Annotated in this window: 46 protein-coding genes (2 of these 46 cut by a window edge); 15 read left to right on the top strand and 31 right to left on the bottom strand. The window is 71.0% G+C overall.

The window, feature by feature from the left end; all coding sequences use genetic code 11:
* Nucleotides 1-2,335 carry the 5' portion of a formate dehydrogenase gene (fdh, locus tag PSH03_RS09860; protein ID WP_255750326.1) on the bottom strand. 938 nt of this gene lie to the left of the window's left edge, so only the first 2,335 of its 3,273 coding nucleotides appear in the window; it begins with the start codon at nt 2,333-2,335; its stop codon lies off the left edge, out of view.
* Between the two features lie 180 nt (nt 2,336-2,515).
* On the opposite strand from fdh, the gene PSH03_RS09855 reads away from it, so the two are divergent.
* Genes PSH03_RS09855 through PSH03_RS09840 form a run of 4 tightly spaced genes read left to right on the top strand, consistent with a single transcriptional unit; the run spans nt 2,516 to nt 9,806 of the window.
* On the top strand, nt 2,516-2,863 hold the full coding sequence (locus PSH03_RS09855) for a CU044_2847 family protein (RefSeq protein ID WP_238688923.1): 348 nt from the start codon (nt 2,516-2,518) through the stop codon (nt 2,861-2,863).
* A complete protein-coding gene (locus PSH03_RS09850; RefSeq protein ID WP_308194366.1) occupies nt 2,860-4,617 on the top strand; it encodes a VMAP-C domain-containing protein in 1,758 nt (585 codons plus the stop codon). Before PSH03_RS09855 ends, PSH03_RS09850 begins: the two co-directional genes overlap by 4 nt.
* 16 nt (nt 4,618-4,633) lie before the next feature.
* Complete coding sequence (locus PSH03_RS09845; protein WP_238688921.1) at nt 4,634-5,644, top strand: AAA family ATPase; 1,011 nt, start codon at nt 4,634-4,636, stop codon at nt 5,642-5,644.
* Nucleotides 5,634-9,806: a tetratricopeptide repeat protein gene (locus tag PSH03_RS09840; protein WP_238688920.1), complete on the top strand. Its 4,173-nt coding sequence runs from the start codon at nt 5,634-5,636 to the stop codon at nt 9,804-9,806. Before PSH03_RS09845 ends, PSH03_RS09840 begins: the two co-directional genes overlap by 11 nt.
* A gap of 165 nt (nt 9,807-9,971) precedes the next feature.
* Here the strand turns inward: PSH03_RS09840 and PSH03_RS09835 are convergent, their stop codons facing one another.
* The 5 genes from PSH03_RS09835 to PSH03_RS09815 all read right to left on the bottom strand — a co-directional run bounded on the left by PSH03_RS09835 (nt 9,972) and on the right by PSH03_RS09815 (nt 17,549).
* Nucleotides 9,972-11,567, bottom strand: coding sequence for a P-loop NTPase family protein (locus PSH03_RS09835; RefSeq protein WP_238688919.1), 1,596 nt, complete (start codon nt 11,565-11,567; stop codon nt 9,972-9,974).
* A 3-nt stretch (nt 11,568-11,570) separates the two neighbouring features.
* Nucleotides 11,571-13,976 carry a GTPase-associated protein 1-related protein gene (locus tag PSH03_RS09830; RefSeq protein ID WP_238688918.1) on the bottom strand — a complete coding sequence of 802 codons (2,406 nt, stop codon included), beginning with the start codon at nt 13,974-13,976 and terminating at the stop codon, nt 11,571-11,573.
* The gene (locus PSH03_RS09825) at nt 13,977-15,182 is read right to left on the bottom strand and encodes a zinc ribbon domain-containing protein (RefSeq protein ID WP_210783778.1); all 1,206 of its coding nucleotides are present in this window, start codon (nt 15,180-15,182) and stop codon (nt 13,977-13,979) included.
* Nucleotides 15,182-16,729 (bottom strand): hypothetical protein, encoded by a 1,548-nt coding sequence (locus tag PSH03_RS09820; RefSeq protein ID WP_238688917.1) that lies wholly within the window; start codon nt 16,727-16,729, stop codon nt 15,182-15,184. The genes PSH03_RS09825 and PSH03_RS09820 overlap by 1 nt, the downstream gene beginning before the upstream one ends.
* Nucleotides 16,730-16,982: 253 nt before the next feature.
* Complete coding sequence (locus tag PSH03_RS09815) at nt 16,983-17,549, bottom strand: hypothetical protein (RefSeq protein WP_238688916.1); 567 nt, start codon at nt 17,547-17,549, stop codon at nt 16,983-16,985.
* A 647-nt stretch (nt 17,550-18,196) separates the two neighbouring features.
* Here PSH03_RS09815 and PSH03_RS09810 point away from each other — a divergent pair.
* Together PSH03_RS09810 and PSH03_RS09805 are read left to right on the top strand one after the other, a co-directional pair.
* Nucleotides 18,197-18,538, top strand: a complete 342-nt coding sequence (locus PSH03_RS09810; RefSeq protein ID WP_124770765.1) for a hypothetical protein — start codon at nt 18,197-18,199, stop codon at nt 18,536-18,538.
* On the top strand, nt 18,535-19,194 hold the full coding sequence (locus PSH03_RS09805; RefSeq protein ID WP_238688915.1) for a nucleotidyl transferase AbiEii/AbiGii toxin family protein: 660 nt from the start codon (nt 18,535-18,537) through the stop codon (nt 19,192-19,194). The genes PSH03_RS09810 and PSH03_RS09805 overlap by 4 nt, the downstream gene beginning before the upstream one ends.
* A 56-nt stretch (nt 19,195-19,250) precedes the next feature.
* Here PSH03_RS09805 and PSH03_RS09800 read toward each other — a convergent pair whose 3' ends face one another.
* Nucleotides 19,251-20,153, bottom strand: a complete 903-nt coding sequence (locus PSH03_RS09800; RefSeq protein ID WP_238688914.1) for an SDR family oxidoreductase — start codon at nt 20,151-20,153, stop codon at nt 19,251-19,253.
* Between the two features lie 185 nt (nt 20,154-20,338).
* Between PSH03_RS09800 and PSH03_RS09795 the strand changes: the two genes are divergently transcribed.
* Nucleotides 20,339-22,129, top strand: a complete 1,791-nt coding sequence (locus tag PSH03_RS09795) for a bifunctional metallophosphatase/5'-nucleotidase (protein ID WP_238688913.1) — start codon at nt 20,339-20,341, stop codon at nt 22,127-22,129.
* 58 nt (nt 22,130-22,187) lie between these two features.
* On the opposite strand, the gene PSH03_RS09790 is transcribed toward PSH03_RS09795, so the two are convergent.
* Nucleotides 22,188-22,361: a hypothetical protein gene (locus PSH03_RS09790; protein ID WP_167362358.1), complete on the bottom strand. Its 174-nt coding sequence runs from the start codon at nt 22,359-22,361 to the stop codon at nt 22,188-22,190.
* An 84-nt stretch (nt 22,362-22,445) separates the two neighbouring features.
* Nucleotides 22,446-23,606 (bottom strand): geranylgeranyl reductase family protein, encoded by a 1,161-nt coding sequence (locus tag PSH03_RS09785; protein ID WP_238688912.1) that lies wholly within the window; start codon nt 23,604-23,606, stop codon nt 22,446-22,448.
* A gap of 148 nt (nt 23,607-23,754) precedes the next feature.
* Here PSH03_RS09785 and PSH03_RS09780 point away from each other — a divergent pair, with 148 nt between their 5' ends.
* Both PSH03_RS09780 and PSH03_RS09775 read left to right on the top strand, forming a co-directional pair.
* Nucleotides 23,755-23,991: a hypothetical protein gene (locus PSH03_RS09780; protein ID WP_112587077.1), complete on the top strand. Its 237-nt coding sequence runs from the start codon at nt 23,755-23,757 to the stop codon at nt 23,989-23,991.
* An 86-nt stretch (nt 23,992-24,077) separates the two neighbouring features.
* The gene (locus tag PSH03_RS09775; protein ID WP_210783768.1) at nt 24,078-25,517 is read left to right on the top strand and encodes an MFS transporter; all 1,440 of its coding nucleotides are present in this window, start codon (nt 24,078-24,080) and stop codon (nt 25,515-25,517) included.
* Between the two features lie 101 nt (nt 25,518-25,618).
* Here the strand turns inward: PSH03_RS09775 and PSH03_RS09770 are convergent, their stop codons facing one another.
* The 4 genes from PSH03_RS09770 to PSH03_RS09755 all read right to left on the bottom strand — a co-directional run bounded on the left by PSH03_RS09770 (nt 25,619) and on the right by PSH03_RS09755 (nt 30,819).
* On the bottom strand, nt 25,619-26,203 hold the full coding sequence (locus tag PSH03_RS09770) for a hypothetical protein (protein ID WP_238688911.1): 585 nt from the start codon (nt 26,201-26,203) through the stop codon (nt 25,619-25,621).
* 843 nt (nt 26,204-27,046) lie between these two features.
* Nucleotides 27,047-27,676 (bottom strand): hypothetical protein, encoded by a 630-nt coding sequence (locus PSH03_RS09765; RefSeq protein ID WP_210783762.1) that lies wholly within the window; start codon nt 27,674-27,676, stop codon nt 27,047-27,049.
* 13 nt (nt 27,677-27,689) lie between these two features.
* Nucleotides 27,690-29,468 (bottom strand): DUF4012 domain-containing protein, encoded by a 1,779-nt coding sequence (locus PSH03_RS09760; RefSeq protein ID WP_238688910.1) that lies wholly within the window; start codon nt 29,466-29,468, stop codon nt 27,690-27,692.
* A 103-nt stretch (nt 29,469-29,571) separates the two neighbouring features.
* On the bottom strand, nt 29,572-30,819 hold the full coding sequence (locus PSH03_RS09755; protein WP_238688909.1) for a glycosyltransferase family 4 protein: 1,248 nt from the start codon (nt 30,817-30,819) through the stop codon (nt 29,572-29,574).
* A 168-nt stretch (nt 30,820-30,987) separates the two neighbouring features.
* Here PSH03_RS09755 and PSH03_RS09750 point away from each other — a divergent pair, with 168 nt between their 5' ends.
* Nucleotides 30,988-31,542 (top strand): arsenate reductase/protein-tyrosine-phosphatase family protein, encoded by a 555-nt coding sequence (locus PSH03_RS09750; protein ID WP_210787565.1) that lies wholly within the window; start codon nt 30,988-30,990, stop codon nt 31,540-31,542.
* Here the strand turns inward: PSH03_RS09750 and PSH03_RS09745 are convergent.
* Complete coding sequence (locus PSH03_RS09745; protein WP_210787564.1) at nt 31,523-32,986, bottom strand: tyrosine-protein kinase domain-containing protein; 1,464 nt, start codon at nt 32,984-32,986, stop codon at nt 31,523-31,525. The two genes, PSH03_RS09750 and PSH03_RS09745, sit on opposite strands and share 20 nt — an antisense overlap.
* Before the next feature lie 339 nt (nt 32,987-33,325).
* On the opposite strand from PSH03_RS09745, the gene nhaA reads away from it, so the two are divergent.
* Nucleotides 33,326-34,684: a Na+/H+ antiporter NhaA gene (nhaA, locus tag PSH03_RS09740; protein WP_255750378.1), complete on the top strand. Its 1,359-nt coding sequence runs from the start codon at nt 33,326-33,328 to the stop codon at nt 34,682-34,684.
* Nucleotides 34,685-34,787: 103 nt separating this feature from the next.
* On the opposite strand, the gene PSH03_RS09735 is transcribed toward nhaA, so the two are convergent.
* From PSH03_RS09735 to PSH03_RS09690, 10 genes are all read right to left on the bottom strand, one after another.
* Nucleotides 34,788-34,985 (bottom strand): hypothetical protein, encoded by a 198-nt coding sequence (locus tag PSH03_RS09735; protein WP_210786264.1) that lies wholly within the window; start codon nt 34,983-34,985, stop codon nt 34,788-34,790.
* Nucleotides 34,986-34,989: 4 nt separating this feature from the next.
* Nucleotides 34,990-35,313, bottom strand: a complete 324-nt coding sequence (locus PSH03_RS09730; protein ID WP_210786265.1) for a hypothetical protein — start codon at nt 35,311-35,313, stop codon at nt 34,990-34,992.
* Nucleotides 35,310-35,672: a DUF1622 domain-containing protein gene (locus tag PSH03_RS09725; protein ID WP_238685702.1), complete on the bottom strand. Its 363-nt coding sequence runs from the start codon at nt 35,670-35,672 to the stop codon at nt 35,310-35,312. Before PSH03_RS09725 ends, PSH03_RS09730 begins: the two co-directional genes overlap by 4 nt.
* A 39-nt stretch (nt 35,673-35,711) precedes the next feature.
* On the bottom strand, nt 35,712-36,299 hold the full coding sequence (locus tag PSH03_RS09720; RefSeq protein WP_145785637.1) for a TMEM165/GDT1 family protein: 588 nt from the start codon (nt 36,297-36,299) through the stop codon (nt 35,712-35,714).
* Between the two features lie 217 nt (nt 36,300-36,516).
* On the bottom strand, nt 36,517-37,482 hold the full coding sequence (egtD, locus tag PSH03_RS09715) for an L-histidine N(alpha)-methyltransferase (RefSeq protein ID WP_238688907.1): 966 nt from the start codon (nt 37,480-37,482) through the stop codon (nt 36,517-36,519).
* A gap of 21 nt (nt 37,483-37,503) precedes the next feature.
* Nucleotides 37,504-38,280, bottom strand: coding sequence for an ergothioneine biosynthesis protein EgtC (egtC, locus tag PSH03_RS09710; RefSeq protein ID WP_238688906.1), 777 nt, complete (start codon nt 38,278-38,280; stop codon nt 37,504-37,506).
* Between the two features lie 43 nt (nt 38,281-38,323).
* On the bottom strand, nt 38,324-39,661 hold the full coding sequence (egtB, locus tag PSH03_RS09705; protein WP_210786290.1) for an ergothioneine biosynthesis protein EgtB: 1,338 nt from the start codon (nt 39,659-39,661) through the stop codon (nt 38,324-38,326).
* An 80-nt stretch (nt 39,662-39,741) separates the two neighbouring features.
* Nucleotides 39,742-40,977 carry an ergothioneine biosynthesis glutamate--cysteine ligase EgtA gene (gene egtA / locus PSH03_RS09700; protein ID WP_238688905.1) on the bottom strand — a complete coding sequence of 412 codons (1,236 nt, stop codon included), beginning with the start codon at nt 40,975-40,977 and terminating at the stop codon, nt 39,742-39,744.
* Between the two features lie 158 nt (nt 40,978-41,135).
* Nucleotides 41,136-41,960: a hypothetical protein gene (locus PSH03_RS09695; protein WP_238688904.1), complete on the bottom strand. Its 825-nt coding sequence runs from the start codon at nt 41,958-41,960 to the stop codon at nt 41,136-41,138.
* A 16-nt stretch (nt 41,961-41,976) separates the two neighbouring features.
* On the bottom strand, nt 41,977-42,609 hold the full coding sequence (locus tag PSH03_RS09690) for an RNA polymerase sigma factor (RefSeq protein ID WP_210786270.1): 633 nt from the start codon (nt 42,607-42,609) through the stop codon (nt 41,977-41,979).
* A gap of 538 nt (nt 42,610-43,147) precedes the next feature.
* On the opposite strand from PSH03_RS09690, the gene PSH03_RS09685 reads away from it, so the two are divergent.
* Entirely contained in the window at nt 43,148-44,509 is a 1,362-nt protein-coding gene (locus tag PSH03_RS09685; RefSeq protein ID WP_210786271.1) for a serine/threonine-protein kinase, read from the top strand.
* 126 nt (nt 44,510-44,635) lie between these two features.
* On the top strand, nt 44,636-45,898 hold the full coding sequence (locus PSH03_RS09680) for a nucleotide sugar dehydrogenase (RefSeq protein ID WP_238688903.1): 1,263 nt from the start codon (nt 44,636-44,638) through the stop codon (nt 45,896-45,898).
* 107 nt (nt 45,899-46,005) lie between these two features.
* Here the strand turns inward: PSH03_RS09680 and PSH03_RS09675 are convergent, their stop codons facing one another.
* From PSH03_RS09675 to PSH03_RS09660, 4 genes are all read right to left on the bottom strand, one after another.
* A complete protein-coding gene (locus PSH03_RS09675; protein ID WP_238688902.1) occupies nt 46,006-48,480 on the bottom strand; it encodes an ABC transporter permease in 2,475 nt (824 codons plus the stop codon).
* Between the two features lie 147 nt (nt 48,481-48,627).
* Nucleotides 48,628-49,293: a response regulator gene (locus PSH03_RS09670; RefSeq protein ID WP_091397823.1), complete on the bottom strand. Its 666-nt coding sequence runs from the start codon at nt 49,291-49,293 to the stop codon at nt 48,628-48,630.
* The gene (locus tag PSH03_RS09665; RefSeq protein ID WP_238688901.1) at nt 49,290-50,510 is read right to left on the bottom strand and encodes a sensor histidine kinase; all 1,221 of its coding nucleotides are present in this window, start codon (nt 50,508-50,510) and stop codon (nt 49,290-49,292) included. The genes PSH03_RS09670 and PSH03_RS09665 overlap by 4 nt, the downstream gene beginning before the upstream one ends.
* A gap of 48 nt (nt 50,511-50,558) precedes the next feature.
* A complete protein-coding gene (locus PSH03_RS09660; protein ID WP_238688900.1) occupies nt 50,559-51,266 on the bottom strand; it encodes a DUF305 domain-containing protein in 708 nt (235 codons plus the stop codon).
* A gap of 138 nt (nt 51,267-51,404) precedes the next feature.
* Between PSH03_RS09660 and PSH03_RS09655 the strand changes: the two genes are divergently transcribed.
* Together PSH03_RS09655 and PSH03_RS09650 are read left to right on the top strand one after the other, a co-directional pair.
* Entirely contained in the window at nt 51,405-52,850 is a 1,446-nt protein-coding gene (locus PSH03_RS09655; protein WP_238688899.1) for an LVIVD repeat-containing protein, read from the top strand.
* Nucleotides 52,851-53,005: 155 nt separating this feature from the next.
* Nucleotides 53,006-54,217 (top strand): ArsB/NhaD family transporter, encoded by a 1,212-nt coding sequence (locus PSH03_RS09650; RefSeq protein WP_238688898.1) that lies wholly within the window; start codon nt 53,006-53,008, stop codon nt 54,215-54,217.
* 4 nt (nt 54,218-54,221) lie between these two features.
* On the opposite strand, the gene PSH03_RS09645 is transcribed toward PSH03_RS09650, so the two are convergent.
* The 3 genes from PSH03_RS09645 to PSH03_RS09635 form a co-directional block, all read right to left on the bottom strand.
* Entirely contained in the window at nt 54,222-55,049 is an 828-nt protein-coding gene (locus PSH03_RS09645; RefSeq protein WP_210786278.1) for a MerR family transcriptional regulator, read from the bottom strand.
* Between the two features lie 62 nt (nt 55,050-55,111).
* Nucleotides 55,112-56,701 (bottom strand): asparagine synthetase B family protein, encoded by a 1,590-nt coding sequence (locus PSH03_RS09640; protein WP_238688897.1) that lies wholly within the window; start codon nt 56,699-56,701, stop codon nt 55,112-55,114.
* Nucleotides 56,702-56,705: 4 nt separating this feature from the next.
* Nucleotides 56,706-57,671: the 3' portion of a DUF5715 family protein gene (locus PSH03_RS09635; protein ID WP_238688896.1), read on the bottom strand. 3 nt of this gene lie beyond the right edge of the window; the window shows 966 of its 969 coding nt (coding positions 4-969); its start codon lies beyond the right edge, outside the window; the stop codon is at nt 56,706-56,708.

Here is a 57,671-nt window from a genome sequence, read left to right as displayed (position 1 = left end):
ACTCGGCGGCCACCCAGTCCTGTTCGTGCCGGGACCTGCGCCGGGCCGCCTGGTTCACCCCGTCCGCGTACACCCCGCTGTAGATCCAACAACCGATGGCGGTGGAGCCGTCCGCACGGGCCTCGGCGAAACCGGACAGCGGGCGGCCGGTCGCCACGTCGTACCCGTTGATCTCGCGCAGCACCGCCTCGGCGCTCGGCTCCGCGTGCGGACCATGCGTGGGGTAGTCCCAGGTGAGGTCGAGCAGCGCGCGGTCGCGCGGCAGCGGCGAGTCGGCCAGCTTCTCCCGCAGTTTGTGGCCCAGGTGATAGAAGAACCACAGCTCGGAGCGGGCGTCGCCCGGCGGCTCGACGGCCTTCTCCCGCCACTGCAACAACCGCTGCGTCTGGGTGAACGTGCCCTCCTTCTCCACATGCGACGCGGCGGGCAGGAAGAACACCTCCGTGCGGCACTCCTCCGGCACGATCTCCCCGGTGGCGACCTCGGGGCCGTTCTGCCAGAACGTCGCGCTTTCGATCATGAAAAGGTCCCGGACCACCAACCAGTCGAGGTTGGCCATCCCGAGCCGCTGCGCGCGACCGTGCGCGGAGCCGACCGCCGGGTTCTGCCCGAGCAGGAAGTACCCCTTGATCTTCCCGTCGATCATGTTGAGCACCTGTTGGTACGTGCCGTGATCACCGGTCAGCCGGGGCAGATAGCCGTAGCAGAAGTCGTTCTCCGGCGTCGCCGCGTCACCCCAGTACGCCTTGAGCAGGCTGGCGGCGAACGACCGCGCGTTACCCCAGAACCCCTTCTGCCCCGGGTGGCGAATGCTGTCCACCCACTCGTCGAAGCTCGGGTGCTCGGCGTGGTGCGGCATCGGCAGATAACCGGGCAACAGGTTGAACAACGTCGGGATGTCGGTCGAGCCCTGGATGCTGGCGTGGCCACGAAGCGCCATCACCCCGCCACCCGGGCGACCCATGTTGCCCAGCAACAACTGGATGATCGCACCGGTGCGGATGTACTGCACACCCACACTGTGCTGCGTCCAGCCCACCGAGTAGATCAGCATGCCGGTGCGGTCCCGACCGGAGTTCTGCGTCCACGCCCGCGCCAACTCCAGGAACTGCGCCTGCGAAATGCCACAGACCCGCTCCACCATCTCCGGGGTGTAACGGGAGAAGTGTCGCTTGAGGATCTGATAGACGCAGCGCGGATGCTGCAACGTCTCGTCGCGCCGGGTCTGCCCGCCCACCGGCGCGCCGTGCGACTCGTGCGTCAACCCCGCGGCGCTGTCCCGCTCCTGGGCGGTGTGCCCACTGCCGGACGAACCCTCGTGCCCCTCGTACTGCCAGCTGTCCTGCACGTAGGTGCCGGTCTCCGGGTCGAAGCCGGAGAAGAAGCCGTCGCCGTCCTCGGTGTCGCTGAACTCCTCGCTGACGATCGTCGCCGCATTGGTGTACGCGAGCACGTACTCCCGGAAGTCCAACTCGTGGTCCAGGATGTAGCGCACCACCCCGCCGAGCAGCGCGATGTCGGTGCCCGCCCGGATCGGCACGTACTCATCCGCGACCGCACTCGTCCGGGTGAACCGTGGATCGACGTGGAAGACCTTCGCACCCTTGCGCTTGGCCTCCATCACCCACTGGAAACCCACCGGGTGCGCCTCAGCCATGTTCGAACCCTGGATGACGATCACGTCAGCGTTGGCGATGTCCTGCTGGAAATCCGTCGCACCGCCACGACCGAAGCTGGCCCCCAGACCGGGGACGGTGGCGGAGTGTCAAATACGGGCCTGGTTCTCGATCTGGAGCGCCCCCATCGCGGTGAACAACTTCTTGATGAGGTAGTTCTCCTCGTTGTCCAGCGTCGCCCCACCCAGACTGGAAATACCCAACGTCCGGTTGAGCGCTCGACCCTGCGTGTCGACGTCCTCCCAGGTCTGCTCGCGGGCGGCGAGGATCCGGTCGGCGATCATGTCGAGCGCGGTGTCGAGCTCCAGATCCTCCCACTGCGTCGAGTACGGCCGGCGGTACCGGACCGTGGTCTGCCGCAGCGGGCTGGTGACCAGGCTCTTGCTCGCCGAACCCTTCGGGCAGAGCCGACCCCGCGAGATCGGGCTGTCCGGATCACCCTCGATCTGACTGACCCGCCCGTCCTTCACGAACACCCGCTGACCACAACCCACAGCGCAGTACGGGCAGACCGAACGGGCCATCGAATCGGCGGTGTCGGTGCGGGCGGTGAGCGCACGGGACCCGTCGGACTTCGCCGCCGCGCCCCGGCCCAGCGGGTCCGTGCCGGTGAGCTGGCGGTAGACCGGCCAACCCTCGATAAAGGTCCGTAACCCCAACCCCGACACCCCCTCCCCACGCGAGCGACCCTATGAAGATAGGTCAACTGAGACAGGTTCGCGAGCGGGAGGATCGCTCGAGGCCGGATCAAGGGGGAACCAGATTAAGTCAGCGACCCGACAGCGGCGGAGTACACAGTGGTTGATGCTCAACCGAACCTGGCTGTCACGGGAGGTTTGATGCCAACCGAGTTGATGCGTGTCCGCACCGAGGACGGCGACGAGGTCGTCTTCGAGATCGACCGACGAGAGGCCGGTTTCGGCGAGGCGGGGCTCGGTGCGGACCAGATCGTCGAGGCGCGGAAGCGATTTGAGGCGGGCCTGCGAGAGATCAACATAGCGGCACAGAAGGCGCTCGCGACCTTCCGCGAAGCCGTCCATCGCCCGGATGACATCGAGATCGAGTTCGGGGTCAACTTCAATGCTCAGGCCGGCGCCGTCTTCGCCAAGACAGGCGTCGACGCCCACCTCACGGTCAAGCTCACCTGGTCAGGCGGTGCCCCGCGCAGCGAGGTCGCCCCACTGTGAGTGCCGCGCCGCGGTGGCAGGTGAGAGTCGACACTGCTGGCGGATCTGGCAGCGGCTTCCTGATTGACGCCCAACACATTCTGACCTGCGCGCATGTGGTGGGTGACGCAATGGCCGTCAGGGTGTCGTTTCTGCAGCCCAGCCCGGGCGGACTCGATGGTGCCGTGGTGTTCCGAGGGCCCTGGTCACCAGGTGAGGTCGACGAGGGTGACGTCGCGGTGATCCGCCTGACCGAGCCCGTCGAGGTAGAGCCTGCGAGGCTCGCGCCACTGAACGGGGTGGAGATCTTCGCGCGACAGGAGCTCGGTGCGTTTGGCTTCCCCGACGGCTACCGGAAGACCGGCCAGATCGCCCACTTCCACGCTGACGCGTACCCCCGGCTGGCGGGGCAGGCGTGCCAGACCACCGCGAGCGAGACCAGGGGCACCCGTCTGGAGCGCGGTTACAGCGGCTCGGCCGCCTACGTGCAGGGGACCTACGAGGTGGTCGGCATGGTGATCTCCGCCGACCGGGACCCGGACATGCGGACCGGCGTGGTGCTGCCGCTCGACGAGATCGGCCGCCACTGGCCGTTCATCATCGATCGTATGCGCCTCGGCCCATTCGACTCGATCGCGTACCGGGAGCTGCGGGCCATCCTGGACGACCTGAAGCTTCCCGACATGCGCCGGCTACCGATGGAGGTGCTGGGGCACCCCACCCGGCTCTCCCCCGACCCGCCGCAGCAGCCGTTGAGCAGCGTGCTCGCCATGGTCGAGTGGCTGGCGGTGAACACCACCTTCCCCGAGGAGGAGGTTGTCGACCTCGTGGTCACCCTGCTGCGACGGATCGGGTTGAAATCCCCCGACCACAGTACGGCTCTGCACGAATGGGTGGGACGACACGGTTGGAGCGCGAGCGACGCGACATCGGTCGAGCCGGCAACCGAAGACGCCGGTACCCGGCCAGGGTGGGTGGTAGTCCGGATCGCGCCGTCGGCGGAAGGACGCAAGGCACACCACGTCACCATCTGGACCGCCACCAACCCCGACGGTGGACTGGACGAACGGACCCTGGAGGAGACGGTCACCGAGGACAAGATCCAGGAGACCATCGAGCAGCACCTGCCCGAGGCGTACCGGAAGATGATGCACGCCACGTACGAGACGATCGCCGTCGAGTTCGTGCTGCCCCGTGGTCACCTGGGCTGGCCCGTCGACTCCTGGCGTGCCCTCGACGACCACGACCAAGTGCCGCTCGGTTGGAGCCGGCCGGTCGTGGTCCGCGCCCTGGAATGGTTCGACACCACCGATCCGCGCATGATCGAGGAACGGACCCGACAGCTTCGCGATCGCCCCGGCCACCTGAACGCCACGATGAGCTGGCTCGACTGCTCCAACCGCACCGGGGAACTGCGGAAGTTCAAGGCATGGCTGCGCTCCGCGAAACGCCCACTCGCGCTCGGCCTGGCGGGCCGCTGGACAGAGCCGGACCGGATCGCCTCCGCAGTGGCGAGTGGCCTGCCGGTCCTGCTGTGGCAACGAGCCGCCTGTGCCTGCCCCGAAACCGAGACCATCTGCGCCAGCAGGCGTTTCAGTGACACCATGGCTACCCGGTTGGGCGACATCCGCAGCGAGGAGTTGCCCGCGCGGGTCCGCGACCTACGGGTGGAGGCCGCCGAACTCGACGACGAGGACGAACACTGTGGCCGCGATGTGACCCTGCTGTGGGACGAACCTCGGCGACGCCCGACCCGCCTGAGTTTCGCGGAGTGAGGAGTTAGGAGTGAGCGTGTCCGAGAAACCGGGCTGGTGGATCTATGAAGGCACCGGAGTCCCCCACGACGGTATCGATCGGCTGCCCGCTCCACCGCCATGGCGGGTCTTCGACGAATCCGCCACCCCCACCGCGCCACGTGTCGAGGAAACCGAGGCGGACATCCGTCGAGGCGCGAACTACCGGCCGGATCCGGATACCGTCGAACTGGTGAACGCCGCCCTGTACCTGCGTCGTCCACTGCTGGTGACGGGCCACCCGGGCACCGGAAAATCGACGCTTGCGACGGCGGTCGCCCACGAGCTGAAGCTCGGCCGACCATTGCGCTGGAACATCACCAGCCGGGTGACCCTGAAGGACGGCCTCTACCAGTACGACCCGTTGGCACGGCTCTACCAGACCAAACGGCATGCCGACGACACCGCTGGACATGACCACGGTGAGGACCTGGGCCGTTTCATCCGGCTGGGCCCGCTGGGCACCGCCCTGCTGCCTTCGGCGAAGCCCAGGGTGTTGCTGATCGACGAGATCGACAAAGGCGACCTCGACCTCCCCAACGATCTGCTCACCATCGTCGAGGACGGCGCGTACGAGATCGCCGAGCTGGTGCGGCACGCGGACCGGACCGCCGACGCCCAGGTGATGACCGCGGACAGCACCGAACGAGTGCCCGTCCATCAAGGGCAAGTCAGTTGTCGCGCCTTTCCGGTCATCGTCATGACCAGCAACGACGAACGGGAGTTCCCACCCGCGTTCCTCCGGCGGTGCATTCAGGTCACCCTTCCGCAGCCCGATGGGGACAAGCTGACAAGCATCGTCGACGCGCACCTCGACGGTCTCGCCCAGGGCAGCACCGACCTGATCGACACCTTCCTCACCCGTCGGGAGCCGGGCGACCTAGCCACGGACCAACTGCTCAACGCGATCTACCTGACTGACCAGGCAGGCCGCTCCGGCGGTGTCGACCGGGTGCTTCTGGCCGAGAAGGTGATGACTCACCTGTCCCGCCGGTCCGATGACGATTGACCTGCTCCGCGACGCCATTGTCGCGGCGGGTGGTGATCCGACCGCACGAGAACTCGCGGAGGCGCTCTGGCTGGGGCACCATCTGCGACCACGCGCCCCCGCCGTACAGCCCGGGCCGGAAGCGGACACCGCGGCCGGGCCCGGGCCGGCTGACGACGCGGTCGCCGACGTGTCGGCACCGCTCAGCGGGGCGGAACCGGCACCCGCGCCGGTTCCGCCCCGTGCGCCGACACCCACCAGCCTGCACATACCCCCGACCCGGACCGGAACAGCGACGGCCGCCGAAGTCGCGGTACCCCGCTCGATCGCGCTCGCCGACCGACTGAGATTCCAGCGGACGTTGCGCCCGTTGATGCGGCGGGTGCCAAACCGGCGGCTCGACGTCCTCGACGAGGATGCGACGGTACGCGCCGTCGCCGAACACATGCTGGCCGACCAACCCTGGCGTGCGGTGCTGACACCGTCGACGGAGCGGTGGCTGGATGCCGCGGTGGTGGTGGACAGCACCGCTTCCATGACGCTGTGGCGTGACCTGTCCACCAGCGTGGCCGACACCCTGGCCTCCTCGGGGGTCTTTCGCCAGGTCAGCAGGTGGCGGCTGCACGGCGACGACGCCGGCGTCGACGCCGCGCTGTCGACCTGGCGTGGTGAGACGCGTCGCCCCGCCGAACTGATCGACCCCACCGGACGGCGCATCGTCATCGTCATCAGCGACTGCGTCGACCGGATCTGGCACACTGGCGCGGCGGGCGCGTTCCTGCATCGCTGGGCCCGGCACGGTCCGGTGTCGATCCTTCAACCGTTGCCGGAACGCATGTGGTCCCGTACCGGCGGACGGACCATGGTGGGGGCGCTCAGCGCTCCACGCCCGGGCGCACCCAACACCGACCTGCGATTCGCCGCCTTCGACGGCCTGCCCGCCCCCGACGGCACCGTGGTGCCGGTGCTGGAGGTCTCGCCGCGCTGGGTCGGCCGTTGGACACGGCTCCTCTCGGGCGTGACGGCGGTGACCGCAGCGGTGACCGTGGTCACCGGCGAACGAGTACCCAACATCCCGGTCCGGGAACGGGCGACGCCCAGCCCGACCGACCGGGTACGGCACTTCCGCTCGTCGGCATCACCCGAGGCGTTCCGCCTTGCCGGGTACGTCGCGATGAGCGAGCCGGTGCTGCCGGTGATCCGCTACATCCAACACGCCATGTTCCGCTCCGCCCCGCCGTCGCAACTGGCCGAGGTGCTGCTCAGCGGCCTGCTGCGGGTGGTGGACGGGCAGGCTGGGCGCTACCGGTTCGTCGACGGAGTCCAACCTCTGCTTTTGGACACGCTGCAGCGTCCCGATCTGTTCCGGGCCGGGGAGCTGCTGGACGAGCTGTCCCAGGCGGTGCAGGCCCGGGTGGGGGTGGCTCGCGAGCATTTCACCGCGCTCACCCCGGGCCCCGGTCGGGCCGGGATCACGACCGACAGCCGCCCGTTCGCGGTGATCAACAATATCGGGAGGGCCCGGCTGGACCGTATCGCGGCCCGGCCGAGCGCGCCCGCCGCAGCTCCGCCCACCAGCCCTGCGGAATTGGCTGACACCGGCCCTGCCGCCCCAGACCTCGACCCGGAACCGGGTGATGCGGGCCCCGATGGTCCCGCGACGCGCGACGAGGCCACGGCGACGGGCGCACCGGCGGACCTGCTCGCTCCACACCACCGGGTGGTGCGCTTCAGCGGTCGTGCGGCCGACCTGGCCGATCTGCGGCGATGGTGTGACAGCCCCGGCTCGGCGGTGCGGGTGATAGCTGGCGGCGCTGGTCAGGGCAAGACCAGGCTGGTGCTCGAACTTCTCGACAGCCGTTCGGGACGCTGGCGGGATGCGCCGGTGTCCGGCGCCGACACGGCCGACATCGAGGACGGCGGGCTGGTCGTGGTGGACCACGCCGAGACGCGACTGGACACGGTGCGTAGAGAGCTGACCCGTGCGGCCCACGGCGTGAGACCGCTGCGTCTGCTCCTGCTCGCCCGTTCCGCCGGCGACTGGTGGCAGGAATTGCGCCGTACCAATCTCCTGTTCGGGGAGGGGACGGTCCAGCAGTTGCAGGCGCCCTGGGCGGCGGGGAACGCCCGGCAGGCCGCCCTCCGGGACGCTCTGACGGACCTCGCGACACGGTTGGACACCAACTCCGGCACCGACTACTGGCAGCGCCACGCCGCCTCGATGAGCCTGCCCAGCGCCGACGATGACCACTACTCCGCCCCCGTCACGCTTCACCTGGCCGCGCTGCGACTCCTCGTTCGCACCGGGGCGGAGCGGCCCCCCGTCTCCGTACCGGAGGTGGTGGCCGCGTTGGTCGCCCAAGAGCGCCGGTACGGCGAGGGCACCGCCGTGGCCGCCCGGATCTCCTATGCCCGACCGGGCCAACTCGACGAGTACGTGGGGGCGGCCGCCCTCTACGGCGCGGAGCGGATCACCGACGCACACGAAGTCGTCCGGCGGGTCCGCCCGGAGGACGCCACCGACCGGGCCACCGTGCACCGCCTGGCGACCTGGCTGCATGAGCTCTATCCGGGCGCCGAGGGCGAATACTGGGGGCCGGTCGAGCCCGACGCGGTGCGGCACGACCTCGCGGTGACCGCCGCATCGCGCAACCCCGCCTTGGTCACGGGCATCATCCCGTTCTGTACACCGGCGCAGTCGGGTCGAGCCATGACGGTGCTCGGCTCGGCGTGTCACCGCCACCCACACCTCGCCGAACCGCTCTGGCAGGTGGTACGCGACCAGCCGGCCCTCTTGGTGACATTGCTGCAGGCGCTCAAGGCCACCGCCGCGACCCCACCGCCGGCCCTGGCGGCCCGGCTCCGCACGTTGGTGCAGGATCCCCGCACCCCGCCCCCGATGGTGCGGGCCGTGGCCGAGGGCATGCCCGACCCCGGGTTCCTCTTCGCCGACCAGCCAGCGGCCGAATCCACCAAGCTCGTTCAGGGTGCCCGTCGGCTGGGCGAGATCGACCGTTACCTGCCCTGGCTGGCGGAAGCTCTCGGCCATCATCGTCGAGTACTGCTGGCCCACGGATCGGGCGCGGACGTGCTCGACGTGCTGACCGACGAGGTCGACCTGTGGCAACGGATCGTCGACATCGCCGGGCAGTCGAGTTCCGCGCGGTTGGTGCAGCGGCTGACCTCGGCCCTGGACGCCCAGGCCGACCACCTGCACCGTGCCGGTCTGACAGTGCAGGCGCTCAGCGCCACGAACCGGGCAGTGGCGCACCATCACCACGTTCACCTCGACGAGCCGGACAGCCATCTCACCCCGGTGTGCGCCAGTGAGATCCGGCAGGCCTGGCTCCTCGGTGAGCTGACCCGCATCGAGGAGGGCCTTGCTGCGGCGGAGTCGGCCGTACGGCACGCGCGAACGCTTTTCGACGCGGAACGACGCCGCAGTGACCGGACGACCGAGACGCGCAAAGAATCGGCGCACGCCCCGGCAGCCGTCCTCGTTCACCTCAGTGACGCGCTCGGCGCACTGGCCGCGATGCATCGGCTTCGCCACGATGCCGCGTCCGCTCTCGCGGCGGAGGACGAGCGGGTGGACCTGCACCGCCAACTCGTCACCGGCGACCAGATCCGCCGCGCCCCGGCCCTGGCGAAGGCCCTGCTGAGACAGGCCATGGACCTCGGAGAGGTCGGCTCGCCGCAGGTGGCGCTGACGGCTGCGGACGAGGCCGTCGCGATCTACCGCACCCTCGCGGCGGAGGGGAGCAGCGATGTCCTCGCGGCGCTGGCGACGGCCCAGCACTGTCGAGCCGTCCTGATGCACGACCTCGAACGGCACGACGAGGCCGCTCTGGCATTCCGTGACGTGGTGGTCATCCACCGCCGACTGGCCACCGCCGACCCGGCCCGCTACAGGGAGGACCTGGCGACGGTGCTGAGGCAGCAGGCCGGGCTGCTCCTGGAGGCCGGCGACGTCGGAGCGGCCATCGAGGCGCTCACCGAGAGCTGCGAGATACGGGGTCGGCTGTTCCGCGACGACGCGGCGAACGCCACGCTGAGCACGCGCTTGGCACGAGAGCACCGCCAACTCGCCGACCTGTGGGAGCGGGTCGGCGACGAGCCGAACGCCAACCGCCACCGGTTGCAGGCTCGCCTGCTGGACGAAGGACGACGCTCCCGCGGTTAGCTAAACGGGCTCCACACCCACCAGGAGGCCCGAAGCACGCCTGCCGTGGTGTGGGCTACCGCCTGTGGCAGGCCGACCCACACAGACCATGCCGCCAACGCCATCATGACGGCGAACATCAACACCAGAATCGACAATCGGGTCGCCCTATAGGAGGTGGGCAGGTCAGCGGAGCGCATTCGTCACCTCCGGGCGCAGGGCGCGCTCCCCGCGCAACAGCCACATCAGCGGGTCGGGCGACGGCGGGTCGGTCTGGCCGTGCAGGAAGTAGCGAACCTCGCCGAAGTCTCGGCTGGCTGACGTCAGGAGACTGTCAAGGCCGTGCTCGACCAGAAATCGCCGGACATCCGTCGAACCCGCCCGAAGCGGTGCGCCGACCGGCAGCAGGCCGAGCAGATCACCCTTGGACACCACGATCGCGAGCCGGCACCGGCTCGTGTCGACCCCTCGATACCGCATGCCGATGACAACTGCCTCGTACGAGTCCACCAGATCGTGCCGGGCGACCCGCACGACCGGCACCAGGTGCGGCGGCAGCCCCGCCAGTTGTTCGCGCAGCGCCGGCAGTGACAGGGGGTCGAGGACGAAGACGAAGTTCCGTGTCTCGTCCAGGTAACCGTAGGTCGCACAGGTTTCCCTGTCGACGAGTGCCGGTCCGGGCGCGTCGAACACCTGCACCCGTTGCGGAGCGCGGTGGGCCTGCACTGTCACGCCGACGGCTTCCGGCCCACCGCGTCGGTCCCGCCGTCGCACGATCGCGCAGCGCTCCGGGGGGAAACGGGCGACAAGTGCGGCCACCATGGCGTCGACAAGCGTCGACTTCCCCGCGTCGGGCGCACCGAAGAGGGCGACTCTGATCTCAGTGGCTCGTCCGGTGCCGGCGGCGAGCGCCGTGTCACACTTGGGACATAGCGCCGTGAGCTGTGCGCCCGCCGACGCCTGGCGGACCGGCATCGACGTTCCGCAGCCGCACCGCCGCCGCCACAGTCCCTGGGCGCCGGGCCGCAGAGCCCGGTGTCGATCGGACCCAGACGGCGCGGTCGACGGGTGCTCCGTCGGGCAGGCAAAAACCGGGAGGTCGACCAGGTAGTAGCAGTGCGGGCAGCAGGTCTCGGTGTGCCAGGAGGCCCGCCATCGCCGGTCGGCAGCGCGCAACCCTGCGGTCGCCGCGGCACCGAGGACCCAGGTCGGCACGACGACCACTACAACGACGACACTCAGCACGGCGATGCTGGTGACGACACCCACGGTGAGGCCGACGAGCCCCGCGGCAGGCAGGGCGAGCACCGGCCAGGTCAGCAGCACCGTCCAGGTTCGGGTCCGGGTCGACCCGTCCGGGCCAACGCCGTCCGGGGAACTGTCCAGGAAACGCTTGTGGTACCGGGGCAGTCGGGGCAGCGATCGCCACGTGGAGATCCACGAGCGGGTCACGTGCCGGTGGCAGCGCTCGACGACGGCCCACAGGTCGTACCCCGCCTGCCAGACGGCATAGTGCGACCAGGCGAAGTCACGGTGATACGACAATGACCCGCGACGTCGCACCGCAGTGAACTGGTCCCGTGGGCTGCGCACCCGCGGCGGGTCGAGCAGCCCGCCGTACATCCGGGCGGTCTCGACCAGGGCGAGGACCAGCCCGGCGAGGTAACCAGCTGACAGGACATAAAGGACGTACGGCGTCAAAATGATCACGACCAGGCTGTACGCCGTCACGACGATAAGCAGTGCCAGCAGGAGGAGCGGAACGGCGATCAGGCCAGACATCAGTCACCCCCGTCCGCCCGGCCGGAGACGCCGGACCAGCCCACGTCGGTGCGAGCGCGAGAAGGTCTTCCACAGTGCTGACCACATCGGGCCCAAGCCGTCGATGTGCATCGTCATCTCCCGGAACCGCTTCTCCGAACAGCGGGAAACCACAGTGCGCACCAACCGATCAAGGTCGGCGTGTGTGCCCGCGTGGATCATCGAGGCCATCGCGGCCGACTGCGACTCGATGTTCAGCAGCACGAATGCCAGGGCGACGTGTGCGGGGTTGGAGTTGTTCATCAACTCACCGCGCAGCTTGCGGGAACACGGTTCAGTGAGCTGCTGGACGTGCATGTGGGTGAGCACGGTGAAAGCCACCGCGACCACCGGCGCCTGCGTTATCGCCTCACACAGGTCCGGCATCTGTGCCCGCACCAGGTGTGGTGGCACGTCGTTTAGAGCCTTGACGAGCGCCACCGGGTCGAACGTCGTGTCCGCCAGTTTGTCGAGCACGAAGACCAGTGCGCGTTGCGCGGCGATGGCGCGGAGCGTGTCCACCTGAGGCGCCCACAGGCCGTGCGCTATCACGACGAGCGCCGCGTCGACGTACTCCCGCTCCGATCGGTAGTCGGTAACCTTCCGGTGCAGCGGCGCGAACACCCGCGGGTCTAGTGGTGTGTCGCGGGGCAGAAGATGCGTCAACAGGTGCGCTTCGGCACGGCTGACCGCACGGTGTGTCCAAATGACCGAGGCGGTGCGATTCACCATCGCCGCCGGACGAGTGGCGGCCATCGCGGTGCGCAGGCACTGTTCGATCAGGTCGATCTGCTGCCGCGCAGGTAGATGGCGCAGGGCGGCCTCCACCACCGCCGCGTCCAACGGCTCGTCGAGTCGCATGGGTTCACGCAGCAGCACGTCCCACCACTTGTCGCCGAGTTCGTAGGCCCGGTCCGGCTCGTCCGCCAAGCGCTCGCCGAGCTCGTGTCGCAGGAGCCGCTGAATCTCGTCCCCGCAGGCCCACAACGCGACCCTGTACGCGTGATCCGGGTTGTTGGCCCAGTCCAGGACGAACCGGTCCAGGCCGGGTTGCAGATCGGCAAGTGCCGGACGGAGCCCGAAGCGCCCGCACAGTCGGAGCAGGGTCTCGAACAGGGGCGGCTCGGCGAGGCGCATCTCCCTGGTGATCGCGACGAATGACCGCTCGTGCTCGGCTGGAGTCCATGCACCGTTGACCGGGGCGACCGGCTCCGGACGGACGACGCCGGCCACCGTCGCCTCGCGTACCTCGGCGTCGATCAGCGAGAGCCGCACCTCCGCCGCCCGGTGCGGGAATGTGGCGGCACGGCTCACCTCGTCGAGGCTGCGCAGCACCTCCACCGGCCACTGCGACGCCGCGGCCACCAGCAGGTCGACAATGCCGCCGCCGTAACGCCTGACCAACTGTGGCGGTCCGTGCCGCAGCCAACTGACCAGCCCGGCAACCTTCTCAGGAGGTGGGCGGCGGCCGAGGATGGCGGCGAGAGCGACCGCGGTGCCGCCGTCACCGTCCATCCCGGCCGCCGCTGCGACCTCCACAGCGTCCACCACGTCCATCGGGTCCTCGGCGAGGAACAGCTCCGTCCACTGCCGCGCCGCCTGTGTGTGCGTGACCCGACTCCAGTCGTGCCGGACCAGGTCGAACACGGCATAGCCCTGATCGTTGTCGAGGGCGGCCTCGGCCCCACCCCAGTCGGGGTGCACGGCGAGGATTCGATGCGGCGCGTACGCGGGATTGAGCGTGAACACCTTGAATCCGATCCGCAGGGCTTCCCGCTGCGGTATCAACAGCGTGACCGCTGTTATCCATCGGATCACCTCGGCCGGCTCGCGGGCGACGAAGAGGACGCGCCGGCCACGCTGATCGGCTGGCGGGCGCAGGGTCGACAACAGCGCCGCGAGCAACTCGTCACCGTCGGGCGCGCTGCGAACGAAAGCCTGCGCCTCCACCGCGCCGAAGGAACCCGGATGCCAGCCCGGTTGGAGTTCCGGGCATCGCGTGGTCAGTGCCGGCTCAGCGGTCCAGAACGGCGCACCGAACATCTGGGCCGGGCGCACGAGGCCGTACGCGGCAGGGTCGTCGGTGACGATGGCATGGGTCAGCTGGTTGCCCTCCCTGCCGCCCACGCTCTCCCGCCCCAGGTAGACCCCGGCGGCGGTAGCCAACAGCCCGTCCCAGACATGTGCGAACGAAGCGGGGTAGTCGCTGACCGGACGACGCTGCCCCATCAACCGCGGCGGTGGTTCGTAGAGCAGGTTCCGCTGCACCACTGCCTCCGCGTTCCGGTCCGCGCCCGCCGATCGCGACTGAAACTGGAGGCCGGGTGTCCCGCGGAGCCCTTGGCCCTCGCGACAGTCCGTCCAGATCAGCGCCTCGAACCGCCCTGTCATTCAGCGCTGCCTCGGTACGACGCCGAAACGGCGTAGGCTGAGCAACCAGAGCAACGGCTCGTCAACTCGGTACGGGCGAACACCACCGGGCTCGACCATGGCGTTGTCGTAATCCGGTGGGGCTCCCAGCGCGGAGACGAAGAAGTAGCGGAAGGTCGTGTAGTTCATCCGCAGGTGCTGCTCGATGTCGTCGCCCCGCCAGTCCCGGAGCAGGGCAGCGACCTGCTCGTGGGTGGCCCGACCCACCTGTTCGTCGTACGCCGGCCCGCGCCGCGGCTCATTACACAGCGGGTGATCCCGACCCAACACGTCGAAGAAGGCGTCCATCTTGGCGAACGCGACGGCGACCGGCTTGGTGATCCGCTGACTGCCGCCCACCCCGTTGCTGGAACGCAGACTCTGGGTGAGCCGGTCGACTACCGCGATGGTGTCCTCGGTCGAGCGGATCGCCGAAGACGGTAATCGAAGCCGCTCCCGCGCCTCGGGCAGCATGAAGGGGTCGAGCAGCAGGATCAGACCGTCAGCGGCACCGATGTAGGCCAGGTCGTTGGCGCCGCTGAGGGTGCCGACATCCTCGCCTGCGGTGTCGTGGAACGACAGGTAACTGGTGCGGTAGACCGGCTTCCGCCGCCACCGACGGCGCTCACCCCGCCACTCGAACACCAGCGGATTCTGCCGGCCACCGACGGCGGGCGGAGTCGCCTCGAACAGTTTGTGCTCGGTGAACATCCTGTCGACGTTCTGCTCCAGCCACGCCAGCGGGGACTTGAAGCCACCCTGCCCGTCGCCGGTCATCCTGATATCCGCGGCGAACCGGCGACGCAGGTCGGAATAGCGCATCTCGTGGGCGAGAACGGTCAGATAGACCGTCTTGCCGGTGCCCTTCCCACCGAACATGGCGATCATCGGGCTGGACGCCTCCCCGAAGTTGGCCGGCACCGGGGTGTGGCAGGAGGGGCAGGCGCGAATCCCCGTACGGCCACCGCAGTCCGGGCACCAGGCGATCCGTGCCAGCCGGAGCCGTTGGTTGCGTGGGGGTGGGAAGACCGGACGCATCGTCTCGGTGAAACCGGTCATGTTGTGGCGGACCGTGTCGGTGCCGGGCGGGCAACCCTTCCGATCGGCGTCACCCTTGCCCAAGCACTGGAACCACAGCGCTGAGCCGTCGATGCGCTGATAACAGAACGGACAGGCGACGTTGGCCACTATGTCAACCTCATCGATTCGACGGGAGGGCCGGTGAGCACTGTCGGTACCGGACCACGCAGGAAACACCGAACCCAGTACGGATCCTGACGCCGGGGCAGCACCGGAACGGGGATGGTCAGCTCTCGGGCCTGGTGGGCGACTAGGTCGACACCCTCGTGCTCGACGAGCACGGTCCCGTGAGCCGCGGACGGCGGCATCGCGAGATCCGTGCCGAGCACAACTGTGACGACGAGGTCGGCGAGATCCGTCTCCGTCCGCAGCCGGACAGCGAGATCCCGCCGGCCGAACCTCCACAGTCGGTGCCGGGTCAGGGTGTACGAGACCGGTATCGACCGGGGCGGTAGCTCGACCTCACGGCCTCGTGAACATGCCTCGTCGGCGGCGACGGCGGTGAGCACCGAGACCCGGACCACCCCGGGATCCAGGGCAGCGGGTATTCGGAAACCGTTGGACCCCGCGTACCCGGCGCGGGTGATCTGGTCCTGTCGTACGCCGCCCGGCGCTGTCCACTCGACAATTGCCAGCCGCGATCCCTCCGGCCAGACCCAGGTAACGATGACGTCGTCCCCGCGGCGCTCGGCCCTCAGCCTCCGGACTGGCTCAGCCAGACCGAGCGCAACGAATCGACCCACCACAGCCTGGTCCCGCTCCACCACGTACGGCACGTAGAGGTGGTAGCCCACTGGCACCTCGGCGAGGAGCGCCGCCTCGCCGTCGTGCACCTGCCTGGTACCGGCCAGCTCGGTGCCGAAGGCCATCAGCGTCGGCACGGGAAGCACGCTCCCGGATGCCCATGGTGGTGGCGTCTCGGCCCAGCGGATCCTCAACCGCTCGGCATCCGTCGCCGGCCAGGACACCCGTACCTGACAACTGTCGTCGCGGGCACCGAGCGCCTCGATCGTGAGTTCGGCTGGTTGGACCAGGCGCGCCAAGTCGTCCGAGTTCGGACGTTGATCTGCCTGCCGCCTCGCGGCCGCCGCATCTGACGTCTCGTTCGGTACCTGCGGCAGATCCTCCGCGGAGCCGCCGCTCTTGGCGACCCGGCTGCGTCGAGCGACAGGTCGAGTCGATTCACGCGCGTCAACGGCGCCGGAGTCATCGAGGCGGGCACGGATGAACTCACGTGCCTCAGCCCGCCACCCAGGGGCGTCGTCCGGGACCTCAGTGGGTGGTTCGGCATGCCGGGTCGGCTCCGCCCGCACCAGATTCGGTGGGCGTATCCGCGTCGTCCGCCCCACGCCGCCCTGCGTCGCCGTCGCCTGGTCCTGCCACCACGTGGGGTCGCTCATCAGGTCACCGACGTTACGGCTGAGTTCCTCGTCGGCCCGAATCAGCAGCCGACAGATCTCCGCCCGACTGTCCGGCCCCACGGCGCGGTCCTGCCAAAACTGTCGTAGCTGCTTGAGATGGACGGCAAGTTGGTCAACTGTCCAGTCTGGCTCCACCGCGTAACGCAGAAGGAGGTCGCCGACGGGAAGTCGCCCGTGTCGACCACGCAGCGGCTTGATGACCTCGCGGTCGTAACGCTCGGCGTCGAACGCCATCGAGTTAGCAAACGCCGGTAGGCGGCTGAACGAAACAGTCGAAAGCACCAGTCGCATCCACTGTGAACCTCACCGCCTATTCATTCACGTTAGCGACTTGAGATCATCACAATCCTGAGGGTGATTACAAGCATCTGTCAGTCCACGGACACTCCGACTTCGCGGGGGACGCCGCTGGCCGGCACCCCGAGTGCGGGTGCCGGCCAGTGGTCGGTGCGGTGGTGCGGTGGTGCTGGGTGCTTGTGGTGTGGGGTCAGCTGTTCCAGTGCTGGGCGACGAGGTCGGCGGCCTGCTGCTCCCACTGGGCGTAGGCATCCGGGTAGGCCGACACCTGCACCGTCTGGGCCGCGTCGGTCAGCGGCATGTCCTGCCAGCCGTCAACCTGCTTCAGACCCTTCAAGAACGCGGTCGTCGAGTACTCGGGGTCGGTGATCTGCTCCGGGGTGCCCCAACCCGAACTCGGGCGCTGCTGGAACAGACCCAGCGAGTCATGGTCGTTCCGGTCACCCAGGTGACCCAGGTTCTCCAGCTTGGACTCCTGCAGGCTCGTCGCGATCGAGATGACCGCGGCCCGCTCGGGGAGGCCGGCCTTCTTCGTGGCCGCGATGATGGCCTTCACGTTCGCGGTCTGCTCGTCGTTGAGGGGGATCCGGGACTGCTCGCCCTGCGGCTTCGACGCCGCTGACTGCACGGCCACCGCAACCGCCTTGGCATCCACGGCCGGGGTAGCGGCGTGGGCGGCGATCGGGCCGGCGAACACACCACCGGCGAACGCGAGACCAGCAACAGACAGCACGCTCTTACGGAAGATCGTGTTCATGGGGGTAGCTCCTTCGGGGGTAGAACACCCACACACACCGATCGGGGGGACGGCGGTGATGGGTGTGAGCACCTCGTCCGGCGCTGCACTAACAAGAGGAAAAGTCTTGGGGGGTGACACCCGGTCGGGCGTCAGGGTCGGCGACCTGACGAGCGGGGGGCTCGTGGCGCCGGGTCCCTCTGTAACGACCGGCGGGCCGGGGTCATTCCGGGGTCGGCCCATCCATCGGCACCCTCGTCGTGGCGGTGCCTGCGGTCGTTCGTGGGGGTTGTAACGACCCGGTGGAGGCTGGCATTCCACCCTGCGCGACCAGCCCTCAGGGGTCCGGCAGCGCGTCGGTGGTACTGCGATCGTCAGGGTGTGTAACGACCCTGAGCCCGCCATGATTCCGGCCCACGGGTGCGCCCGGCCACACCCCACAACCATCCACCAACGGGCAAACCACCCATGCGGCGTGGCTCGTGCGACCCAAACCACCCCTGGCCGGGCGTGATCCACTCGGTTCATGAAACCCGAGTCGATCAGTATTGGGCTGACCGCGCAAAGGCCAACAAACCGGACAGACGGCCTGACCCGGGCATGTCGGCGCGCAGCGCGCTGGGATCGACCTGAGCGACACCGGCTCTGGTGGGCGTTACCCTGACACCATGCAGGCCGTCTCCCCCACCGCGACCGGCGTGGCCTTTCTGGCCCGCCCGGGTCGCCCCGCTGTGGTGGCGCGGACGCTCGCCGAGCTTGCCGGCCCCACCCGAGGTGTGGTGGAGCTGCCGGTACGGCTGATGTGGAACGCCGAGCGCACCTTTGACCTCGGCGACCCCGACCAACTGCTCTGGATGTACGAGAACGTGCTTCGCGAGACCACTCGGGCCGAGGATCTGCGCGCCCTGATCAACGGGCGGACGCTGCGTCGGGTGTGGCGACTGCTCAACCTGCCTCGGGGCGTACGCCAGGCGTGGGAGAGCCGGCACCGCGGCCTGCGCGCGGCGTGATCGAGCCTCATCTGCACGAGTTCTACCGGGAGGTGGCCCGGGTGGCGCTTGCCGCCGCCGGGCCGTACCGGTTCGTTCTGGGTGGTGGGGTGGCGTGGGCGGCGCACGGGCTGGTCGCCCGACCGACGGAGGACGTGGACCTCTTCGCGGACGTGGAGGGTGCCGCAGCGGCGGCGTCCGCCGGGGTCCGGGTGGCCCTGGAGCGGGCCGGGTTCATCGTCAGCGACGCCGACCCGGACAGTGACCTGGCCGAGCTGTTCGACGGGTACGAGCAGGACATGAAGGATTTCGTGGTGAGCCGCGACGGACGGCAGATCCGGCTCAGCCTCGCCCGGTTGGACCGCCAGCAGAGCCCGGTGGTGATGGACCTGGGCCCGGTGATGGACGTTCGTGACCTGGTGGCGAACAAGATCGCGGCGTTGGTCAACCGGCGGGAGGTTCGCGACTTCATCGACGTGGCCGCAGCTCTCGACCACTACGACGTGACCGAGCTGTTGATGCTGGCACGGCAGGTCGACCCCGCGCTGGACCCGGACGACGTACGCGCCGCCGGCCGTTACCTGGACCGGCTCGCCGACCAGCGTTTCGGCCGGTACGGCCTGGGCACCGCCGACGTCGCCGAGATCCGGCAACGCTTCGCCGCCTGGCCACGCTGACCAGCGGGCCGCAGCGTCGGGTGGGCATCCCGAGCGGGCGCCCACCCGACGGCGGGTCACTTGGTCGGTCGACCGCCCGTGACCCCCAGGATCTCGCCCGTCACGTAGCTGGACTCCTGCGAGGCGAAGAAGACGTACGCGGGTGCCAGCTCAGCCGGCTGCCCGGGACGCCCTTCCGGGGTGTCGGTGCCGAACTGCCTCACCTTCTCCTCCGGCATGGTGGACGGGATCAGCGGCGTCCACACCGGCCCCGGTGCGACAGCGTTGACGCGGATGCCCTGCTCGGCCAGGTCGGCGGCGAGGGCCTTGGTGAAGTTGGCGATCCCCGCCTTCGTGGTGGCGTAGTCCAGCAGCTGCGGCGACGGGTCGAACGCCTGGATCGACGACGTGTTGATGATCGCCGACCCCTCGGCCAGGTGCGGAATGGCGGCCTTGCAGAGCCAGAACATCGCGTACAGATTGGTCTTGAACACCCGGTCGAACTGCTCGGTGCTGATGCCGAGGATCCCCTTGTCCTGCGACATCTGGTACGCCGCGTTGTTCACCAGGATGTCGAGGCCGCCCAGGTCGCGCACCGCCCGGTCGACCAGTTCCTGGCAGTGCGCCTCGTCGGTGATGTCACCGCGTACCGCCACACCCCGCCGGCCGGCGGCCTCGACCAGCCGGATGGTCTCCCGGGCGTCGGCGTCCTCCTCCTCGCCGAGGTAGGAGATGAGCACGTCCGCGCCCTCCCGGGCGAAGGCGATCGCGACCGCCCGGCCGATCCCCGAGTCACCGCCGGTAATCAGTGCCCGCTTGCCGTCGAGCTTGCCGCTGCCCCGGTACGACTCCTCCCCGTGGTCCGGCTTCGGGGTCATCTCCCCGGTCGAGCCGGGCGCTGACTGCTGCTGTGCGGGCTGACCGGACTGCTGGCCGTACTGGCTGGTCGGGTCCTGCTGGGTGTGCTGGTCCTCGCTCACTGAAATCTCCTCGCTGCGCGCGGGAAGCGGGGCTCTCCCGCGAATGCCGTCCCTGACGGCCCTACCCTGCGTCGGCCTGCGGAAACCGCTGCGCTGATCTGGGCTGCCGTGGCGTGAGTGCCGGGTGCTGGTTATGGTGCGCAAGGCGCTCACGAGGCGCGTCCACCCCCATGGAAAGGCACGTCATGACCTCTCCCTCCGGCCCGTCGCGCCGCCAGGTGCTCGTCGCCGCGGCGGCCGCGGCGACCACCCCGCTGATCGCCGCCGCGCCCGCGCAGGCGGCCGGCGCGGCCCGGCCGCGCACCTGGGACCTCACCCTCCTGGGCACGTCGGACACGCACGGCAACGTCTACAACTGGGACTACTACCGCGACGCCGAGTACGACGACAGCAAGCAGAACGACATCGGCGTGGCGAAGCTGGCGACCCTGATCAACCAGATCCGTCGGGAGCGGCGCGGCAAGGCCACGCTCGTGCTCGACGCCGGCGACACGATCCAGGGCACGCCGCTGGCCACGTACTACGCCAAGCAGGAGCCGATCACCGCCACCGGGGAGAAGCACCCGATGGCACGGGCCATGAACGTCATCGACTACGACGCGGTGACGCTGGGCAACCACGAGTTCAACTACGGGCTGCCGTTGCTGGACCTGTGGATCCGTCAGCTCGGCTTCCCGGCCCTCGCCGCGAACGCCGTCAACGCGAAGACCGGCAAGCCGGCCTTCCTGCCGTACGTCATCAAGAAGGTCTCCCTCGGTTTCGCCGCGCCGACCCTGCGGGTCGGCATCCTGGGGTTGACCAACCCCGGTGTGGCCATCTGGGACAAGGGCAACGTCGAGGGCAAGCTGCGCTTCGACGACATGGTCGCGACCGCCGCGAAGTGGGTGCCGATCATGCGGGCCCGCGGCGCGGACCTCGTGCTGATCTCGGCGCACGGCGGTGACAGCGGCACGTCCAGCTACGGCCCCGAGCTGCCGAACGAGAACCCGGTGGCGCTGATCGCCCAGCAGGTGCCGGGGATCGACGCGATCCTCTTCGGTCACGCGCACAACGAGGTGGTCGAGCGGTTCGTCACCAACGAGCGCACCGGCACGCAGGTGCTGCTCTCCGAGCCGTCGAAGTGGGGCCAGCGGCTCACCCGGATGGACTTCACGCTCACCCGTGAGCGTGGCCGGTGGGCGATCACCAAGAAGGCCGCCACCATGCTGAACACCAACACCGTGGTCGAGGACCCGAAGGTGCTCGCCGCCGTGCGGGCCCAGCACCAGAAGACCGTGGCGTACGTCAACCAGGTCGTCGCCACGTCCACAGTGGAGTTGTCGGCGGCGGAGTCACGGTACAAGGACACGCCGATCCTGGACTTCATCAACCACGTGCAGACCGAGGTGGTCGGCGCGGCGCTGGCCGGCACGGCGTACGCGGACCTGCCGGTGCTGTCGATCGCGGCGCCGTTCAGCCGGACCGCCGTCTTCCCGGCCGGCGACGTGAAGATCCGCGACGTGGCCGGCCTGTACGTGTACGACAACACCCTCGAGGCGGTCGTGCTCAGCGGCGCCGAGGTGCGCGCCTATCTGGAGTACTCGGCGAAGTACTTCCGTACGTTCGCGCCGGGCGCCCCGGTCGACCCGGAGCAGATCAGCGACCCGGCGGTGCCGGACTACAACTACGACGTCTTCTCCGGCCTGGACTACGACATCGACATCTCCAAGCCGGTCGGGCAGCGGATCACCCGGCTGGTGCTGGCCGGCACCGACACCCCGGTGGCGGACAACGCGCAGTTCGTGGTGGCGGTGAACAACTACCGGCGCAGCGGCGGCGGCAACTTCCCCGGCATCGTGAAGACCCAGGTCTACAACGCGCAGCAGGAGATCCGTCAGTTGCTCATCGACTGGGCACAGGCCGAGGGGACGATCGACCCGGCCGACTTCTTCCAGCCCAACTGGCGTCTGGTACGCGAGGGCGTGCCGGTCTTCTGACCGCAGCGCATCACCAACGGGCCGTGGGTGGCGACACCTGCGGCCCGTCGCGCGTTTCTCAGCCCTGCACGTTCCAGCGGATCGGGTCCTCGGACTCCTCCGGCCGGTCGCGCCCGGGATCGGTCTCGGTCAGGGCCACCCGCTCGTCGGGACGGACGGCGGGCGGCAACTCCCCGAACCGCGCGTGGCGCAGAAACGCGTACTCGTCGTCGGTGAACGGCTGCTCGGTCATCAGCGCCTCCTCTTGCTCCAGTGTGATTGTCCGGCGGCCGGGCCGGTCGACACCAGTAGGCGCGGGCACACCCCGTAAGGCGTCCTAGGATCCTGGGTGAGCCGTGGTGGCCTGGCGCGATGGATGGGACAACCGGTCCAGCACCGCGAGGGCCGCCCGGATCGGGCGGCGGCGCAGCATCTCGTCGAAGCTCGCCCGCCCCTGGCAGAACTGCACGAACATCCGCCAGCCCGGCGGGGTCGCCAACAGGGCGTGGAACACGTCCGGGCGTCGGGTGAACACGTCGAGCAGCCGGAACCCCGCCCGCATCTCCGGCAGCAGACGCTCGGCCACCGCCCGCTCGTACCCGGCCAGGTCACCGTCCGCGACCGCCGCTCCGGCCAACTCCCCGGAGCGCAACGCGAAGCTGATGCCCTCCCGGCTCCACGGCTCCAGCAGCCCCGCCGCATCCCCCACCACCAGCACCCGGCCGTTGCGCAACGGTGAATCCTCCGCGCGGCAACGGGTCAGGTGACCGGAGTCGTGCTCCGCCGGCAACCCGGTCAAACCCAACCGGTCGACGAACCGCCGCAGGTACTCGCGGGTCCCCTCCCCCGCCCCCCGCGCGGCGATCACACCGACGGTCAGCCGGTCACCCTTGGGAAAGACCCAGGCGTACGAGCCCGGCATGTCGCCCCAGTCCAACAGCAGCCGGCCCCGCCAGCGCTCCTGCTCCGCGGGCGGCACCGGAATCTCCAACTCCAGACCCAGATCCACCTGCCGGTACCGCACCCCCACGTGCCGACCGGTCACCCCCGACGAGCCGTCCGCCCCGATCACGGCACGAGCCGCGATCGTCGTACCGTCGGCCAGCCGCAGGCGTACCCCCTCGGGGTCCTGCTCGATCGCGCGGACCGCGACCCGCTCCCGCAGCTGCGCGCCGGCGGCGACCGCCGCCGCGCGCAGCCGGTCGTCGAACTCCTCACGGCGCACCATCGTCACCACCGGACTGCCGTTGCGGCGGGTGAACTCCCGACGGCCGTCGCGGGTGAACGTCACCCGGTCCACCCGGTCGTGCGCGGGCACCTCGATCCGATCCTGAACGGCCGCCAGCGAGGTGCCGATCAGGCCACCGCCGCAGGTCTTGTACCGCGGGTGAACTGCTCGCTCGACGACAAGAGTGGAGACGCCCGCACAGGCAGCGGCGTGCGCCGCGGACAGCCCCGCGGGGCCGGCGCCGACAACGACGAGATCCCAAACGATCACGGAAGCAGCCTAGGGCACCTCCCCGGCCGCACCGCCGGACCCGCCCGCCGTCGCGACCGCCCGATCGGGTGTGCATCTTCGGGCACCGAGGGGGTAACCGGCGCACGGCAACCGCCACCGCGGTGGCGGACGAGCACAAGGAGGAACCATGCAGCAGGTGCAACTGTCGGAGGCCGAGCAACGGGTGTACCAGGCGGTCACCACCCTCGAGGCACGCGGGCAGGTGCCGTACCCGGACCTGATCGCCGAGGAATCCGGGCTCACCCAGGAGCAGGTGGGCAGCCCCCTGCACCTGCTCACCGAGAAGGGCCTGCTGCACCGCGAGGACTCACCGATGGCCGGCCTCGACTTCGGTCCCCGGTTCTGCGCCCGCCAGATGGCGTGACCGACGGAACCACCCGACACGGTTCGCCCCCCCGAAGACCCGGGTAGCGGTCAACCATTGACGACCGAGGGTCGACGGGGGGCGCGATGAGCGCGGCGCAGACGCCGCAGCCGGTGACAGCGGCCGAGAATCGCCGACGCTGGCAGGCGGTCGGCGTCGGACTCGTCGCCGCGTTCATGACGCTGCTCGACGTGAGCATCGTCAACGTGGCCGTGCCCTCCATCGACCGGGCGCTGCACGCGTCGTCGAGCGACCTGCAGTGGATTCTCTCCGGGTACGCGCTCACCTTCGGCCTGGCGCTGGTGCCCGCCGGCCGGTTCGGCGACGCCCGCGGTCGGCGCAACGCGTTCGTCTTCGGCATCGCGCTGTTCACCATCACCAGCGCGCTCGCCGGCCTCGCCACCTCCCCGACCTGGCTGGTCATCGCCCGACTGCTGCAGGGCGCCGCGGCCGGCGTCGTCAACCCGCAGGTCATCGGGCTGATCCAGCAACTGTTCCGGGGGCCCGAACGTGCCCGGCCGTTCGGGTTGCTCGGCGCCACCATCGGCATCTCCACCGCCGTCGGGCCGTTGCTCGGCGGACTGCTCATCGCCATCGGCGGCGACGAACACGGCTGGCGCTGGGTCTTCTTCGTCAACGTGCCGGTCGGTGTCCTCGCGGTGATCCTCGGCTGGCGGCTGCTGCCCGGCCGAGCCGGCGGCCAACCCGGCTGGCATCGACTCGACCCCGTCGGCGTCCTACTGCTCGGCGTCGGTGTGGTCCTGGTCCTGCTGCCACTGGTGCAGGAGCAGCAGTGGCGGACGCCGTGGAAGTGGGCGCTCATCCCGGTCGGCCTGGCGGTGCTGGTCGCCTTCGGGCTCTGGGAACGACGGTACGCACGCCACCACCAACCCCTGTTCGACCTCCGACTGTTCAGCTTCCAGTCGTACACGCTGGGCTCGATCCTGGCGCTCGTCTACTTCGGCGGCTTCACCGCGATCTTCTTCATCTTCACCCTGTTCCTGCAGATGGGGCTCGGCTACAGCGCCCTCGTCGCCGGCCTGGCCATCACCCCCTTCGCCCTCGGCTCGGCGGCCGCCGCCGTGCTCGGTGGCCGCATCGTCAACCGTTTCGGCCGACCACTGGTCGCCATCGGACTGCTCACCGTGGTGGTCGGACTGGCCGCCACGGTGATCGCACTGCACCTCTTCCCGGGCGCCCCCGCGCCCTGGGTCACCGCCGGCCCACTGCTCGTCGCCGGCATCGGCAGTGGGCTGGTGATCGCCCCCAACCAGACGATCACCCTCTCCGAGGTGCCGGTCGGGCAGGCCGGCAGCGGCGCTGGCATGCTCCAGACCGGCCAGCGGATCGGCGCCGCCGCCGGCATCGCCGCCGTCGGCTCGTTGTTCTTCTCCACGTTGGCCGACAGCCGCGGCGACTGGACCAACGCCTTCGAACAGTCCCTCATGCTCGCCACCGGCATCATCGCGCTCGCGCTGATCACCGCGCTGCTCGACATCTGGCGGAGCCACAACCACAAGAACTGACCGGGGTACGCCGCTGGCCGGCACCCGGGTTGCGGGTGCCGGCCAGCGGTCGGTGTCGTGCGGTGGTGCTCAGGTGCGCGGGTTTCCGCAGGTGCCGTGGGTCAGCTGTTCCAGTGCTGGCCGACGAGGTCGGCGGCCTGCTGCTCCCACTGGGCGTAGGCGTCCGGGTAGGCCGACACCTGTACGGTCTGGGCGGCGTCGGTCAGCGGCATGTCCTGCCAGCCGTCGACCTGCTTGAGGCCCTTGAGGAACGCGGTCGTCGAGTACTCGGGGTCGGTGATCTGCTCCGGGGTGCCCCAACCCGAGCTCGGGCGCTGCTGGAACAGGCCCAGCGAGTCATGGTCGTTCCGGTCACCCAGGTGACCCAGGTTCTCCAGCTTCGACTCCTGCAGGCTCGTCGCGATCGAGATGACCGCGGCCCGCTCCGGCAGACCGGCCTTCTTCGTGGCCGCGATGATCGCCTTCACATTCGCCGTCTGCTCATCGTTGAGGGTGATCCGGGACTGCTCGCCCTGCGTGCCGTGCGGGATCAGCTTGCTGATGTCGGGCTTGTCGGCCTGCACCGCAACCGCCACGGGCTTGGCGTCGACCGGGTTGGCCACGTGGGCGACCGGGCCGGCGAACACACCACCGGCGAACGCGAGACCAGCAACAGACAGCATGCTCTTACGCATGATCGTGTTCATGAGGGGTAGCTCCTTCGGGGGTAGAACACCCGCACCGCCAAAGAGGGGGACGGCGGTGATGGGTGTGAGCACCTCGTCCGGCGCTGCATTAACAAGGGGGAAAGTCTTGGGGGTGACGCCCGGTCGGGCGTCTAGGTCGGCGACCTGGCGAGCGGGGCTCGTGGCGCCGGGTCCCTGTGTAACGACCGGGGGGCCGGGGTCATTCCGGGGTCGGCCCATCTGCCGGCACCCTCATCGAGGCGGTGCCCGGTGGTCGTTCGTGGGGACTGTAACGACCGGGTGGAGGCTGGCATTCCGGCCTGTGCGACCAGCCGTCAGGGGTCCGGCGGCGGGTCGGTGGTGCTGCGATCGTCAGGGTGTGTAACGACCCCGGCCCGGCCATGATTCCGGCCCACGAGTGCGCCCGGTCACACCCCACAAACACCCACCAACGGGCAAACCACCCATCCGGCGCCGGGCCCACGGCGTCGAACCGGCCGCCGCCCGCTTGATCCACTCGGTTTCCCGGAAGTCGGGGCATTCCGGGAAACCGGACACCCCGACTTCACGAAACCCGAGTCCATCACGAATGAAGCGACCTGCGCAAAGGCGGCAAGGCGGACATCGTGCCCATCGGAACATGGCGGGCGCACAGACCGGGCGGCGCCCGCACGGTGATCGCGGTGACGGCCATTCGCGGATGTGACCCACCCCGCCTGGGAAGAGACTGTCGCCGGCGAAAAGGTTCGGGCCGGGCTGAGGCTCGACGCGACGGCGCTGGACGTCTGAACAGGCTGGCGCCCGTCGGAGTGTTCCGACGGGCGCCAGCTTGAGTGCTAACCGGGCGCAGCCCGGTGGTGTGGATTAGTGCGCCGCACCACCGAAGCGCTGGCGGCGACGCCAGGCCAGGGTCAGCAGCAGCATCACCGCTCCGGCGCCGACCAGGCCGCCACCGAGCTTCATGGGCGTGCCGAGGCTGTCACCCGTGACGGGCAGCGGCTGCTTCTTGTGCAGCACCCGCAGCTCGGTGGTGGCGGTACGGCCGGACTCCCGGCCCGTGGCGGTGAAGGTCAGCAGACCCGTCACCGACGGCTTGTAGCTCTTGGTGAAGCGACCCTGACCGTCGGTGTACGCCGTGAAGTGCAGAGGCGCGCTCGCCTGGTAGGCCACCGGGGCCATGGCCACGGTGCTGCCGTCGCTGCGGCGAGCCGGAGCCGCACCGCCGGCCGGAGCGGCCTGCGGAGTGACAGTCACGGTGATGTCGACGGTCTCGTTCGGGCCGAAGTTGGTGCCGGTCAGCACCACCGTCTCGCCCAGGAAGATCGTCGGGCGGTTGACGGTCAGCGACGCGGCGGTCGGCGGGTACGGCGGCGGTTGCGGCGGGTCGGTGGTGGCGCTGGGCGTCGGCTGCGGCTGTGCCGCCCCCGCTGCCGTCGGCACGGCCACCACGGCCAGGCCGACCGTGAGCGCCATGATGATGCGGGATAGCCGCATGATTGGTTCCCTCCTACTGATCACAGCTTGGTGCGGAATGAACTTGGGTGGTCCAGGGGCTGGCGGTGGGGGTCAGCCACAGCTCGGCCTGCCCGACGCCGGTCTTGGCCGTCAGCACGGTGACCTCCAGCGCTCTCTCGGCGCCGGGGCCGACGTCGACGCTGGCCGTGGCTACCTGGCGGCGGCGTTCGGTGCCGCTGCCAAGCGCCGTCTCGGCCCCGTCCAGTCGGGCCTCCAGCACCGCTCCACCAGCCGGACTGAAGATCGACACCAACGTTCGGGCGGTGTACGGATCGCCAGCCAGGCCGAGGCCGAGCACGGATTTGCTAAGTCCGGACTTCGGCGCCGTTGAGCGCAGGGTCACCCGCAGCCGGAGCTCACGGCGACCGTCCGATCGGCATTCGCCGACCGTCAGGTTCGCCGTCGGCCGCAGGTAGTAGCCGAGCTTCGCGCCGCTGCCGTCGTTGAGGAACACGCCGACGGTCGGCACGGTGTCCTGTTCCGGAAGCGTCCCGGCCATCCGGCTTTCGCCGAATGTCCGCTGTTCCTCAGGTCGGGCACTCCAGAACAATATCCGGCGTTCAGTGATAGCACGGTCAAATGCGGACAACAACACCCGTGGGTTGACATTCTTCTTGAAGAAGGCGTCGAACACCGCCGACGCCGACGCCGCGAAGAACTCGTCCTGCTGTTTGACGTCGAGGCGCTGGTAGCTGTCGTTCAGCAGGGTCTGTACGACCTTCTCGCTGGCGAGCGGGACGCCGCCGGGCACCAGCACCGGGCCGGTCGCCTTGAGCAGGTAGGACAGCACCACCGGATCGACGGCGAGCACGCCGTCGACAGTGGTGCCGGTCTTGCGCCGGAACATCTCGCGGTACAGCGTGGCGGCGGTCGGGAAGTGCGGGGACAGGTTGACGTCGGCGGGGTAGATGCCGGGCAGGTCCGTCCAGAGGGCCCTGGTCTCGGCGGGCACCTTCAACGCCGGGGTGAACTGACCGAGCGAGGACGTGCTGCCCTGCTTGCCCATCTTGACCTTGCCGTTCTCCGCCTCGATCATCGCGTACGCGCCGAACATGCCGCCGGTGGCGCGCAACTCGGCGAGGTTCTGCGAGACGAGCAGGTAGCGGCGTGGGCCGTTCGCGCCGAGCAGCGGCGGGAGGAGGCGGGCACCCTGGTCGGCAGCCGTGGTGAGGCTGGCCAACCGGTCGATCTCGTCGCGCAGATCGCTCAGCGCCTGCCGGATCTGGCTGACCAGGCTGTCGGCTGGCACCGCCGCCAGGTTCTGGCGGGTACGTTGCACCGACTCGTGCACCCCGGTCAGCTCCGTGGAGACGGCGGCGAGCCGGGCGAGGTCCACCCCGCCGCCGGTCGGCACCAGGCTGGCCAGGTCCGTCCGGAGCAGGGTCGGGAACGCGTGCCGGGCCAGTTCGTCGATGGCGACGGCGATCTGCGCGACGGCGTCGAGGTCGTCGCCGGCGATCGGCGTACGCCGTCCGAGCTGCCAACCCGGGTCGGCCGTTGCCGAGCGGGCCGCGCCGGCCTGCTCCTGGAGGGCGGCGAGCGTCCGCAGGGCGCGGTCGGTGTCCCCACCGACGATCTGGGCGCTCAACTCTCGGGCCAGGCCAGCGGCGTTGAGCAGGTGAGTGCGCGCCTGCCAGCCGCGGAAGCCGATCCACCCGGCCGTCGCCAGTAGCAGCGAGCCCACCACCAGGGCGCCAAGGAGGGCCCGTCGCAGTCGGGCCCGCCGACGACGCCGGGACCGGCTCCGCCGCCGGATCGGACGTTCGCTCACCGTCACACCTAACTCCCATTCGCGGAACCGGACAGAAGGTCGATTCCCTGACGTTCTTAGCACGCCTGAGGGAAGTTCGTACCGTTATTGCATTTCTCGCCCTTTAGGCGAGCTTTCTTCGTGGTGCCGTGGCGGGCTCAGTGACCCGTCCGGCCGCCTCGTGCAACAGCCGTTCGATCTGGTCCACGCCGGCCGGCAGCGACATCTCGCGCAGGTACGCGGCCCGCCCCCGGCGACCCATCTCGGTGCGGGTCGGCGGCGCAATGGTGGCTGCCAACCAGAACCTGTCGGCCAATACCGCCCAGTCCTCGGGCGGGCAGGACAACCCAGCCCGAACCCGTTCGACAAGCTCGGCCGTGTCCCCACCCGCTGACGCGATCACCGGCGCGGCGCAGGAGAGCGCGGCCTGGAGTTTGCCGGGTACCGTGCCGCGCAGCTCCGGAAGGTCGCGCAACATGACCAGCTGGTAGTCGGCGGCGGCGTACAGCTCGGGCATGTCGACCGGTGACCGCCGCTCCAGGAAACGGACGTTCTCCGCGCCCAACTCGGCGGCGAGCCCCCGCACCCGCCGCTCCGCCGCGCCCGAACCGACCAGGACCAGATCCATCGTCCGGTCCAGTGCCGCGGCCGCACGGACCGCTGTCTCCAGTCCCTGCCGCGCCCCGATGGTCCCGGCGTGCATCACCACGCACCGACCGTCGCGACGGACCAACTGGCGGGCCGCCGCGCCGGGTGTCGCCGGGTAGAAGATCCGCTCGTCGGTCCAGTTCAGCACCAGCCGGACCCGGGCCGGGTCGGCGCCGGCGGCGACCACCAGGTCCCGCATCGACGGCGCCGCGACCGCGATTCGCGCCGCGGTCCGGTAGATCCGGGTCATCGTGCTGCCCATCCGCGCCGCCCAGCGCCCCTCACCCCCCTCGTCCGCGCCGTCGCTGGTCCAGACGTCCTGCACGTGCAGTACCGCCGGCACCCGCCCGAGCAACCGGAGCACCGCGGCGGCGGCGAACGTCGTGGCGGGCAGTTGAAAGACGTAGAGCGCGTCCACGTCGCCCAGGAACCGGCGTGCAACGAGCCCCGCGCTGCCGGCGAAGGAGAGGTAACTGGCCATCCGGCCACCGACGGACGCGGCAGCCCCGGGGTACCGGGGCACCCGTCGAACACTCAGCCGTTGGCTGTGCGTCTCGTGGTGCCACCGCTGTCGCCAGCCGGGATAGACGTGGCCACCGGGGTAGTCCGGAAAGCCGGTGAGGACCCGTACCTCGTGCCCACGCGCGGCCAACTCCTCGGCGAGGCTCCCCGGGATGAACGCCGGCTCGGGCGGAAAGTGGTACGACAGGATGCCGATCTTCACCGGTGCGCCCCCGCCCCACAGGGATCGCCGGCGACCGGCGCGGCACCACGACCGGCCGGCGTGCGGCGCGCGTACGATGCCGACAACCCCTCCCCGCGCGGCCACCGGCGTCGACGCACCGCCCTCGCGGTGCGCGCTGCGGTGTCCGTACCGATGAGAGGGGCACCGATGGCTGATCGCGTGTTGTTCGTCTGCCACGCCAACCTGTGCCGGTCACCGATGGCCGAGTACCTGGCCCGCCGGCTGCTGGCCGACCGACCCGTCGAGGTGGCCAGCGCCGGCACCGACGCGATCGACGGGCTGGCCATGCACCCGTACGCCCTGGAGGTCGCGACCGAGAGCGGCACCGACCCGGCGGCGTTCCGGACCCGGGGGTTGCGCCCCGAGTATCTGGTCGACGCGACGCTCGTGCTGACCGCGACCCGACGCCAACGCTCGGTCTGCACCGCGTTGGCGCCGGGCGCGCTGCACCGGACGTTCACGTTGCGCCAGTTCGGCCGGCTGGCCGCGGCGGCCGAGACGCCCACCGACTCGGCCGACGACCCGCTGCGGGCGGCGATCGCCGCCGCCGCCCAGGCCCGGGGACGGCTGCAACCCGCCGCCCCGGACGAGGACGACCTTCGGGACCCGATCGGCGGTACCGCGGCCGACTTCAGACGCTGCGCCGAGGAGATCGAACGGTCGCTGCGACCCCTCGCCGCACTCATCGGGGCAGCCGGGTGAGTTCCTGGGTGTGGTCGGGGACCCCGTTGACCCCGTCGGCGGTCGCGCTGTGCCGGCCGGACGCGGCCCGGTCGGCCGGCACCGACGTCTCGGCCGTCGAGGCCACCACCCGGTAGGCCTCGTACTGGTACGCCTCGGCCTTGGCCACCTTCGCCATGTTCAGCACACAGCCGAGCAGCCGGACCGAAACCGAGTGCAGTGACCGGGCCGCCGCGGCGACCTGGGTCCGCGAGGTACGGCCCTGCTGGGTCACCAACAGCGCGCCGTCGGCCTGCACGGCCACCACCACGCCGTCGGTCACCGCCAGCAGCGGCGCGGTGTCGATGATCACGATGTCCGCCGACTCGCGCAGCGCCAGCAACAGGTCCGACATGGCCTTGGAGCCGAGCAGCTCGCTCGGGTTCGGCGGGGCCGACCCGCTGGGCAGCACCAGCAGGGACTTGTCGCCCCAGCGCTGCACGACGTCGCCCACCTTCACGTCGCCCACCAGCACGTCGGTGAGGCCGACGCCGGCGTCCAGGCCCAGGTAGTCGTCGACCTTCGGGCGGCGCAGATCGGCGTCGACAAGCAGCACCCGCCAGCCCGCCTCGGCCAACGCGATGGCCAGGTTGCAGGAGAGGGTGGTCTTGCCCTCGCCCTGAAGGGCACTGGTCACCGCGATGACCCGGGCCGGCTCGTGGACGTCCACGAAGCGCAGGTTGGTCCGCAACTTGCGGACCGCCTCGGCGCGCGCCGAGGTCGCGGCGTCGCCCACGATGAGCGGAGCGCTGCGGGCGTTGGCCTCGAACGGAATCTCACCGAGCAGCGGGCTGCCGGTGGCGCGTTGCAGGCCGGCGGCGTCGCGCAGTCGGACGTCGGCGACGCCGCGCAGGATCGCCAGACCGATGCCGAGGATCAGGCCGATCAGGCCACCGAGGGTGAGGTTGCGAACCGGCTGCGGCGAGACGGGGTCGGCGCTGACCCGCGGGCCACTGACCACCTCGATCTTGATGGGCGCCTTGCCCTCCGGCGTCGTCTCCACCTTCTGTACGAGCTCGACGAACTTGTTGGCGAGGGTCTCCGTCACGCGCAAAGCGCGGGTCTGGTCGGTGTCGGTGACCGATGCCCGCAGCAGAACGGTGCCGGTCTCGGTGGAGGTGCTCACCCGACGCTGCACCTCGTCGGCGGTGAGGCCGACCGGAGTCTCGGCCACCACGCTCTGCGCCAGCCGGTCGCTGCTGAGCAGGTCGGCGTACGACTTGACGCGCTGCTGGAGGAAGAGCCCGCCCTGGTAGGCGTCGGTGACGCCGGTGTTGGGGGTGGTGACGAAGAAGGTCACCGAGGCGACGTACCGGGGTTGGGCCCGTACGGTCAGGAACGCCGAGACGCCGAGAGCCACCATGACCGTGACCAGCGCGACCCACCAGTGCCGACGCACGTGGCGCAATTGGCGGAGCAGGTCCATCAGGAGCGCCCCCGTGCCGGTCCGGTTACGGCAAATAACTTCACGAAAACCCCCAAGGTCGTCTCTAAACTCGTGAAACCATTAAAGCGGCTCATGCGGCTTATGTCCGGAGTTACCTATATTCCGGCGGCGAGATGTGCGCCCGCATGACCAACCCGACAAACGTCCATTCGGCAGCGGCGACAACCGGGAAAAAAGTCGAAGGCCGATCGGACGGCGTCCGATCGGCCCAGCGGTCGCCGCCGACCGCACCTCCGGATAGGGTCGACAGCGGTGTGCCGGGAAGTCTGGTCGGCGAGTGGATTCCTGCCGTCCCGACTCCTGTAGGTGAGCCCGAAGTTGACCTCCCCCACCCCGCCAGCCGACCCGCGTCCGCCGAAGATCCGGCTGTTCTCCCGATCGTCCTGGCCGGAGGCCCGGCACCTGGCCGACGTGCTGCGCACCGAGACCGTCGGTGGCGCGCTACTGCTGTCAGGTGCCGTGATCGCGCTGGTCTGGGCCAACTCCCCGTGGTCCGACTCGTACACCCGCCTCGGCGACGTGGTGCCCTGGCCCGGCGCGCCCTGGCACCTCGACCTGGACCTGGCCACCTGGGCGGCGGACGGCCTGCTGGCCATCTTCTTCTTCGTGGTGGGCCTGGAGCTCAAACGGGAGTTCGTCGCCGGTGACCTCCGCGACCCGCGCCGAGCCGCCCTACCGATGGCGGCCGCGCTCGGCGGGATGGTGCTGCCGGCGCTGATCTACGTGGCGGTGGTGCTGAGCGGGGGCGGGGAGGGCCTGCGCGGGTGGGCCATTCCGACCGCCACCGACATCGCATTCGCGCTCGCCGTACTCGCTGTGGTCAGCTCACATCTGCCCCAGGGGCTACGCGCATTCCTGCTCACCCTCGCGGTGGTCGACGACCTGTTCGCGATCACCATCATCGCGATCTTCTACACCGCCGACTTTCATCCCGTTCCGCTGCTCGCCGCGTTCGCGCCGATCGGGCTCTTCGCGGTGCTGGTGCAGCGGGGGCGCACCTGGTGGTGGGCGCTGATCCCCCTCGCGATCGCCGCCTGGACACTGATGCACGCCTCGGGCGTGCACGCCACTGTCGCCGGTGTCCTGCTCGGCTTCACGGTCCCGGTGCTCGCCCGCCGACGGGCGGACGGCGGCCAGCCGGCCAGCGCCAGCGCAGAGGCGGGCGAGGGTGGGCTCGCCGCCCGCCTGGAACACCGCTGGCGGCCCGTGTCGGCCGGCTTCGCGGTGCCGATCTTCGCCCTTTTCGCCGCCGGGGTCACCCTACGCGGCACCGACCTGGGCGCCCTGCTGAGCGACCCGATCGTGATCGCCATCGTCGCCGCCCTGGTGTTCGGCAAGAGCATCGGCATCTTCGGCTCGACGTACCTGCTGGCCCGGTTCACCCGCGCCGAACTGGACGAGGACATCACCTGGGTCGACCTGCTCGGGATCGCCCTGCTGGCCGGCGTCGGCTTCACCGTCTCGCTGCTCATCGGCGACCTGGCGTTCGGGGCGGGCAGCACTGCCGACGACCGGGTCAAGGCTGCCGTGCTGCTCGGCTCGGTGATCTCCGCCGGGTTGGCCGCCGCCGTGCTCAGACGCCGCAACGCGGCGTACCGGAGGGTGGCGCAGCGGGAGCGGCTGGACGCCGACGGGGACGGCGTACCCGACGTCTACCAACACCCCGACGCACGCTGAACAACGCGGACGCGCCACGGCTGACGCGAACCGCCGAGTGGCGGCGCGGCGAGCGCGGGTCACCGTCGTGCCGCGCCGCCGCACCAACGGCGCGGGCTTGCGCTCAGTGGCGACGGTCGGCGGGCGGCAGGTCCTCGGTCTCCTCGACCAGCGCCTCGGCCGCCGGCCCGGTGAGGTCGTCGCCCGGCACCGCCACCGCCTCGACGCGATCCTGCTCATCGGCCTTACCGCCGGGCGGCGGCTCCGGGGCGGTGGCACCGCCGGCGTAGCCGTACTCGTTCGGTTCGTCGTGCCGGCTCATGTGATCATCCTCCCGCTTTTCCCGTTTCACCTGTCGAGGCCAACGGTAGGTGGTGATCGTCCGCGGCGCAGCGCGCCGGGGATTGTCGGCCGGACCATGGGGGTGGGCCGCTGAGCGCCGCCCCGAGCAGCTGACGCAGGGCGATGATCGCCACCGCGCCGGCCAGGCCGTTCCAACCCGGCTCGCCGGCGAGCCGGAGCAGGCCGGCCGCGGTGAGTAGGTCCAGCAGTACCCGGACGCCGCTGCGCAGCGCCCCGGTGGTGAGCGTGGTGAGCACTCCGGCGACCAGCGCCACGGCGGTGACCACCGTGACCAGGGTGCCCGTCACGATTGACGCTCCCCCTCGGCCACCTGACGCTGCTCCTGACGGATCTCGCGGCCCAGGAAGTAGTTCAACGCCGTTCGGATCGTCGCGATCGCGGCCAGTTGGCCGATCTGCGTGAACGACGGGGACACCGCCGTGCGCAGCACGTCGGCCGCCAGCTGGAATTCCAGGCCGAGGGTCAGAAAGCGGCCCAGCGAGAGCCGGATCGGCGTGAAGCGGGCGGCGCTGCGGTGTCGCAGCCCTTCGACCACGAACCGCACCGCCGCCCACACCGCGCCCACGAAGATCACCAGCGCGCCGGCCACCTCCACCACGGCAACCAGCACCTGGTCGCCCTGGCGCAACAACTCGGCCGGCTCCACCCCGGGCCGTTACCCGCCCTCCGGGCAGCTAGTCGGCGCTCAGGTCAGCTCATTCACCGCTTCCAGGATCAGCCAGAGACCGGAGATCGCGAAGAGGATCGCGGCGCCGTACTTGATGGTCTTCTCCGGCAGCCGCCGGCCGAGCATCCGGCCGACCAGGATTGCCAACGCGTCCGCGGCCACCATGCCGATGGTGGAGCCGAGCCAGGTGCCGAACCAGCCGTACTTGGTGGCGAGCGTGATCGTGGCGAGCATCGTCTTGTCGCCCAGCTCGGCGAGGAAGAACGCCACCGACACCGCCACCAGCGCGGTCTTGTTGGTCTTCTCCGCCTTGCGCTTCTCCTCCTCGGTGAGCTTGTCCCCGCGTAACGTCCACGCGCCGAACCCGAGGAACGCCACGCCGGCAACCAGGGAGATCCACTCAGTCGGCAGCACCGCCCCGAGACCCGCGCCGATGGCGACCGACGCCAGGTGCACCACCGCGGTGGCGACCGTGATGCCGATCAGCACCGGAATCGGTTTGAACCGCGTGGCGAAGGTCAGCGCCATCAGCTGGGACTTGTCCCCCAGCTCGGCGACGAAGATGACGCCGAAGCTGACGACCAGCGCGGCGAAAAATCCCTCCATGACGTCCTTCCCGTTCACGCCGGGAGGAGGTACAGGGGCGCCCTCGACCCGGCTGCAACAGCCTGAGTCGAAGGTCTCGCCCGCCCCGGGAAAACCGGGGCCGCGTGGCCGGATGCGGAACGCACCAGTATGTCGACCACGACATTGGGGGCTACTCCCCTTCGCGTGATCAGCCTATCGGATCACCGCCCGGCCCGGCCGAGCCGGGTGGACAGGCTCACCGCGCCCGCGCCAGCGTGACGCCGAAGAGCGCGTCCGGGTCGGTCCAGAACTCCGCGGTGGCGAAGCCGGCGCTGGCCAGTTCCGCGGCGATCCCCTCCCGGTGGAACTTCGCCGAGACCTCGGTACGCAGCTCCTCCCCCGCCGCGAAATCGACTGTCAGCCCCAGCACCCGCACGCTCATCGGCCGGGTCGCCCGCAACCGCATCTCGATCCACTCGTGGTCCGGATCCCACACGGCGACGTGCTCGAACGCCGCCGGGTCGAAATCGGCGCCCAACTCCCGATTGATCACGTGCAGCACGTTGCGGTTGAACTCGGCGGTGACCCCGGCGGCGTCGTCGTACGCCGGCACGATCACCGACGGGTCCTTCACCAGGTCCGTGCCGAGCAACAACCAGTCGCCGACCTCCAGCGCGGCGCGCATCGCCGTCAGGAAGTCGGCCCGCTCGGCGGGCAACAGGTTGCCGATGGTGCCGCCGAGGAACACCACGAGCCGCCGACCGCCGGTGGGCAGCCGGTCCAGTTGGCGGGTGAAGTCCCCCACGATGCCCCGCACCCGCAGGCGGGGATAGTCGGCCGCGATCTGGGCGGTGGACCCGCGCAGCGCACTGACCGACACGTCGAGGGGGACGAACGTGCCCAGCCCACCGCGGCGGGTGAAGGCGTCCAGCAACAGCCGGGTCTTCTCCGACGAACCGGAGCCCAACTCGATGAGCGTCTTGGCCCCGGTCAGCGTCGCGATGTCGGGAGCGTGCGCGGCCAGCACGGCCCGCTCGGCCCGGGTCGGGTAGTACTCGGGCAGTCGGGTGATCTCCTCGAAGAGTTCGCTGCCCCGCGCGTCGTAGAACCACTTCGGCGGCAGCCACTTCCGCCCGGCGCTCAGCCCGGCCCGGACGTCGTCGCGCAGGCCACGCTCCAGGTCACCCTCTTCGAGGTAGACCTCCAGGGGTTCCGCGGTCATCGGTTCGCTCCTCTCGTTCGATCAGCCTGTGCGTGCCTGCCCGGCGCGGCTCACCGGGGCAGGCAGTGGACGTACCCGCGCCTCACCCGCGGTGGCGACGACGAGGTGCCCCTCCGGCACCGACCGCCACCCGGGATCGTCGTCGTGCGGCTCGGAGGCGAGCAGCACCGAACCCGGTGTCTCGCGGACCGACAACGCGTGCCCCGCCACGCTCGCCACCACCCGGTGCCCGTCGGTGAGCAGCAGGTTGAGCCGCGACCCGGGGGCGGCGGCGGCGACGTCGGTCACCGTCCGCCCGACCGCCTCGACCGGGTCGGCACCGGCGCGCAACCGATGCCGCACCAGCGCCCAGAGCAGCGCCGAGTCGGTGGTGGCGTCCAGAGTGAGCAGGTCACGCACCGGCAGACCGGCGGCGAGCGGCACCACGGCGTCCGGCCAGCCGCGGACCACACCGTTGTGGCTGAACAGCCACCGCCCCTCGGCGAAGGGCGCCGCCGCGCCGTCGAGCACCGCCATCCCGACCGTGGCCGAGCGCACCGCCGCCACCACCGCCGCGCTGCGGGTCACCGCCGCCAGTTGGGCGATGGTCGGGTCGCTCCAGATCGGCTGCGCCCGTCGGTAGCGCACCGGCTCACCCTCACCCGGGTACCAGCCGACACCGAACCCGTCGGCGTTGATCGTGCCGCCGCCGCGCATGTCACGGGGCGCCCAGGACTGCCGCACCAGCGAGTGCGGAGGGTCGAACAACAGCTCGGCCAGGGTGACCGGCGGCCCCAGGTAGGCCAGGTGGCGACACATCAGCGCCCCCGGCCCGCCGCCGGGCCGCCGGTCGTGCGGCGACTCACCGGTACGACTCGTCCGGTCGCGCGTCCCGGGCGCAGCGGAACCCGCTGAAGATCTGCCGGCGGATCGGATAGTCCCAGTTACGGAAGGTGCCCCGGCAGGCGGAGCGGTCGGTGCCGAACGAGCCACCGCGCAGCACCCGGTAGTCGCCGCCGAAGAAGACCTCCGAATATTCGCGATAGGGGAACGCGGCGAACCCCGGATGCCCGTCGAACGGGGTCGAGGTCCACTCCCAGACGTCCCCTATGAGCTGGTGCACACCCAACGGTGACGCGCCGGCCGGATACGCGCCCACCGGCGCCGGCCGCAGATGGCGCTGGTCGAGGTTGGCGTGCGCCTCGGTCGGGTCGTCGTCCCCCCAGGGGTAACGGCGCGACCGCCCGGTCGTCGGATCCCACCGGGCCGCCTTCTCCCACTCCGCCTCGGTCGGCAGCCGCTTGCCGGCCCACGCCGCGTACGCCTGCGCCTCGTACCAGCACACGTGCACCACCGGCTCGTCGGCGCGGACCCGCGCCCACTGACCGAAGCGCCGATACGACCAGTCGTCGCCGTCGGAACGCCAGTGCATCGGGGCGCTGAGCTGCTCCCGAACCCGATGCTCCCAGCCCGCCGCGCTCCACCAGCGCTGATCCGTGTAGCCGCCGTCGGCGATGAAGGCCGCGTACTGGCCGTTGGTCACCGGGGCGGCGTCGATGACGTACGCCGGGAGGTCGACCCGGTGCGCCGGACGTTCGTTGTCCAACGCCCACGGATCGGTGTCGGTGCCCATGGTGAACTCGCCGGCCGGCACCAGCACCTCCGCGCCGACCCGGACCGACGGCTCGGGCGGCGCCGGGGCGTGCAGCACCGCCGGCCCCGAGCGCAGCTGGTGGGTGGCGAGCATGGTCTCGTCGTGCTGCTGCTCGTGCTGCACGATCATGCCGAAGGCGAACCCGTCGGCGACCAGCGGCCGCTCGGTGAAGGTCACCGCGTCGAGCAGGTCGTGCACCTTGTCCCGAACGGTGGCCAGGTAGGCGCGCGCCTCCGCGGGCGGCAACAGGGGCAGCGCGGGGCGGTCTCGGCGCGGCTGCTTGAACGCGTCGTACAACTCGTCGATGTCACACCGGACCGGTTCCCGGCCCCCGACGTCCCGCACCAACCAGAGCTCCTCCTGGTTACCGACGTGGGCGAGGTCCCAGACCAACGGCGACATCAGCGGTGAGTGCTGGCGCGTCAGGTCGACGTCGTCGACCACCTCGGTCAGCAACGCGGTACGGGCGCGGGCCCGCGCCAACTCCACAGCGATGTGGTCGCGCAACTGCTCGCCGTCGACCCGGCCCGCCCGCGAGGTTCGCAGAACCGGCTCACTCCTCGCGCTCACTGAACCGCCTTCCGTTGGCGACTGCGAGGCTCGCAACCCCGGCTCACTCCTCGCGCTCACTGGTCTCTCCTCTCTGCGGCGGCGAGCCGCTGGCGTACCCCTCGCCGGATCTCGTCGTGAGTGCTGGCCGGCAGCTCCAGTCGGGGCATGCTGCTCAGGGCCAGGTCGAGCAGGGCCGCCGCGGCGGCGGCCAGCGCCGGGTCGGCCAGGCCGTGCCGAGCGGCGGGCGACCAGCGGTGCGCCACCGGCGTGGCGATGGTGTACGCCTCGCGCACGGTGCCCGGGTCACCGAACAGGGCGGTCAGCACCGCCAGTGGCAGCCGCCAGCCGCCACCCGGTTGGGCGTCCAGGTAGCGCAGCTCCAGGTAGCCGCGCGGGCGCACCGGCGGAAAGAGGGTGCTGACGTGGTAGTCGAGGTCATCGGTGGTCGGCGGTTGTGGCAGCGCGCCGTCGAGCCAGTCGGCGAAGGTCACTCCGGGCGGCGCGGCCCAGTCGGCGCTGCGCCGGCGCAGACAGAGCAGCGGCGCGGCGAGCACGTAGCTGATCCAGGTGTCGGTCGGATCGTCCCCAGCCCGGGAGGGCGACCAGACCGGGCGGGTCCGAGCCGGGTCGATGGCCAGCCAGGCGGCCATCCGGGCGGAGGCCCAACCGGTGCGCCGCCCGGCGTGTCGAGCGGCGGAGGCGAACACCGCGAGCAGTGGGGGCCCGACCGCGTGGGCGGCGGCCCAGCGGTCAGCGACCTGGTCCGGCTCACCGGCGTCGAGGCAGATCTGCAGGCCGGCGGTGCTGTACATCATCGTGCGGCCGGCCGGGCCGTGGCGGTCGAAGGCTCCGCGCATCGCGCGGTAACGGGGAGTTTCCACCACCGGGCGGGGCCGTCGGTGGGGGTCGATGCCGCTGCTGCCGAGGATCAGCCCGGCGGCGGCCAGCAGGTCGGTGACCTGGGCGATGTCGGCCTCGGTGGCGCGGATCAACGCGGCGACCGAGGGGCGGGGCGGGGTGGAGATCTCCAACTGGCCACCCGGCTCCAGGGTGACCATGCCGCCGTGTCGCAGCGGCTCGGCTGGGCTGGTGGCATCCAGCGTGGCGGGGCTGTGCCGCCCCAGCGCCGCCCGCAGTCGCGTCGCGTCGACCGGTCGAGCGGGATCGGCGGCGTCGTGCACGGTCCATTCCAGTTCGACGCCGGTGTGGGTGGGTGGGCCGGTCTTGAAGCAGATCCGGGCGAGGTGTCGGACTGCGGCTGCGGACTCGCGCAGGATGGCGCTGCGGTCCAGGTCGGATGACGTCGCCAAGGGTCGGGCCCCCTCTCCGTTGTGCCGGGTCCGGCACACCGTGCCACCGTAAACCCACCCACCGACACCGTCGGGGGCGTGCACGGTGCCACCAACCTCTGTCTAACAGACGAATTTCCGAAGCAGGGCGGAACCAAACCGCTCCCACCGCCGACCGGTCAGCCGCCGGCCCGGTGGCCCGGTCCCGGCGGTGACGGCGGGGCGTTCCCGGATGGGGACGGCCTGCCGTTCGCCGACTCGGAGGGCGTGACCTTCGCCGGCTCGGACGGCTTCGTCTCGGGTACCAGCCGCTGGCAGTACGCCTCGACCTCGGCGGGGCCGCCGGCAGCGGTCACCAGCTTCTGGAAGGCCGGCGTGCGTAGCGCCTTCTCCCGCTGCTCGGGTGCCTTCGCCCGCCATGCGCGGCACAGTCCGTGCACCTCGCCGACGGTAGCGGGACTGGCCGGCGGCGTGGCGGTGACGGGCGGCGGCGCGCCCGGCGACGGGGCGCCGGTGCCCACCGACCGACCGGGCTCGCTCGATCGGGATGCGCCCTGGTGCGTCGAGGGTGACGGGCGCGACGGTGCCGGAGCGACCGGTTCTGGCCCCCGGTCCCGGGTGACCGCGGCGAAGGCGGCCCCCGCGGTGGCGGTGGCTGCCACCGCGCCGATCCAGGCCACCGCGCCGGTGGTCGTCCGGCGACGGCGTGGCCGCTGCGGCACAGCCGGTGCCGGGTTGGCCCGGGCGGCCCGGAACGCGGCCACCGCGGCGTCCTCCCCGGCCAACTCGCCTGGGCGGACGGGGCCGGCAGCCACGGCGAGCAGCGCGGCGACCGGCTCGACCGGGGGCACGTTCGGGGCGCTCAGGTGCGCCTCAGGTGAGTCCGCGTCCAGTTCGGTGCGCGCGGCGGAGGGGTTCTGGTCCAGGGTGGCGTCCCCCCGGGCGGAGGCCGAGTCGAGCAGCCGCTCGCTGTCGGCGTGGTCGGCCCGCCGGAACGGGTTCATCGGGAGTCCCCTCACGTCAGCCGTCCGCCGGTTCGACGTGCGATGCCCGCAGGGCGGGGCCGCTGCCCGCACGCGGCGGTGGCACCCCCTCGACCCCGGCCGAGGACTCGGCCGGGGTCTGCCGCTCCAGCAGGACCGCGAGCCGGCGTAGGCCACGGTGAGCGGCGGTCCGCACGGCGCCGGCCCGGCGGCCCAGTACCCGGCCGGCGGATCCCGCGTCCAGCCCGATCACGGCCCGCAGCAGGACTGCTTCGGCCTCCCGGGGCGGGAGGGTGGCGATCAGCGCGAGGGCGGTCTCGGTACCGATCGTCTCGCTGGCTCGCTCGGCGGTGTCCGCGTCGCTGGCGAGCTCGACGAGCGCCTGCACCGGGACCGGGAGCGAGGGGCGGCGGCGCATCCGGCGCAGGTGGTCCATCGCGCGGTTACGGGCGATGGTGACCGCCCAGGCCCGGAACTCGCCCCCGGTGAAGCCGGGCAGGTCACGGGAGATCTGGAGCCAGGTCTCGGAGGCGACGTCCTCGGCGTCGGCGCCGACGAGCGCGGTCAGGTATCGCAGCAGCCCGGGCTGGAGGCTGCGGTAGAGGAAGCGGAACGCCTCCTCGTCCCCGGCCTGCGCGGCGGTCACCACCTCCGACAGGTCGGCGGTCATCCGCGGCCCACGCATCGTTCGGGGCGTGTCGGCCCGACCAACCGGGCTGGCGCACGCCACGCGGCACGAGTCGTCCGCCCGATCAGCACCAGCACCACACCGCCCTCCACCGCTCTGATTGTGCCCGCGACAACGATTGTCGGGGCGGCGTGTCCGGGGGCCAACGCCAGGGTGGTCGATCGGCGCGCTGCGCGCCGAGGTAGCCGGGAGGGCCCGAGCCGGGCTAACGCTAGGAGGGGGCTCGCGACGCGACAAGTCGGCGTCGTGTCACGGAAGAGTGACAATTATCAACCCGGCCCGACGGCGCGTCGCCGTAACGGCCGGTACGCAGCAGACGCCAACCGTGCCTGGAGGCGGATTCTGGCCACCGCCGACGACCCGAGCGACGGAAATAGTCGCTTTTTGTGACACCACACATCCGCAGCGTCACGAAGAGCGAGCGTCCACACAGGTCAGGCCGGATCAGCCAGTCTGAACCAGCCGCCCGGCGGCCCTGCCGCGGCGCGCCGCCCCGCGCCACTCTAGGTACGGTAATGCGGTGTTGTCATCGGAGGTCGTGCTCAGCGGTCGCTACCGCTTGGACGAACGTGTCGCCACGGGCGGCATGGGCGACGTTTGGCGTGCCTCCGACCTGATCCTCGGCCGACAGGTCGCGGTCAAGGTTCTCCTGCCGGCGCTGGTCTCCGATCCCGATTTCATCGCCCGGTTCCGCGCCGAGGCCCGGATCATGGCGGCGCTGCGGCACCCCGGCATCGTGCAGGTCTTCGACTGCGGTGCGGACGACCTCCCCGACGGGGGGCGGGCGGACTACCTCGTCATGGAGTTCGTCGCCGGCGAGCCGTTGTCCAAGCGGATCGAGGCGGCCGGACGGCTCGACGTGGCCGAGACGATGTCGATCGTGGCCCAGGCGGCCGCGGCGCTCAACGCGGCGCACCGCGGCGGCATCGTGCATCGCGACGTCAAGCCCAGCAACCTGCTGGTGCAGGAGGACGGCACCGTCGTCCTGGTGGACTTCGGCGTGGCCCGCTCCACCGACATCACCAGCATCACCAGCACCAACGCGGTGCCCGGCACCGCCCTCTACATGGCTCCCGAGCAGGCCGCCGGTCGGCCGGTCAGCGGTGCCACCGACATCTACGCCCTGGGCGCTGTCACCTACTGCTGTCTGACCGGCAGTCCGCCGTTCACCGGTGACAATCCGCTCCAGGTCGCCGTGCGGCACCTGGACGACGAGCCGCCGGAGCTGTCGCACGACATTCCGGAGGCGGTCCGCGCCCTGGTGTCGCGGGCCCTGGCCAAGGATCCGCTGGAGCGGTTCACCAGCGGAGCGGCGATGGCCGAGGCCGCTCGGACGGCGGTCACCGGCGGCGAGCCGCCGACGGCGATGGCCGGGCCGGTCGCGCTGCGCGACGCTGGGCCGGGCACCCGCACGGACGTGCCGGCCGGCGCGGCGGTGGCGGACGGGCGCCAGCGACGGCGGGGTCCGCTCGTCGGCGCGGCGGCGGCGATGCTGGTCGCGCTGGTCGGGCTCGGCGCGGCGCTGGCCGCGACGCGCAACATCGAGGACCCGGCGGTCAATCTGCCGGCCACCTCGCCGACGGCCGCGCCGAGCGGTCCCGTCGACCTGCCCGCGGCGAACGAGCAGATCACCAGCGTCGAGCCGGGCCGGCCGGACCGGCCGCACGTCCCCGGCAACTCCCCGTCGGCCTCGCTCTCCGTCACGCCGAGTGTGCAGCCGAGTCAGACCGCCAACTCGCCGACGCCGACGGCGGGCGTCACCACGGCGCCGCCTACCAGCGCGGCACCCACGACGGCCGCGCCGCCGACGACCAGCGCGCCTCCTGATCCACCCGCCACCTCCAGCCCGCCGCTCGAGCCGGAGGTGCCGGCGGACGGTTGAGCCGACCGCTGTCGCCGATCCCCCTCCAGTCTCACCAGCACCGATATCCCCAAAACGGACTTACGACGCCGAAGACGCCTCTAGGCTCTCAGCAGGCTATTTACACCATCTGCTGCGGGAGCCTGGGTGAGCGCTGAAAAGCTGGTCGTGATCGGTCAGGGGTACGTCGGACTGCCGCTGGCCATGCGGGCCGTCGAGGCGGGGCTGGACGTGGTCGGTCTCGACGTCGATGCCGACCGGGTGAAGCGTCTCGCCTCCGGCGAGTCGTTCGTCGAGGACATTCCGGCCGACCGGCTGGGCCGCGCGTTGGGCAGCGGCCGCTACCACCCCAGCACTGAGTACACCGATGCTGACGGGTTCGACATCTGCGTCATCACGGTGCCGACCCCGCTGCGCGACGGGACCCCGGACCTGAGCTTCGTCGAGCAGGCCGGCATCGGTATCGGCCCGTACGTACGCCCGGGCTGCACGGTGATCCTGGAATCGACCACCTACCCGGGCACCACCGAGGAACTGCTGCGTCCTCTGTTGGAGTCGGCCAGCGGCCTGACCAGCCCCGGTGACTTCCACCTCGGCTACAGCCCCGAGCGGATCGACCCGGGCAACCCGACCTGGCGCCTGGAGAACACCCCTAAGGTGGTCTCCGGTGTGGACCCGGCGGCGCTGGCCCGGGTGGACGGGTTCTACCAGCGCCTCGTGGAACGCACCGTGCCGGTGGACTCCACCCGCGTCGCCGAGCTGACCAAGCTGATCGAGAACACCTTCCGCCAGGTCAACATCGCGCTGATCAACGAGCTGACCATGCTCTCGCACCACCTCGACATCGACGTCTGGCAGGCGATCGACGCCGCCTCGACCAAACCGTTCGGCTTCATGCCGTTCCGGCCCGGCCCCGGCGTCGGCGGGCACTGCCTGCCGATCGACCCGTGCTACCTGTCCTGGCAGGTCAAGCGCCGCCTCGGTCGGCAGTTCCGGTTCATCGAGCTGGCCAACGACGTCAACCACGAGATGCCCGAACACGTCGCGCAGCGGATCATGGGAGGGCTGAACCGGGACGGTCGGGCTGTCAGCGGCGCCCGACTGCTGCTGCTCGGTCTGGCGTACAAGAAGAACACCGGCGACATGCGCGACTCCCCCGCCGTGGACGTGGCCCGTCGGTTGCAGGCCCTCGGCGCCGAGGTGCACGCCGTCGAGCCGTACGCCGAGGCGCACCAGATCCCCGCCGGGATCACAGTGGTCGGGCTCAGCGAGCGTGAGGTGCGCGCGGCCGACGCGGTGGTGGTGGTCACCGACCATGACGCCTTCGACTACGACCTCGTGGTCAGGCACGCCCGCTACGTCTTCGACACCCGCAACCGGTGCGTCGGCCCGATGGTCGAGCGCCTGTAGACCCGGCACCGCTGGCCGGTCCCGCCGCCGGGGAAGACGGCGGGACCGGCCAGCGGATGTCCGTCCGGTCGGCGGGGTCGGACCCGGCCGGTCCGGCCGCGACCAGGTCACTGGTCGGCGAGCGCCTCGACGACCGGGCGGGACAGCGCCCGGCGGGCCGGCAGCACCGAGGCGAGCAGTGCGGCGAGCACCGCGACACCGAGGATCAGCCCGAGCTGGCCGAGCGGCAGCACCACGTGGAAGTCGCCGCCGAGGCGGTCCAGCAGGGCCATCGTGGACGCGCTGACTCCGGTGCCGAGCCCGACCCCGAGCACCGCGCCGACCAGCGCCATCAGCACCGCCTCGACGGCCAGCACCGCGCGCATCCGCCCTCGGGTGAGCCCGACCGCCCGCAGCACGGCGTTCTCCCTGGTCCGTTCGACCACCGACAGGCTCAGGGTGTTCGCCACGCCGACCAGGGCGATCACCACGGCCAGACCGAGCAGCGCGGTGACGAAGGCGAGCAGCATGTCCACAGTTCCGGTGAGCATCTTCTTGTAGGCGCCCTGGTCCATCAGGTTCACCGTCGGGTAGCGGCCCAGCACCGCGGTGATCGCGTCGCGGGCCCGCTCGGGGCTCACCCCGGCGGCGGGGTCGATCTCGGCCAGGTAGCCGCGCCGGGTGGGGAAGAGCGCGGCGAAGTCCTGGTCGGACACGTCGATGACGTGACCTGCGGGCACCTCACCGCCGGGGGTGTCGTCGGTCACCACGGCGGCCACCCGGAACGCCTTCCCCCTGACGGTCACCGGGGAGCCGACCTGCCAGCCACGGGCCCGCGCCAACTCGCTGTGCACCAGCACCTGCCCCGGCCCGACCCGCTCGGCGTCCCCGGCCAGCACTCCGCTCAGCGTCCGGCCGACCAGCGCCGGGTGGGCCGCGCGGATCTCGACGTCGTCGACGACGGTGCTGCGCTGCTCGTGCACCACACCCAGTTCGGGACGGGAGGCGAGCTCACTGACGAGCGCGGCCGGCAGGTCCTGACCGATTCCGCTGACCACGAAGTCCGTTCCGATCTGGGCGTCCACGCTGCGTTCGATGCCGTCCTTGGTGCTGCGCGCGCCGACCATGAACGCCGAGACCAGTCCGATACCGATCACCAGCGCGGTGGCCGTCGCGGCGACCCGCCGTGGATTGCGCACCGTGTTGTTGACCGCCAGTTCACCGATGGTGCCGAGCACTCGTCGAACCGGCCAGCCGAACACCCGGGCCAGCGCGGGGACGAGCACCGGCCCGAACAGCACGATCCCGAAGAAGGTGAGCACCCCACCGACCGCCACCAGTAGAAGCTGAGCGGCGCTGGCGGCACCGGCCAGCGCGGCCACACCGACGGCGAGGACCACCGCGCCGATGCTCAGCCGAACCCGACCAGCACCCCGGCCGGGCTGCACCGCGGCGTCGGTGAGCGCGGCCACCGGGGCGATCCGTGTGCCCCGCCAGGCCGGCAGCAGGGCGGCGCACACGGTGAGCCCGGTGCCCAGCAGCAGGCCGGTGAGCACTGTCGAACCGGTCACTGTCAGCCCACCGGTGACCGGCACGTCCAATCGGGACAGCAGCAGCCGCAACCCGGCGGCGAGGGCCACCCCGAGCAGCACCCCGAGCGCGGAGGCGACCAGACCCAGCATCGCCGACTCCAGCACTGTGGACCGGAAGACCTGTCCCCGGGTGGCGCCGATCAGGCGCAGCAGCGCGGTCCGTCGGGTGCGCTGGGCCAGCACGATCGCGAAGGTGTTGGCGATCACGAAGCCGGCCACCACGATCGCGACCCCTACGAAGATCAACAGCAGCATGCGGAACTGGTCCACGTTGCGGACCGCGTCCTCCACGGCCTCGTCGAGGATCTGCTGGCGACTCTTCACCGTGGATTCGGCGCCGGACACGGCGCGTACCTTCTCGGTCAGCGCCGCGACGTCGGCGCCCGGCCGGGCCGCCACCATGATCCGGCCGTAACCCCGCTCGCCGGTGAGGGCCAGGGCGTCCGGCCCGACCAGGCCGACGAACGGACCGCCGACGTCGCGGGCGGTGCCGGCCACGTCGACGGTGCCCACCAGTGTGTACGGGCGCGCCGCCCCACCGGTGGCGCCGATCCGGACCGTGGCGCCGAGCCCGAAGCCCTGCTCGGCCGCCGTCGGCGCGTCGAGCACCACCTCCCCGGCCCGGTCGGGCAACCGGCCGGCCACCACGTCGTACGAGCGCAGCGCGTCCTCGGTGGGGATGGCGACGAGCATGGTGAAGCCGAGCACCGGCCGACCGTCGGCTCCGACGATCCCGGCGGTGTTGGTCAGCTCACCGGCGGCGGCGGCCACCCCGTCGACCGCCCGCACCCGGTCGATCAGTGCCGGGGGCAACACCTGGCGGCCGGCCGTGTAGACCCCCAGGTCGGTGTGGCGGTCGAAGGTGCCGGCCCGGTCGTAGGCCCCGGCCCGCATCCCGTCGACGAAGATCATCGTGCCGGCGACGAACGCGACGCCGAGCACGACGGCGAGCGCCGAGAGCAGCATGCGCAGCGCCTCGGCGCGCAGCGAACGCAGGGTCAGGCGGATCATGCGGGGCTCCCGGTGCAGGTGGCGGATCGGACCCCTCCGACGCTATGGCCGGCACCGGTCTGTCGATCTCCACCTGCGCGCTCGACCTGCGTGCGCCCCGGGTCGCGGTGCGCCCGCCGGTCGCTACGACCCAGGTCGTACGCGGTGTCATCCGCCGGGCGTGACCAGCCCGCTCTCGTACGCCAGGACCACTGCCTGGACCCGGTCGCGCAGCTGGAGTTTCGCCAGGATCCGCCCGACGTGGGTCTTCACCGTCGCCTCGGCCACGTGCACCCGGGCGGCGATCTCCGCGTTGGACAGCCCCTGGGCGACCAGCAGCAGCACCTCCCGTTCCCGTTCGGTGAGCTGCGCGAGTCGCGGGTCGGCGCTCGGGGCGGCGCCGAGCTGCCCCGCGAACCGGTCCAGCAGGCGCCGGGTGATCGACGGAGCCACCACCGAGTCGCCCTGGGCCACCACCCGGATCGCGGCCAGCAACTCCTCCGGCGGGACGTTCTTGAGCAGGAAGCCACTCGCCCCGGCCTGCAGCGCCGCGAAAGCGTCCGCCTCGGTGTCGAAGGTGGTCAGCACCAGCACCCGAGGGCCACCCGCGGGCCGCTCGGCGCAGAGTCGACGGGTCGCCTCCACCCCGTCCATGGTGGGCATGCGGATGTCCATCACGACCACGTCGGCCTCGGTGCGGGCGAGCACCCGCAGGGCGTCGGCGCCGTCGATCGCCTCCCCGACGACCTCCAGGTCGGGCTGGGATTCCAGCACCATCCGGAACCCGGCGCGGACCAGCGCCTGGTCGTCCACGATCACTACCCGGACCGTCATGCCGCGATCACCTCCGTTGTCGGCTCTGACGGTAGTGGCAGCCGAACCTCGACCTGCCAGCCCCCGGCCAGCCGGGGGCCGGCGGTGAGGCTGCCGTCGTACACCGTCACCCGCTCCCGCATGCCGAGCAGGCCGTGACCGCCGGACGGCGCCGGGCTGACCAGCGGGCGGCCGCGACCGTCGTCGACCACCCGGACCACGACGGCCTCGGCGGTGTACGACAGGACGACCTCGACGCCGGCGCCGACGCCGGCGTGCTTGAGCGCGTTGGTCAACGCCTCCTGCACCACCCGGTAGACGGTCAGCTCCAGGCCTGGCGGCAGGCCCGGTGGCGCACCGGTGACGGTGCTGCGGACGTGCAGACCGGCGTCGTCGAACCGGGCCAGCAGGTCGGGTAGCTCGGCCAGCGCGAGGCGTCGGTGCTCGGGGTCGGCCGCCACCGCCAGCCCGTCGGCACCGTCCGCACCGGCCGGGCCGGCGTCGCGCAGAACGCCGACCAGGCGGCGCATCTCCTCCAGCGCCTGCCGGCCGGTGTCCGCGACCACCTTGACGGCGGTGCGAGCCTGGGCGGGGTCACGGTCGAGCATGAACCGGGCCCCGTCCGCCTGGACGATCATCACGGCCATGCTGTGGGCGACCACGTCGTGCAGCTCACGGGCGATCCGGGTGCGCTCCTCGGCGACCGCCGCCCGGGACTCGGCCTCCCGCTCGCGTTCCAGGGTGGTGGCCCGCTCCTCCAGGCTGAGCACGTAGAGCCGGCGGGTCCGCACGTTCAGCGCGACCAGCCACACCGCGCCGGTGACCAACGCGTACCACAGCGCGGTCACCCACCACTGGATGACGTTGGGAGTCTGTGCGGCGGCCAGCAGCACGCCGACGGCCGCGACCGCGCCGGCCAGTACGCCGTCGCGCAGCCGCCGGCCGTACTTCACCACGCTGTACAGCGCGATCAGGACGGCCACGTCGTAGATGAGCGGACCCCAGCGGGCGATCACCTGGATCAGGGCGAGTGCCGCGACCGCCACCGTCACCGCGCTCGGGTGGGTGCGGCGGAACAGCAGCGCCACCGCCATCCCCAGGCCGACCGCCGTGGCCGCCCAACCGCCCGGCTGGTTCACCGCCGCGGCCAGGGAGACGAGGACCACCAGCGCGGCGACGGCAACGTCGAAGGCGACGCCGCGCAGCGGGCGACCGAATACTGTGCGTCTCACGGTCACCCAGCGTACGTGCCGCGACGCTCGGCCCTCGCGCCCCGCGCCCGGGGGTCAGCCGCCGAGGATCTCGCGCATGCGGTCGATCTCGACGGTCTGCTCGGTGGCGACGGAGTTGGCGAACTCGTTGAGCGTCAGGTCGGAGCCGACAGTGAGCAGGTTGGTGGCCATCTCGATGGCGCCCTGGTGGTGCTCGGTCATCATCCGGACGAAGAGCCTGTCGAAGTCCGCGCCACGGGCCGCGGCGAGCTGCCGCAGCGCCTCTGGCGACTGCATGCCGCGCATGGTGCCGTGGTCGTGCCCCTGCACCTCCGCCGGGAGGCCACGGGTCTGCAGCCAGCCGCGCATCATGCCCATCTCCGGCCCCTGGCTGGCCCGGATGCGCTCGGCGATGGCCCGGACGTCGGGGTCGGCGGCCCGGTCGGGGGCGAGCTCCGCCATCGCCAGGGCCTGCGCGTGGTGCGGGATCATCATCCGGACGAACCAGACGTCCAGCGAGTTGTGCGGGGCGGGACCGGCGTCGCGGACCTCGTGCGCCGGGCGGGTGGCCGCCGTCTCGCCCGGACGGCCGGGCGCGATGACGGTCAGGTCGGTGGGGACGGGGCTGACCGTCGGTGACGCGGCGGAGGTGGCGGGCGCGGAGACCGGCTGCGGTGCGCTCGTACCGGTGTCGCCGTCGAGGCGGATCACCATGAACACCACCAGCGGCAACACGAGAACCAGTGTGACGACCGCCAGGATGCGTGCGCGCCGATTGGTCATGGGCCACTCCCTGCAGTCGAGGTCACCGCGATGTTATCCATTGAAGAACCCGCTTTCATGTGATCCAGCTCACATCGACGTTCTTCGTCGGACGGTAACGTGTCAACCATCGTCTCCCCCTTGCGAAGGGCCCCGCCGATGATCAGATTCCACAAGCCACGGTTACGACGACTGCGTGTCGTGGCGCTCGCCACGACCGGCCTCCTCGTCGCCAGCGCCCTCGTCGCCCCGGCGAGCAACGCCCAGACGGTGCCGCAGGCTGCCAAGGCCCCCGCGCTCACCAACACGATCCCCGGCGTCGACGAGATCGTCAGCAGCCCCAACCTGCGCCAGATCGCCAACGTGCCCAAGGTCGCCCCACTGGACGCGACGAACAGCGACATCGCCTTCCAGGGCAAGTACGCGTTCGCCGGCAACTACAACGGCTTCGTCATCTACGACATCTCGCGGCCCAGCGCTCCGACGGTCAAGGCCCGGGTGCTCTGCCCGGGGTCGCAGAACGACATCTCCGTCCACGGTGACCTGCTCTTCCTCTCCACCGACTCGTCGCGCAGCGACGACTCCTGCAACAGCACCACGCAGGGGGCGGACGTGAAGGGCTCGTGGGAGGGCATCAAGGTCTTCGACATCAAGGACAAGGCCAACCCGCGCTACATCAAGTCCGTCGAGACGGCCTGCGGCTCCCACACCCACACCCTCGTGCCGGGCAAGGACCGCAAGGCCGTCTACCTGTACGTCTCGTCGTACAGCCCGCGGGCCGAATTCCCGGACTGCCAGCCGCCGCACGACTCCATCTCCATCATCAAGGTGCCGGTGAAGAAGCCGACCGACGCGGCAGTGGTCGCGACGCCGAACCTCTTCCCGGACGGTGGCTTCCCCGGCAGCCAGACCGGCTCGGCGACCACCGGTTGCCACGACATCACCGCCTACCCGTCGAAGGACCTGGCCGCCGGCGCCTGCATGGGTGACGGCATCCTGCTCGACATCAAGAACCGCGAGGCCCCCCGGGTCATCAACCGGGTCCGGGACGAGGTCAACTTCGCGTTCTGGCACTCGGCCACCTTCAACAACTCCGGCACCAAGGTGATCTTCACCGACGAGTTGGGTGGTGGCGGGGCGGCGACCTGCAACGAGACCGTCGGCCCGAACCGCGGCGCGGACGCCATCTACGACATCGCCGGCCGCGGCAACGCCCGGACGATGACCTTCCGCAGCTACTACAAGATCCCCCGGGCGAACGCCGACACCGAGAACTGCGTGGCGCACAACGGCTCGCTGATCCCGGTGCTCGGCAAGGACATCATGGTCCAGGCGTGGTACCAGGGTGGCATCTCGGTGTTCGACTTCACCGACTCGGCCAACCCGAAGGAGATCGCCTTCTGGGAGCGCGGCCCGCTCTCGGCCGACACGTTCGTCGGCGGCGGCACCTGGTCCGCGTACTACTACAACGGCCACATCTACTCCAACGACATGGTGAAGGGCCTTGACGTCCTGGAGCTGAACGACTGGCGTACCTGGTCGGCCAAGCTGACCCGCTACCAGGAGCTCAACGTGCAGACCCAGCCCAGCTACCTGGGCTGGTAGGCACCGCGCACCACACCGGGCCCGGTCTCCGATCCTCGGGGGCCGGGCCCGGCCCGGTGCGACGCCAGACTCGTCGGGGGCGGGCACGGTGGGGCCCGTCACCAGGACGGGGGTTGCGAACCGGCTGGCCAGACGCTGTGCCAACGTGAACAGACGTGACAGTTGCCGCCCCGCCCGAGCCGACCACGCGGCGCCGGCCCCACCCCCTGGACCTGGTGGCGGCCGTCCTCTTCGTGGTCGGGGCGGCCTGCGCGCTCAGCGGGCTGCTCCCCCGCGCGGAGACCACCGCCACCCTGCACCGGATCCTGCCGCTGCTGCTGTTCCTCGGCACCGTGATCGTGCTCGCCGAGCTGACCGCCGTGGCCGGTGTCTTCGACGTGCTGGCCAGCCGACTGGCCATCGTCTCCCGGGGCAGGTGGGCCGTACTGTTCCTGCTCTGTGGTGGTCTCGCCACGCTGACCACCCTCGTGCTCAACCTCGACACCACCGCAGTGCTGCTCACCCCGGTGCTGCTCGCGCTGGCCCGGAACCTGCGGATCCCCGCCGCCCCGCTCGCCGTCACCACGGTCTGGCTGGCGAACACGGCGAGCCTGCTGCTGCCGGTGTCCAACCTGACCAACCTCCTCGCCGCCGACCGGGTCGGGCTGGCACCCCTGGCGTACGCGGCCCGGATGGCGTTGCCGCAGCTCACCTCCGTCGTGGTCACCATGGCGCTGCTCTGGCTCGGGTGGTGGCGGCGGGAGCGGCCCGCCGGTGGGCGCTTCGTCCCGCCGACCCGGCACGTGCCGGCCGACCCGGTGCTGCACCGTACGGCGCTCGCCGCTTGCCTGATCTTCGTCGCCGGCATCCTCGCCGGCGTGGAGATCGAGATCGCCTCCACCGTCGGGCTCGCGCTGGTGCTTGTCGGTTTCCTGGTCCGCTCCCCCGCCACGCTGCGCCCGGAGCTGGTCCCGGTGCGCCTGCTGTTCTTCGTCACCGGCCTGTTCCTGGTGGTGCAGACCCTCGGCCGGCACGGGCTGGACGACCTGGTCGGCACCCTGGTCGGCGCCGACGGTGGCGCGCTGGGCGCCCTGCGCGCCGGTGGCACCGGAGCGCTGCTCGCCAACGCCGTGAACAACCTGCCCGCCTACCTGGCCGGCGAGTCGGTGCTGCCGACCGGTGACCACACCCGCCTGCTGGCCCTGCTGATCGGCACCAACGTCGGCCCGCTGGCCGCCCCCTGGGCGTCACTGGCCACCCTGCTGTGGTTCGAGCGCTGCCGGGCGGCCGGGGTGGCGGTGCCGGTGACCCGGTTCGTGCTGACCAGCACCCTGCTCGCGGTCACCGCGACGCTCGCCGCGGTCGGCGCGCTGCTGCTGGTGAACTGAGCGCTCAGTCGCGGTACACGGCGACCTGAAGTTCGGTTACGCCCTTCTCCGGGGTGTCCGGGCAGTAGTCGAGGTAGACCTCCCGGGCGAAGCCGTCGGTGCGGTAGCCGTTCTCCTCGATCCACCGGGCGAGCGCCTGCATGCTCGGCTCGACGTCGTCCATCGCACCGCGATGGATGATCGTCGCAGCGTTGCGCAGCTCCGGCAGGTCGCGCACCGTGACGTCGGACGCCGCTGACGGCTCGGCGTCGACGAGCACACCGGCGTGGACGACGACGGCGTCGCCGCCCGGGTCGGCCGGCTCGTACCAGGCGATGCCCGGCCCCGTCGGCGTGATCCCGGCGGCGTCCAGCCGACGGAACAGCTCCGGGTAGAGCGGTTGGATCACCGGGCCGATGTCCTCGCCCCGGTAGCTGGACGCGACGGCGGTCAGCTCCGCGACGCGGACCGGCGCGATCTCCTTGAGGACGACGTCCTGGGTGGTCATCCGACCCTCCGACTCGATCATTCGGAGCCTCGCCTCGACAGCCGTGAGCCGGGCCGTGTCGGCGGCCAACTGTTCCGCCAGTTGGCTCCGGCGCAACCGCAACATGCCACGCAGCTCGGCCACGTCGACGGCGTCGTCGACGATCGCGCGCACCTGTTCGAGGGTGAGGCCCAGCTCCTTGAGGGCGATCACCCGGTTGAGCCGGCGCAGCTGGTCCGCGCGGTAGAAGCGGTAGCCGGTGTGCGGGTCGACGCTGGCGGGGGGCAGCAGGCCGATGCTGTCGTAGTGGCGCAGCATCCGCACCGACACCCGGCCGAGTCTGGCGAAGTCTCCGATGGTGAACATGGTCCCCCCACACTCGTCCCTGACACCGTGTCAGAGTCAAGCGTGGCGTGCGGGGGCGGCCGTCAGTGGCGGGCGGGGCGCGGGCCGACCAGCCGGCGGACCATCGGAGCGGCGTTCCACTTGGCCGCGCCGACCAGGTCGCGGGCGTGCTCCAGGACCGTGTAGTCGGGTCGGGTCAGCCCGTCGGCGATGGCCCGGTCCAGGTCGTTGCCGCAGCGGCTCAGCACGGTGTCGAAGTCCCGCCGGACCGGCTCCTGCAGGTCGTAGCCGAAGGAGCGGTGCAGCCGGGCGAAGAGCGGCTTGTACAGCCGGACCCGCTCGTGCAACCCCGACGAGTACGACATCGGGTTCTTCGGACGGCGCAGGACGTAGTCCGGCAGCACGTCGGCGAACGCCCGCCGGACGATCCACTTCTCCTGCCCGTGTCGCAGCTTCAGATCCACCGGCAACCGCATCGCCAGCTCCACCACGCTGAGGTCGAGGAACGGCACCCGGGCCTCCACGCCGTACGCCATGGCGGCCCGGTCGACGCGCTGCAACTCGGTGCGGCACAGGTTGCGGATCCGGTGCAGGAACAGTCGGCGGGCCGCCGCCGGGGCGACCTGGCGGTACATCGGGTACCCGCCGAACAGCTCGTCGGAGCCGTCGCCGGTCAGCACCACCTTGATGCCCAGGTCGCGGAGCCGCCGAAAGATCGGCACCGAGACGACCGCGTTGATGATGTCGCCGTACTCGGTCAGCTCGGAGATCCGGATGGCCTCGCGGACGTCGGCGAGCCGGATGTCACGCGGTCGCAGCTCGACCACCACGTGTGGCACGTCGAGGTCGGCGGCGAGCCGCCGGGCGTACGCCACGTCGGGGCTGTCGGCCACGCCGACGGTCACCGCGACGCAGTCCGGGTGGATGTCGCGCACCTGCCGCAGGGTCAACGAGCTGTCCAGCCCACCGGAGAGCACCACCCCGACGGTCAGGTCGGTCTCCACCCGCATCCGGATCGCGTCGCTGAGCGCGGCACGGACCAGCAGCGCGGCCTCGTCCGGGTCGTCGATGACCGGCAGGCCGTCGCCGATGGTGAGCAGGTCGACGTACGGGTTCAGTCGCACCTGCCCGTCCACCTCCGCCCAGCCGTGGTGCCCGGGCGGCACCTCGGCGATCGGGGCGCCGTGCCCGACGAGCGCCTTCACCTCGGAGGCGAGGTGCAGGCAACCGGGTCGACGGGACCAGTACAGCGGCTTGACCCCGAGCGGGTCGCGGGCCAGGTACGCCCGGCCGGTGGCCCGTTCGACGACAGCGAAGGCGTACTCACCACGGAGTCGGGTGACCGCCGCCTCGCCCCACTGCTGGAACGCGGCGAGCAGCACCTCGGTGTCGCTCTCGGTGCGGAAGGCCTGCCCCAGGCGGGTCAGCTGCGCCCGCAGCTCCCGGTAGTTGAAGATCTCGCCGTTGAAGCAGAGCAGCCACCGCTCGTCGGTCGACGTCCACGGTTGCACCGCCCGGTCCCGGTCGACGACCCGCAGCCGGCGGGTGCCGGCGAGCAGCCCGCTCTCGGACCGGGTCTCGGTGACCTCACCGCGCGGGGCCAGGGCGGCGAGCATCCGCCGGAAGGTCGCGGGGTCGGCCTCGGGACCGATGCTCAACGCGATGCCGCACACCGGCTCAGACCCCCATCTCGGCCTCGTACGCCCGGCGTAGGCGACGCCGGGCGGTGGGCGCGAGACACACGTGCCAGGCCTGCCCCTCGTCGATCACGTTCAGCTCACCGGCCTCCTGCCGGCTCAGCAGCAGCTCCGCCAGGGCCTCGCGCGCGCCGAAACGCTCGAACCAGGCCAGCTCGACGTCGGCCGAGTAGCCGAGGCAGTGCCCGCTGGGCAGCATCGCCGCGTAGCCCAGGCGGCGCAGCCGGTACTGGTGCTCGGCGCTGCGGACCAGGCTGGTCACCCAGAGCGGCGGGGTGGCCGGCGGCGCGACGGCGGTGAACTCCCGTCCGATGTCGTTGAGCAGCGCCACCACCTCGCGCCGAGCGCGGCGGAACAGCAGCCCCGCGGTACGCGGGGTGGCGTCGGGTCGCAGCCGGCGACGCAGCCCGCGGGCGGCCCGGCCCAGTATCGTGGCGGGCTGCTCCTGGTAGCGGAAGCGCAGCAGGTCGCGGCGGCGCAGCCACTCCAGGTCGACCAGCTCGGGGCTGCCGTTGACCTGGTCGTCGGTGACGAAGGTCGGTGCGTCCTGCCACCACAGCACGTCGATGCGGGAGAGCAGGTAGATCCGGACCAGCGCGCGGAGGTCAGTTGCCGAGGTGCGGTCGTTCGGTTGGTAGCGGGCCATCTCCAGCAGCAGCGTCTCGCGCGCGCCGATCAACCCCTGCGGCGTGGCGTCGAGGACCGCGGCGAGCGCCGGCTCCCGCAGCCGCTCGTCGATGAGCACCTGCCGGGCCCGGGTGCTCGCCGCGTCGGCCAGGGCGCCGACCTCGACCAGCAGTTCGGCGACGGCGGCCCGGTAGGCGGGCAGGTCGGGGGCGGGGGCGGAAACGCGGCGGGGGGTCGCACCGGAGGGTCGACGGCGGGCCGGAGCGGTGGGCGACGGAGGCGAACCGGGCTGCTGTCCCGGGCTACGGCTGGGCACTCG

The sequence above is a fragment of the Micromonospora salmantinae genome (assembly GCF_022230905.1).
Lineage (GTDB): Bacteria > Actinomycetota > Actinomycetes > Mycobacteriales > Micromonosporaceae > Micromonospora > Micromonospora salmantinae.
The sequence above is the reverse complement of the archived record's forward strand: the minus strand, read 5'-3'. Positions and strand labels throughout refer to the sequence as shown.

Coding starts and splice junctions, on each gene's coding strand:
- PSH03_RS09720 (WP_145785637.1), bottom strand. CDS start 36,299: ATGGAGGGATTTTTCGCCGCGCTGGTCGTCAGCTTCGGCGTCATCTTC.
- PSH03_RS09810 (WP_124770765.1), top strand. CDS start 18,197: ATGCAGGCCGTCTCCCCCACCGCGACCGGCGTGGCCTTTCTGGCCCGC.
- egtD (WP_238688907.1), bottom strand. CDS start 37,482: ATGACCGCGGAACCCCTGGAGGTCTACCTCGAAGAGGGTGACCTGGAG.
- PSH03_RS09855 (WP_238688923.1), top strand. CDS start 2,516: ATGCCAACCGAGTTGATGCGTGTCCGCACCGAGGACGGCGACGAGGTC.
- PSH03_RS09660 (WP_238688900.1), bottom strand. CDS start 51,266: ATGACCAATCGGCGCGCACGCATCCTGGCGGTCGTCACACTGGTTCTC.
- PSH03_RS09675 (WP_238688902.1), bottom strand. CDS start 48,480: ATGATCCGCCTGACCCTGCGTTCGCTGCGCGCCGAGGCGCTGCGCATG.
- PSH03_RS09815 (WP_238688916.1), bottom strand. CDS start 17,549: ATGAACACGATCTTCCGTAAGAGCGTGCTGTCTGTTGCTGGTCTCGCG.
- PSH03_RS09840 (WP_238688920.1), top strand. CDS start 5,634: ATGACGATTGACCTGCTCCGCGACGCCATTGTCGCGGCGGGTGGTGAT.
- PSH03_RS09655 (WP_238688899.1), top strand. CDS start 51,405: ATGATCAGATTCCACAAGCCACGGTTACGACGACTGCGTGTCGTGGCG.
- PSH03_RS09765 (WP_210783762.1), bottom strand. CDS start 27,676: ATGCGGCTATCCCGCATCATCATGGCGCTCACGGTCGGCCTGGCCGTG.
- PSH03_RS09835 (WP_238688919.1), bottom strand. CDS start 11,567: ATGTCTGGCCTGATCGCCGTTCCGCTCCTCCTGCTGGCACTGCTTATC.
- PSH03_RS09645 (WP_210786278.1), bottom strand. CDS start 55,049: ATGTTCACCATCGGAGACTTCGCCAGACTCGGCCGGGTGTCGGTGCGG.
- PSH03_RS09820 (WP_238688917.1), bottom strand. CDS start 16,729: ATGGCGTTCGACGCCGAGCGTTACGACCGCGAGGTCATCAAGCCGCTG.
- PSH03_RS09745 (WP_210787564.1), bottom strand. CDS start 32,986: ATGGACCTGCTCCGCCAATTGCGCCACGTGCGTCGGCACTGGTGGGTC.
- PSH03_RS09830 (WP_238688918.1), bottom strand. CDS start 13,976: ATGACAGGGCGGTTCGAGGCGCTGATCTGGACGGACTGTCGCGAGGGC.
- PSH03_RS09670 (WP_091397823.1), bottom strand. CDS start 49,293: ATGACGGTCCGGGTAGTGATCGTGGACGACCAGGCGCTGGTCCGCGCC.
- PSH03_RS09770 (WP_238688911.1), bottom strand. CDS start 26,203: ATGAACACGATCATGCGTAAGAGCATGCTGTCTGTTGCTGGTCTCGCG.
- PSH03_RS09690 (WP_210786270.1), bottom strand. CDS start 42,609: ATGACCGCCGACCTGTCGGAGGTGGTGACCGCCGCGCAGGCCGGGGAC.
- PSH03_RS09790 (WP_167362358.1), bottom strand. CDS start 22,361: ATGACCGAGCAGCCGTTCACCGACGACGAGTACGCGTTTCTGCGCCAC.
- PSH03_RS09795 (WP_238688913.1), top strand. CDS start 20,339: ATGACCTCTCCCTCCGGCCCGTCGCGCCGCCAGGTGCTCGTCGCCGCG.
- egtC (WP_238688906.1), bottom strand. CDS start 38,280: ATGTGTCGCCACCTGGCCTACCTGGGGCCGCCGGTCACCCTGGCCGAG.
- PSH03_RS09775 (WP_210783768.1), top strand. CDS start 24,078: ATGAGCGCGGCGCAGACGCCGCAGCCGGTGACAGCGGCCGAGAATCGC.
- PSH03_RS09750 (WP_210787565.1), top strand. CDS start 30,988: ATGGCTGATCGCGTGTTGTTCGTCTGCCACGCCAACCTGTGCCGGTCA.
- PSH03_RS09695 (WP_238688904.1), bottom strand. CDS start 41,960: ATGAACCCGTTCCGGCGGGCCGACCACGCCGACAGCGAGCGGCTGCTC.
- PSH03_RS09780 (WP_112587077.1), top strand. CDS start 23,755: ATGCAGCAGGTGCAACTGTCGGAGGCCGAGCAACGGGTGTACCAGGCG.
- PSH03_RS09735 (WP_210786264.1), bottom strand. CDS start 34,985: ATGAGCCGGCACGACGAACCGAACGAGTACGGCTACGCCGGCGGTGCC.